The organism is Brevundimonas basaltis (assembly GCF_014202075.1).
GTDB lineage: Bacteria > Pseudomonadota > Alphaproteobacteria > Caulobacterales > Caulobacteraceae > Brevundimonas > Brevundimonas basaltis.
This window is the reverse complement of sequence record NZ_JACHFZ010000002.1, coordinates 165961-220221: the sequence shown is the minus strand read 5'-3', so window position 1 is coordinate 220221 and position 54261 is coordinate 165961. Positions and strand designations below refer to the sequence as shown.

Below are 54261 nucleotides of genomic sequence, written 5' to 3'. Positions count from 1 at the left end.
GGCGACGGTCAGGACCCAGAAGGCGACGGTGCAGGCGGCGCTCGCCACGCCGGAAATCGAGACCAGGCTCAGATGAGGCAGGGAGGGGCGGATCCCGAGCGATGTGGTCTTCGGGACTCGCATGGGGCCTCGTTCAGGCCGGAAGTCGGGGCGCGAGTGCCGCGCGGGGTCCGGCGAACCCACACGCGGTCTTATTCATCGCGTTTGTCATGCGGATCGTCAAAGCTCCGGTGAGACTTTCTGTTGGCCGGCCGCCCGGACGGGCGACTTGGGCCAAGGCTGAATCACAGGGCCTGGACGAGCGTGGCGACCAGAGCGGTCGGCAGGGCGGCGAGCAGGAAGGCGTTGAGGATGCCGTGGCCGACCTTTTCGATGAAGAGGGAAGCGTTCATGGTGTTCATTGTCGTTCTCTGTATTCCTGAGTGAGGGATGTTTTCACCCCTCTTTTGTGGGGCCGCTGCATCGATATTGCCGCTAAGGCTCATATCGGGGGAACGTCACGGCGTCCGTCCTTGGCTTAATAGATAGGCCGTGCGTGATGGGAAGTCATGTTACATATCGTTTAACGATATTAAACTTTGGCAATAGATCGTTACAGGCTGCGTGATCGAGATGAAATTGAAGCTTATCAAGGGGATGCGGATCGTCGCGGCGACCCACAATCCCGGCAAGGTTCCCGAGATCGAGGCCCTCCTGGGCGGACATTACGAGGTGGTCACCGCCGGGGCGCTGAATCTGCCCGAACCGGACGAGACGGAGAGCACCTTCGCCGGCAACGCCCTGCTCAAGGCGCGGCACGCGGCGGATCGCTCGGGCGAGGTCGCCCTGGCGGACGACTCCGGCCTGTCCGTGGCCGCTCTGGGTGGAGCGCCGGGCATCTTCTCCGCTCGCTGGGCCGGACCCGACAAGGATTTCGCCATGGCCATGGGCAAGGTCGAGGAACGGCTGGAGGAGGTTGGCTCCGACGATCGACGGGCGTGGTTCAGCTCGGCGCTGGCGGTGGCCTGGCCGGACGGCCCCGCGGTGGTGGTCGAAGGCCGCGTCGAGGGATGTCTGACCTTTCCGCCGCGCGGCGACCGCGGTTTCGGCTACGATCCGATCTTCATCCCCGACGGCTACGAACAGACCTTCGGAGAACTGGATCCGAAACTGAAGGACTCCATCAGCCACCGGGCCCGGGCGTTCGAGAAGCTGAAGGCCGCGCTGATTGACTGACCCGGTCCCCGCGCCCGGGACGGACGTGGCTCTGTACGTCCACTGGCCCTACTGCGCGCGCATCTGCCCCTACTGCGACTTCAACGTGTTCAGGGACCGGGGGCGGGGCGAGGAGCAGACGGCCCTCATCCGGGCCATCCTGACGGACGTGGAGGCGCAGGCGGCGTTGGCGGGACCCCGGCGGCTGGCTTCGATCTTCTTCGGCGGCGGCACGCCTTCACTGATGGCGCCGGAGGCGGTGGCGGAGGTGATCGCGCGGGCCCACGACCTGTTCCCTCCACGGCAGCCGGTCGAGATCACCCTCGAGGCCAATCCGACCGACGCCGAAGCGCACCGGTTCGCGGCCCTCGCGGACGCCGGCGTGAACCGGTTGTCGCTGGGGGTGCAGGCGCTGGAAGACGCGGCCCTGGCCTTCCTCGGCCGCAACCATACCGCGGACGAGGCGCGACGGGCCGTGGCGGTGGCGGGGCGGGCCTTCCCACGGTTGTCGATCGACCTGATCTACGCCCGACCCGGTCAGACCGTCGAGGGCTGGACGGCGGAACTGATCGAGGCGCTGGACCTCGGCTTCGAGCACGTCTCGCCCTACCAGCTGACCATAGAGCCCACGACCGCCTTCGGCCGGGCGGTGGCGCGGGGCGTCTGGACGCCGCCGGACGAGGATAAGGCCGCCGCCCTCTACGAGACCACCCAGGCGGTGCTCGAGCAAGCCGGGTTCGAGGCCTATGAGGTGTCCAACCACGCGCGGGGCGCCGCGGGGCGCTCGGCGCACAATCTGCATGTCTGGCGAGGCGGCGACTACATCGGCGTCGGCCCGGGCGCACATGGGCGGCTGACGTTGGACGGCGCGCGGACGGCGACCATGGCCCATCGCGGCATCGCCGACTACGTCGCGGGCGTCGAGACCGGCGCCGCATGGAGCGAGCGCGAGACGCTGGAGGCGGGCGCGGCGGCGGAGGAGCGGGTCCTGCTCGGATTGCGCACCTTGGAAGGCGCGGCGCTGGCGGATCTCGCGAGGCTGGGCCGCTCGACGGACGCCGGGCCGTTCGCCGGCCTGATCGAGGACGGGTTCCTGGAATCACGCTCCGGAAGGGTCACGGCGACTGCGTCGGGTCGGCCTGTGCTGGACGCCGTGTTGAAGGCGCTACTGGCCTGATTTCTTGCCAGCGCCCCGACCGGTCCCGGTCTTGCCGGACTTCGTCGGATGGCGGGACCGGTCCGCAGCGTCGAGCATGCGGATGCCCGAGATGTCGGCCTCGTCCGGCGTCATATGCATCGGAGCGCTCGGCGGGTTTTCGACGACCACGACGCCATCACCCGCCACGGGTTGCAGGGGGCCTTGCCGGGGATCGTCGGGGGAGGACCTGTCTTTCGGCATGGGCGGAGAACACCCGGATCGCCCGCCCGGTTCCGGTCTGTCGGTGGTTGTCGGACGGGCGCGGCGCTCTCTATGAGAACAGCGATGGACACCGTCGCCTTTCGCCGCGCCCGCGCTCCCGACGTCCCGGCCATTGTCGCCCTGCTGGCCGACGATCCCATCGGGCGGTTGCGCGAAGACGCGAGCGAGCCGCTGCTCGCGGCCTATCTCGATGCCTTCGCGGCCATCGAAGCCGATCCGAACCAGATGCTGGCGGTGGCGACGGCGGGCGAACGGGTGGTCGGGACCCTGCAGATCAGCTTCATTCCCGGCCTGTCCAGGAAAGGGATGTGGCGCGGCCAGATCGAGGGGGTGCGCATCGCCGCCGACCTCCGGGGAGCAGGGCTGGGTCGGCGAGCCTTCGAATGGGCCATCGAGGCATGCCGCGCGCGGGGATGCGGTCTGGTCCAGTTGACGACAGACCGGAAGCGTCCGGAGGCGCATCGCTTCTACGAACAGCTGGGCTTCACCGCGAGCCATCTCGGTTACAAGAAGACCCTGTAGCGCTTTCGGCGCTTGAGGCGGGGGCGGCGCGCTGGCACGGTTCAGCCGATGCCCGACCCGTCCGTCTTTCCCCCGACCGCCCCGCCGCCGCGCCCGGTCGCGCCGGGCCTGTATCTGGTGGCGACGCCGATCGGGAACCTGCGCGACATGACACTGCGGGCCCTCGACGTGCTGGCGGCCGCCGATCTGGTGCTGGCCGAGGATACCCGCGTCACCGGCAAGCTGCTCTCGGCCTATGGGCTGAAGGCGAAGCTGGAGCGCTGCGACGACCACGCCTCGGCGCGGGCGGCGGAGCTGGCGATCGAGCGGCTGCGTGAGGGGGCGGTGGTGGCGCTGGTCTCCGACGCGGGCACGCCGCTGGTCAGCGACCCGGGTTTCGTGGTGGCGCGGGCCGTGATCGCGGAAGGCCTGCCGGTGCATCCCATTCCGGGAGCTTCCAGCCTGCTGGCGGCGTTGTGCATCGCGGGCCAGCCTGCCGACCGGGTGCTGTTCGCCGGCTTCCTGCCGCCGAAATCCGGCGCGAGGCGGACGGCGCTGGAAGAGTTACGCACCGGCCGGCAGACGCTGGTCTTCTTCGAAAGCGGCCCCCGCCTGGCCGACAGCCTGTCTGACATGGCCGCCGTGCTGGGACCGCGTCCCGCCGCCGTCGCCCGCGAACTGACCAAGCTCTACGAGGCGTGCATCCGGGGCTCGCTCGCGGATCTGGCCTCCGACCCTCGTTGCCAGGCGCCGAAGGGGGAGATCGTCGTCGTCGTCGGTCCCGGCGAGATTGAGGTCGCCTCGGAAGCCGACGCCGATGCGGCCCTGGCCGAGGCGATGACCCGCCTGCCGCCCGGCGAGGCGGCGGCGGAGGTGTCCAAGGCTCTGAACCTGCCCCGCAAACCGCTCTACAAGCGGGCATTGGAGCTGCAGGGTCGATGAGCGGCGCGCGGCCCCCGGTTCGCCTCAAGGCGCCGAGGGTCGTGACGGCCAAGCGCGGCTGGCGCGTGGCGCTCGGCGCCCTGTCCCATCGCGAGGGCCACCGTTCGGAGTGGCTGGCCGCGGCGCTGCTGATGTTCCGGGGCTATCAGCTGCTCGGCTTCCGCCTGAAGACCCGGGCGGGGGAGATCGACATCCTCGCCCGGCGCGGGCGGGTGCTGGCGGTGGTCGAGGTCAAGCGCCGCGCCACCCTCGACCTGGCTCTCTCGGCGCTGAGCGCGAACCAGTACGATCGCCTGCTGGCCGCGGGCCGCGCGGTGTTGCGCCAAAGACCCAGCTTGGCCGGACATGTGCTCAGAATCGATATGGTGGCGCTGGCTCCGGGCCGGCTTCCGCGTCATCGTCGGGGCGTTGAGCCGTTCGGAAGGGGGCGGGCGTGACGCGCGAGGAAGCCGAATCCGTGCTGACGGAGGCGGGCCAGGCCGACGACGGGGCCTTCCCGTTGCTCGACGCCGCGATCGCCTGCGCCATCCACGACTATCCCTTCCGCAATCCCGAGCCGGTGCGCACCCTCGCAAGCAACGCCGCCGAACGTCTGGCCGAGCGGGTCGGCAGCGAGAGCCCGGACGACGCGCTGGCCGAGACCATGGCTGCGGACATGCGGCTGAACGGCGACCTGTTGAGCTATGACCATCCGGGCAATACCGATGTGATCGACGTGGCCGAGCGGCGGCGCGGCCTGTCGGCGACGTTGGCGATTTTCTACATCGACGCCGCGCGACGGGTCGGGGTGCGGGCGCAGGGCGTCGATTTTCCGGGGCATTTCCTGTTGCGGGTCGAGACGACTGAGGGACCTGTGGCGCTCGATCCGTTCAGCCAGGGCCGGTTGGTTCTGCCGTCGGAACTGACCCGCCGGGCGCTCAGGGCCGGGTTGACGCCGCATGTCGCCGATCGGCTGGACGTGTTGATGGCCCCTGTGAGCGACCGGCAGGCCTTGGTGCGACTGCAGAATGTGCTGTTCAGCCGGGCGCTGAGGGCTGAGGACTATGAGGGCGCCGAGCGGTCGGCGCTGCGCCGGGCCCTGCTCGATCCGGAGGATCACCGGCCGTGGCTGGACGTGGCCGCCGCGCGCGAGAAGCAGGGCGCGCTGGCCGGGGCGCTGGAGGCCTTGGCGCGGGCCCGCTCCGTCGACGACCCGGCCGAAGCGCATCGCCGGATATCGGTCGACCGGGTCCGGCTGCAGCTGAACTGATATCGGTCCATCGCGCTTCGGACTGCCTGAAGCCGGGGCTTGCGCCGGCCTTCCGCGCTGCCCATTAGCCAAGGTTCGCCCGCCCGGAAGGACATCCCATGCCCAGAGTCGCGATCCAGATGGACCCCATCGAGGCGGTCGACATCGAGTCTGACACCACCTTCATGCAAGCCATGGAGGCGCAGAACCGGGGCTATCCCGTCTGGGTCTACGACTTCCGTACCCTGGCGCTCGAGGACGGGCGGCTGTTTTGCCGCGCCCGGGCGGTGACCTTGCGCCAGACCGCCGGCGATCACGTCAGGTTCGGCGACGAGGTGAAGCTGGACCTGTCGCAGGACGTCGACGTCATCCTGATGCGTCAGGACCCGCCCTTCGACATGGCCTATGTCACCGCCACCTATCTGCTCGAGACTGTGCATCCGAAGACCCTGGTGGTGAACGACCCCGCCGAGGTGCGCTCGGCGCCCGAAAAGCTGCTGGTGACGAAATTCCCCGGCCTGACGCCGCCGACCCTGATCAGTTCAGACCCGGTGGCGCTGGTCGACTTCCACAAGCGCCACGGCGATGTGGTGCTCAAGCCGCTGCACGGCGCGGGCGGATCGGGCGTCATCAAGCTCAGGTCGGATGACCCCAATCTCGAGGCTCTGATCGAGATCCATGCCGTCGGCAGCCGCGATCCGCTGGTGATCCAGAAATTCATTCCCGCGGTGTCGAAGGGCGACAAACGCATCCTGCTGATCGACGGCGAACCGGTCGGGGCCATCAACCGGATTCCGGCGGCGGGTCAGGTGCGTTCCAACCTGCACGTCGGCGGCACGGCGGCGCCAGTGGAGTTGACCGCTCGCGACCGCGAAATTTGCGCCACCATCGGACCGTATTTGCGCGATCACGGCCTGATCTTCGTCGGCATCGACGTGATCGGCGAATATCTGACCGAGATTAACGTCACGTCGCCGACGGGCGCGCAGCAGTTGAAACGCTTCACCGGCGTCGATGCGGCGGCGCTGATGTGGGATGCGATCGAGCGCAAACGGGCGGATTCGTCCGGATAACGCCGCTCTTGTAAAACGTGTCTGTTCGTGGTTCGTTCTTCTCGCAACGGGAGAGCGACCCATGCTGGCCAATGTCGTCACGGTGGCGTTCGAGGGCGTGGACGCCCGCCGCGTCGATGTTCAGGTGTCGCAACTTTCGGCGCAGGAGGGCTCCTTCACCCTCGTCGGCCTGGCGGACAAGGCGGTGGCCGAGAGCCGGGAGCGGGTGCGGGGCGCCTTCGGCGGCATCGGCCTGGCGCTCCCGTCACGGCGGGTGATCGTCAATCTGGCGCCCGCCGACCTGCCCAAGGAAGGCAGCCATTTCGACCTGCCCATCGCCCTCGCCCTGCTCGCCTCGATGGGCGTCATCCCGCCCGATGCGCTGACGGGCTGGGCGGCCGTGGGGGAGTTGGGGCTGGACGGCCAGATCGCACCGGTGGGCGGAACCCTGCCGGCCGCAGTCGCTGCCGACGCCATGGGGCTGGGCCTGATCTGCCCGGAGGCCAATGGGCCGGAGGCGGCCTGGGCCGGCGAGGTGGCGGTGCTGGCGCCCCGATCGCTGATCGGGCTGGTCAATCACTTCAAGGGCGTCCAGGTGCTGCGCCGACCCGAGCCGGGGGCGATGCGGTCCGGCGAGCGCGTGCCCGATCTGAACGAGGTCAAGGGCCAGGAGAGCGCCAAGCGGGCGCTGGAAATAGCGGCGGCGGGCGGCCACAACCTGTTGTTTGTCGGCCCGCCGGGGTCGGGCAAGTCGATGATGGCGGCGCGCCTGCCCGGTCTTCTGCCGCCGCTGACGCCCAGGGAGCTGCTCGAGACATCGATGGTCTGGTCCGTGGCCGGATTGATCGAGCGGGGGGCCTTGACCCGCGACCGTCCGTTCCGAAGCCCACATCACTCCGCCTCGATGGCGGCCCTGACCGGCGGCGGCATCCGGGCCAAACCGGGCGAGGCCTCCCTCGCGCACAACGGAGTCCTCTTCCTCGACGAGCTGCCGGAATATTCCGCACAGGCCCTCGACTCGCTTCGCCAGCCCCTCGAGACCGGCGAAATCGTGGTCGCCCGTGCCAACGCCCATGTCCGTTATCCGGCGCGGTTCCAGCTGGTGGCGGCGATGAACCCGTGCCGCTGCGGGCTGGGCGGGGGCGGCAAGGGCGCCTGCGGCAAGGCTCCGCGCTGCCAGCGCGACTACCAGAACCGCATTTCGGGTCCGATGTTCGACCGCATCGACCTGACCGTGGAGACGCCGCCGGTGACCGCCGCCGACATGGCCCTGCCGCCGCCGGCCGAGGGCACGGCGGAAGCCTGCGCTCGGGTCCTCGCCGCCCGCGCCATGCAGGAGGAGCGGTTGCGCGCCGCCGGCATCGATCCGGACGCCGCCCGCGACCAGGCCGTGAATGCCCGCGCCTCGGGCGAAACGCTGGACCGCTTCGCCACCCCGGACGAGGCGGGCCGCGCCCTGCTGATGCGGGCCGGGGAGGCCGGCGGCCTGACCGCCCGGGGCTGGACCCGGACGCTCCGGCTGGCCCGCACCATCGCCGATCTTGACGGCTGCGACGGGGTGCTGCGCCGGCGCATCGCCGAGGCTCTGGTGCACCGCCGCTCGACCATCGGCGCCCACGCCGACTTCGACCGGCAGGCGGGGGCGCACGATGGGCGGACCGGGGCGCCTGCGTACTGATCTCAGACTTCCTTAACCGACCCGCTTGAAGCAGCCTTAAGACATCTTCGCCATGATCCCGGGACGAGAGGGATCAGTATGGCGCGTTCCAAGAAGGCGAGTTCGGACACGGTCGTGGCGGCGGCGGAACCTCCGGCGGTCGAAGCCGCCGAGCAGCAGTTCCTGCGGCTGATGAGCCACGAGATGCGCACCCCGCTGAACGGCGTCATCGGCATGCTCGGCCTGCTGTCGCGGACGCGGCTGGACGGGGCCCAGCGGGCCTATGCCGAGGCCGCGCGGTCGTCGGCCGAACACCTGCTCGGCCTCGTCAACGACCTGCTCGACTACGCCCGGCTCGAGGCCGACCGGCTGGAGTTCGACTCCGCGCCCGTCGACCTCGAAGGCCTGGTCCGTGGCGTGGCGGAACTGCTCAGCCCGCGGGCGCACGACAAGGGACTGGAGATCGCCTGGTCGGTGGCGCCGGAGGCGGTCGATATCATGGCCGACGAGGGCCGGCTGCGGCAGGTGCTGTTCAACCTGGCCGGTAATGCTGTGAAGTTCGCCGAGACCGGCGGGGTGCGGATCACGGTCGAGCGGTCCGGCGGATCGCTGAAGACGCCGAAGCTGGCCTTCATCGTCGACGACACCGGACCGGGCATTCCGGCCGAGGCGCGCGGCCGCATCTTCGAGGAGTTCGGCCACGTCGACGCCTCGGACGCCAGCCGCTTCGGCGGGGCCGGTCTGGGGCTGGCCGTGGTCCGCAAGCTGGCGCATGCCATGGGCGGGACGGTCAGCGTCGCCGACCGGCCGGACGGCCCCGGCGCGCGTTTCCGCTTCGAGGCGGCCTTCCCGGCGGCGAAGCATATGCCGCCGCGGTGCGCCGTGTCGCTGGCCGGTCAGGCCGTCGCCGTGGTCAGCCCGGACCCGTTCGTGCGCGCCGCCGCCGCGGCCCAGATCGAGGCCTCCGGCGGGACGGTGACCGCCAAGGCGCCGGTGCTGCTGATCGATCACGCCGCCCGCCCGGCGGGTCAGGGCCTCGTGCCGCGGCCGGCGGATGGGCGCGCCGTGGTGCTGCTCAAACCGTCGGAGCGCGACCTGATCGCCCGCTACCGCTCGAGCGGTTTCCACGGCTATCTGATCAAGCCGCTGCGCCGGGCCTCGGTGGCCGAGCGGGTGCTGGCCGCCTCGGGCGCGCAGCTGACGATGCAGCCCGGACCGCCGCCGCCGCCGCCCGAGGACGACCGCGTCGCCCTGACCCGGTTCTCGGGCATCCGGGTGCTGCTGGTCGAGGACAATCCGGTCGGGGCGCTGCTGGCCTCGACCCTGCTCAAGCGCGAAGGCTGCGCGGTCGAGACCGCCGCCAGCGGCCATGAGGCGCTCGATGCGCTGAAGCGGGCCCGCTACGACCTCGTCTTTATGGACATGCGCATGCCGGGCATGGACGGCCCCAGCGCCGCGCGCGCCATCCGCGCCCGCGGCGACGAGACCCCGATCGTGGCCCTGACCGCCAACGCCTTCGCCGAAGACCGCCGCGCCTGTCTCGAGGCCGGGATGGACGACCATCTGGTCAAGCCGCTGGAGCTGGAGTCGCTGCGCGCCTCTCTGACCCGCTGGACGAAGAGCGCGGACCGCGCCAAGGTCGCCGCCGGATAGGACGCCGGGGGGCGTCACAAGAGGGACCCCTGAATGACTGACGCCGACACCCCCGAAACACCCGCGCGCGGACTCGCGGGCTTCGCGGTCTACGGCGAGCGGCGCATCTTCGTGATGCTGTTGCTGGGCTTCGCCTCGGGCCTGCCCAATCTGCTGATTTTCGACACCCTCTCGGCCTGGCTGAGGGACGACGGGGTCTCGCTGGAAGTGATCGCCTTCTTCGGTCTGGCGACGCTGACCTATGCGCTGAAGTTCGTCTGGGCTCCTCTGCTGGACCGAACCAATATTCCCGTCCTCACCAAATGGCTGGGCCACCGCCGGTCATGGATGCTAGCGACGCAGGCGGTTCTGATCCTCGGTCTGTGGCTGATCTCGGGGTCGGATCCCCGGTCCGCGCTGGGCATGGTCGCCCTGTTCGCGGTCATCGTCGGCTTTTTCGGCGCCACCCAGGACATCGCCATCGACGCGTGGCGGATCGAGGCCGCCGACGACAGCCGACAGGGCGCGATGGCGGCCGCCTACCAGCTCGGCTGGCGGGTCGCCCAGATCGTCGCCGGGGCCGTGCCGCTGATTCTGGCCCAGATCTACAACTGGAACTTCTCCTACGCCGTCATGGCCGCCCTGATGGGCTTCGGCGTGCTGGGCGTGCTGCTGGCCCCGCGCGAGAAGAAACACATCATCCGGCCCATACCGGTCGGCGACATCCCCTCGCGTCCCGCGTTCGAGGTGGTCGAGTGGATCGTGCGGCTGGGTCTGATCGTGGTGGCCGCCCTGATCATCGGCACCGGTTTGACGGACAAACCCGACGCCTTGCTGTGGGCCTTCGGCGGCGTGCTGGACGACTCCGCTCGCGCCATGATCACGGCCGGCCTCGAGAACAGCGACGCCTCGGGCGTGCTGCTGCAGTTCGCCTATGTCATCGGCGGCTTCGGCCTGCTGGCGGCGGCCTGCTGGCCCCTGCCGGGCATGAGGACCCGACCGGGCGCCTATCTGGCCGGATCGTTCGGCGAGCCGCTGATGGATTTCCTGATCCGGTTCGGAAAGCTGGCGGTGCCGATCCTGGCGTTGATCTGTCTCTACCGGCTGGCCGATTTCGTGCTCAACATCATGAACCCCTTCTATCAGGACCTCGGCTTCACCAAGATCGAGATCGCCGAGGTTCGAAAGGTGTTCGGGGTGGTGGCGACCTCGCTCGGCGTCGTGGCCGGCGGCTGGATGGTGGCGAGGCTCGGCCTGATCCGGACCATGGTCATCGGAGCCTTCATGAGCCCGGTTTCGAACCTCGTCTTCGCCTGGCTGGCGACGCAGGGCCACGATCTGCCCGCCCTTTTCATCGCCATCAGCATCGACAATGTCGCGACCGGCATCGCCGGCACAGCGCTGATCGCCTACATGTCCAGCCTGACGTCGATCGGCTTCACGGCGACCCAGTATGCGCTGTTCAGCTCACTCTACGCCCTGCCCGGCAAGATCATCGCCACCCAGTCCGGGAAGATCATCGAGGGCTCGGCGCGATGGGCGGACGCAGGCGGTTTGCCCGCCATGTTCAAGGGCCTTTTCACCCGGATGCCGGACGGCTCGCTGGTCGAGGGTGCGGCCAAGAGCGGGGTGTCGGTGGCCGGGCTGGGCGCCGGCTATTTCACCTTCTTCCTGTATTCGACCGTCATCGGAATCTTCGCCATCTTCCTCGCCTTCTATGTCGCCAAGCGGCAGCCGGCGGTGATGGCGGAGCAGAAGGCGCGGGAGGAAGAGGCCGCCGCGGCGGCGCGGTCTTCCTGACCGTTCACGATGTCAAAGACCTGAGCTACTCCCCCTTCGCCCCCTCCTCGTAGGCGGCGAAGGTGGCGGCGGTGATGATTTCGGAGACCGAGGCGCCGAGGGAGACGATCTGGACCGAGCGTTCGAGGCCGACCAGCAGGGGGCCGATCACCGTGGCGCCGCCGAGGGCCTGGACCAGCCGGGTCGAGATGGCGGCCGAGTGGATGCCGGGCATGACCAGCACATTGGCGTCCTTGGACAGGCGCATGAAGGGGTAGGCGGCGCGGGCCTCGGGATCGAGCGCCAGCTCGGCCGGCATCTCGCCCTCGTATTCGAAATCGACGCCGCGCTGGTCGAGCAGGCGGATCGCCTCGCGGATCATCTCGCCGCGGTCGCCGGGCGGGTTGCCGAAGGACGAATAGCTGAGGAAGGCGACGCGCGGATTGCGGCCCAGCCGGCGCACGGTGGCGGCGGCCTGGACGGCGATGTCGGCGAGATCCTCGGCGCCGGGCAGCTCGTGGATCGAGGTGTCGGCGACGAACAGGGTGCGCCCCCTGGCCAGAAGGATCGACAGGCCGATCATCCGCTCGCGCACGTCGAGGACGCGGCGGACCTCCTTGAGCACCATGTTGAAATTGCGGGTCACGCCGGTGACCATGCAGTCGGCCTGGCCGCGGGCGCACATGGCGGCGCCGAAATAGTTGCGGTCCTGGTTGATCATCCGCTGCACATCGCGGCGCAGATAGCCGCGGCGCTGCAGGCGGGCGTAGAGCCAGTCGGTGTATTCGACATTGTGCTCGGAGACGCGGGCGTTGACGATCTCGATGCCCATCTCTTCGAAATTGAGCCCCGCCTCGGCGGCGTTCTTGCGGATCAGCTCCTCGCGGCCGAGCAGGATCGGCGTGCCCAGTTCGGCCTGTTTGAAGCCCCAGGCGGCGCGGATGACGGCGGTCTCCTCGCCCTCGGCGAAGACGACGCGCTTGTTCGGAGCGGCGCGCACGGCGCCCGAGATATTCTGCACCAGGGCGGCCGACGGATCGAGCCGCGAGCGCAGCTGGGTGCGGTAGGCCTCCATGTCCTCGATCGGCTTGCGGGCCACGCCGGTGTCCATGGCGGCCTGGGCCACGAAGGGCGGGATGTACCAGATCAGGCGCGGGTCGAACGGCGTCGGGATGATGTAGTCGCGGCCGAATTTGAGCTTGCGGCCGCGATAGGCGGCGGCGACCTCGTCGGGCACATCCTCGCGGGCGAGGGCGGCGAGGGCCTGGGCGCAGGCCACCTTCATCTCGTGATTGACGCGGCGGGCGCGGACGTCGAGGGCGCCGCGGAAGATGTAGGGGAAGCCGAGAACGTTGTTGACCTGGTTCGGATAGTCCGACCGGCCGGTGGCGATGATGGCGTCGTCGCGCACCGAGATGACGTCTTCCGGGGTGATCTCCGGGTCCGGATTGGCCATGGCGAAGATGATCGGATTGGGCGCCATGGAGGCGACCATCTCTTTCGTGATCGCGCCCTTGGCGGCGAGCCCCAGAACGACATCGGCGCCGACCATGGCCTCGGCGAGGGTGCGGTGCGGCGTGTCCGTGGCGTGGGCCGCCTTCCACTGATCGACGTTGGCGCGGCCCTTCCAGACCACCCCCTCGCGGTCGACGATGACGGTGTTTTCGGCCTTCACGCCGGCGGCCTTCATCAGGCCGATCGAGGACAGACCCGCCGCGCCGGCGCCGGCCAGCACGACCTTGAGGTCTTCCAGCTTCTTGCCGGCGATGTGGGCGGCGTTGATCAGGCCGGCGGTCGAGATGATGGCGGTGCCGTGCTGGTCGTCGTGGAAGACCGGGATGTCGAGCAGGTCCTGAAGCTGGGCCTCGATCTCGAAACATTCCGGGGACTTGATGTCCTCCAGATTGATGCCGCCCCAGGTGTCGCCGATGTTCTTGACCACGGTGATGAACTCGTCCGGGTCGGTGGTCTTGACCTCGACGTCGAAGCTGTCGACGTCGGCGAAGCGTTTGAACAGGACGGACTTGCCCTCCATCACCGGCTTGGAGGCCATGTGGCCGAGGTTGCCGAGGCCGAGGATGGCCGTGCCGTTGGAGATGACGGCGACCAGATTGCCCTTGGAGGTGTAGTCGTAGGCCTTGTCGACGTCATCGGCGATGGCCAGCACCGGCACGGCCACGCCCGGCGAATAGGCCAGCGACAGGTCGCGCTGGGTCGCCATCGGCTTGGTCGGGGCCATGGAGATCTTGCCCGGGGTCGGCGAGCGGTGGAATTCCAGCGCGTCCTCGTCGGAGAAGGTCTGTTTGTCGGTCAGGTCGGGCATGTCGGCCAAGGCTTCCGCAGGGTCGGGTGGGGAGGATTGTTCCTAGGCCGTGGGACGGGCGCGGACAACCGGGCGGATGCGGCCGGGGCGGTTCAGGGCGCGGGAAGGGCGGGAGGTTCAGCGGCGGCCGCCGCCTGCTCGGCCTGAATCGCCCGCTCCTCCTTTTCCGCCAGGAACAACAGGCCGGAGACGACGAAATCGTCGGGGTCGACGCGGTCCATGGCCTCCAGGGTCCAGAGGAAATACTCCTCGCGCGGGCAGATGGGCTCGATCTCGCCCTTGGCGAGCCTGTCGAGGCGGGCGCGCTGAACGGCGCGATAGATCAGGTCCATATGGCGGGCGCGGCGGATCGGGCGGGGTTTCATGGACGTATCTCCTGAACGTCGGTTGCGGGCGTGCGTCATCATCTTCCGGGGCAGGAGCCGCGAAAGGCAGGGAGGGCGCGGGACAGCCGGGCCTCGCCCGGTTGCGAATGTGAATACCGTTTCGACGAGTCCGGCTGGCCGCCCTTCTGATCCGCCCGTGCAGTCACGGTCGGGAAGGGACGGTGCTGTCCCGCGCGGTCGTTTTCCACACGCCCTCCGACTGGCGGCCTTCCTGAGGGCCTTTGACGGATCGCCCCGGCCCCGTCGCCGGGACCGAAGCGGGACGGACATGGCGTCATTCTGGATGACGTCATCGGCCCGAACCTCAAGGCGCGCGGCGAGCAAGGGGCGCCATCCATCGACGCCCGCGAGGACCCCCGAACTATCCTTCGCCCGGGCTTCATCGCTCGACCACAGCCCGCCGCCATCGAGAACGTGGATCCGACGCCCTCCCCACCGACGGGATGCCCCTATCCTACATCGGCCCCGCCCTCAGGCGGGTTCAGGACGCTCGATCACGGATCGAGGGTAAGGAAAACAACGGGTTGGGTGATTTCGATAGGCGGATTGCACATTAACTTGCAGCGCAGCAATTGGCTTTCTGATGAACCCGTAAGCAGCCGTCGCCAGAGGCAGGCCGGGGTCAGATCGTCAGCATCCCCGTCCCCTCGATCTCGATCGGGCCGGTCATGAAGACGTGGCCGGTCGCCTCGTCCCAGTCAATTTCGAGTTCGCCGCCGTCGGTCTCGATCACGGCGCGGCGGACGGCGAGCCCGCGGCGGGCGGCGGCGACGAGGGCGGCGCAGGCGCCGGTGCCGCAGGCCCTGGTCAGGCCGGCGCCGCGCTCCCATACCCTGAGGCGGATGCGGTCGGGGGCGAGGACGTGGGCGAAGCCGACGTTGACGCCCTCGGGGAACAGCGGGTGATGCTCGACCAGCGAGCCGGAGCCGCGCACGAAGGCGTCGTCCTGGCGGTCGGTGAAGAAGACCACGTGCGGATTGCCCATCGAGACCGCGCCGGGGGTGTGCAGGAGGGGGGCGTCGATGGGGCCGACCTGGAGCTCGATTCCGCGGGTGTCCATCGCCTCGGCCAGCGGCACCTGGGTCCAGTCGAGGCCGGGTTCTCCCATGTCCACCCTTACGCGGGCCGCGGTCGTCGGCCCTTCTGAAGCTGACGCTTCGCGCCGCCCTCCGGGTCCCGACCCGACGCGGCCTGGGCTTTCGGCACGCCATGCCGTGGTGGGGCCGCCGAGGGTGTCGATGACGACGGCGTCCTTGCCGGTCGATTCCAGCAGCAGCCAGCCGACGCAGCGCAGGGCGTTGCCGCAGGTCTCGACCTGGCCGCCGTCGGCGTTCCAGACGCGCATGAAGGCGTCGGCGGTCGGGGAGGGCTCGATGGCGATCAGCTGGTCGCAGCCCTGACCGGCCTCGCGGTCGGCGATGGCGCGCGCCTCTGCGTCCGTCGGCGCGAACGGCGTTTCGAGCGCATTGACGACGACGAAGTCGTTGCCGGCGCCGTTCATGCGGACGAAGGGGCGGAGGGTCATCGACGCGGATATAGCGGTTGCCGGTTCCTTGCGCGAGCGAGGCGCGTTATCGCTGCGTGATGAGCCGCGAAACCGCCCCCGCCAGCGCCGAACCCGAGAAGGAAGGCTGGCGCCTGCGCCCCCGGCTGCGGGCGCTGTACCACGGCACGTCGCGGACGGCGGTGCGCTTCCGGCTGGCGGTGCTGGTCGTCGACCTCGCCATCATCGCCTTCTTCATCGCCGCGCCCCTGCTGCGGGGCGAGGGGCTGATCTTCTACATCATCGACTATCTGATCGCCGCCGTGCTGATCGCCGACCTGGCGGCCCGGGCCTCGGCCTATTCGAACCTGCGCGACTGGCTGCGGAAGCCGATCGTGTGGATCGACCTGTTCGTGCTGGGGACCCTGCTGTTCCCGCCGCTGATGTTCAATCTCGGCTTCCTGCGGGTGCTGAGGCTGTGGACCCTGATCCACTCGGACTTCTTCTGGCGCACCGTCGGCCGCCGCTATGACGACACCCGGGTCGAGGACACCACCAAGGCCCTGGTGTCGCTGGTGACTTTCATCTTCGTGGCCACCGGCTTCGTCTACACCAGCTTCATGGGCCGATACGAAGGCATCAGCGGCTATATCGACGCCCTGTATTTCACCGTCACCAGCCTGACCACGACCGGCTATGGCGACATCGTGCTGCCGGGCGACTGGGGCCGGGTCGTCTCGATCCTGATCATGCTGGGCGGGGTGACCCTGTTCGTGCGGCTGGGACAGACGCTGCTGCGACCGCACAAGGTGCGCCATCCTTGCGACCGCTGCGGCCTGCAGACGCACGACCCGGACGCGGTGCACTGCAAGGCGTGCGGCAATCTGCTGTGCATTCCGGACGAGGGGCGGTGAAGCCAGGGGCCAGGGGCGAGGGGCGAGTAGGTAAACCCCTCCACCCCTTCGGGGTCCCCCTCCCCATTGCATGGGGAGGAGACGGAGCAGCGGCTGTCGCGCACATTTCACTCGCCCCTCGCCCCTCCCGGCAAATGACAAAACCGTAACCTCCGGCCGGTGCGGCTTGCCGGGGGGCGGACCGCCGTTAAGGTGCCGCCGACCTTTTGTCGGGGAATGCCCAGAATGATCCGCACCGCCGCGCTCGCCGCGCTTCTCGCCTCCACCGCCCTTTCGAGCGCCGCCATGGCCCAGACCGCCCCCTCCCCTGTCCCCGCCGAGGCTTCCGGCGGTTTCGCGACCTCGGACGCGACCGATCCGTATCTGTGGCTGGAGGAGATCGACGGTGCGCGGGCCATGGAATGGGTCGAGGCGCACAACGAACATTCGCTGGGCGTGCTGCGCGGCGACCCGCGCTTCGAGACCCTGCACCAGCAGGCGCTGGAGATCGTCCAGGCCCGCGACCGCATTCCCGGCGTCGGCTTCAACCACGACGGCAGCCTGACCAATTTCTGGCAGGACGCCGAGCACGTGCGCGGCCTGTGGCGGACCACGACGGTCGACAGCTACCGCACCGCCGAGCCGCAGTGGGAGACCATCCTGGACCTCGACGCCCTGTCAGCGGCCGAGGGCAAGAACTGGGTCTGGAAGGGCGCCAGCTGCCTGCCGCCGCAGGAAACCCGCTGCCTGATCAACCTGTCCGACGGCGGCAAGGACGCGGTCACGGTGCGCGAGTTCGACCGGGCGACCAAGACCTTCGTCGAAGGCGGTTTCGTGCTGCCGGAATCGAAGGGCGGGGCGTCGTGGGTCGACGAGAACACCCTGCTGGTCTCGCGCGATTTCGGGCCGGGCACGATGACCAGCTCGGGCTATCCGATGATCGTCAAGGTGCTGAAGCGCGGCCAGAGCCTCGACCAGGCGACGACCGTGTTCACCGGCCAGCCGACCGACGTCTCGGTGTCGGGCTATACGCTGCGCGACGCCGACGGGGTGGTGAAGGCGACCCTGATAAATCGCGGGATCAATTTCTACGAGGGCGAGACGCACCGGTTGAACGCCGACGGCACGACCACGAAGCTGGCGCTGCCGGCCAAGTCGAGCATCAACGCCCTGGTGCGGGGCCAGCTGGTGGTGACCACCGACCAGGACTGGACCGCGCCCTCGGGACAGGCGTTCCGGACCGGCGACGTCATCGCCTGGGACCTCGACCGCTGGCTGGCCGATCCGGCGACGCCGGCGCAGCTGGTCATCCGGCCGGGCGAGCGCGAGGCCGTCGAGGGCATCAACGCGACCCGCAACAAACTGGTCGTGGCCCTGTACGAGAACGTGCGCGGCTCGGTCTATGTCTATGAGCCCAACCCGGCCGGCGAATGGAGCCGCACCCGGCTCGACCTGCCGCAGAACGTCACCGTCGGGGTCGGCTCGGCCAGCGACCGCGACGACCGGGTGTTCGTCAGCGTGGCCGGCTATCTGAACCCGTCGAGCCTCTATCTGGCGGACGCGGCCTCGGGCGAGGCGGAGGTGGTCAAATCGCTGCCGGCCAAGTTCGACGCCACCGGCATGGTGGTCGAGCAGTTCGAGGCCACCTCGGCCGACGGCACGCGGATCCCCTATTTCGTCGTCCACAAGGGCGACATGCCGATGGACGGGTCGAACCCGACCCTGCTGTACGGCTACGGCGGCTTCCAGAACTCGCTGCTGCCCGGCTATTCGGCCACGGTCGGCAAGCTGTGGCTGGAGCGCGGCGGGGTCTATGTCATCGCCAATACGCGCGGCGGCGGCGAGTTCGGGCCGCGCTGGCACCAGGCGGCGCTGCAGGAGAACCGCCAGCGCTCGCACGAGGACTTCCAGGCGGTGGCCGAGGACCTGATCGCGCGCCGCATCACCTCGCAGCCGCGCCTCGGGGTGATGGGCGGCTCCCAGGGCGGGCTGTTCATGGGGGCGATGCTGACCCAGCGGCCGGACCTGATCAATGCGGCGGTTATCCAGGTGCCGCTGTTCGACATGCTGCGCTTCCACAAACTGCTGGCCGGCGCCTCGTGGATCGCCGAATACGGCAATCCGGACATCCCGGAAGAGCGGGCGTGGATCGAGGAGTATTCGCCCTATCAGCGGCTCGCGGCGGGCCAGCCCTATCCGGAGGTGTTCATCCACACCTCGACCAAGGACGACCGCGTCCACCCGGGCCACGCCCGCAAGGCGGCGGCGCGGCTGGAGGCGCTGGGCTATCCGGTGCTGTTCTACGAGAACACCGACGGCGGCCACGCGGCCGGCGCCAATCTGCGCGAGACGGCGCGGCGGCTGGCGCTGGAATATACCTATCTGACGCGGCGGCTGATGGACACGCAGATCCCGGCGCCGGAGTAGAACCGCCGTCATCCCCGGGCTTGTCCCGGGGATCCATTCCGGCCTTCGCACGGGCGGGATGGGAGACGGCCCGATGTGAACCCCCGACGGCCCGTGCGACCGATCGATGGATCCCCGGGAAAAGCCCGGGGATGACGGAGTTTAGATATGCGTCTTACCCCCCGACTGATCCTCACCGTTTCGATCCCGGCCCTGCTGCTGGCCGCCTGCGCCACGGGGTCGTCGGAGGATGCGATCTACGGCCTCGCGCCGGACCGGATCGAGGGGCCGTTGGCGACGCCGGTCGCCGCGCCGCCCCACTTTCCGGTCGACCTGACGCCGGCGGGCGTGCGCGCCGCCGACGATCATCTGGCGCTGGAACAGGTCGAGGGCGCGGAGGCGATGGCCTTCGTGGCGGAATCGAACCGCAAGGCGCTGGCCTCGCTGGAGGGCGACCGGCGCTACGAGACCTTCCGTCAACAGGCCGAGGCCATTCTGACGGCGACCGACCGCATCCCGAGCCCAAGCTTCCTCGGCGAGGGGATCGGCAATTTCTGGCAGGACGCGGCCAATCCCAAGGGGCTGTGGCGGCGCACGACGCTGGACTCCTACCGCTCGGATGCGCCGCGGTGGGAGACGCTGATCGACGTCGACGCCCTGGCGAAGGCCGAGGGCCGCGACTGGGTGTGGAAGGGCGCCAATTGCCTCGCGCCCGACGAGACCCGCTGCCTGATCTCGCTGAGCGACGGCGGCAAGGACGCCGTGGTGGTGCGCGAGTTCGACACCACGACCCGGACCTTCGTGGCCGGCGGCTTCAACCTGCCGGAGGGCAAACACCGCCTCAGCTGGCTGGACCGCGACACCCTGCTGGTGGCCACCGATTTCGGACCGAATACCCTGACGGAGTCGGGCTATCCCTTCATCATCAAGGCGCTCAAGCGCGGCCAGACGCTGGCGCAGGCGACCGAGGTCTATCGCGGCGACATCGGCGACGGCGGGTATGGGGTCAGTTCCTCGGTGCTGCGCGACGGGCGCGGGGCGGTGCTGGCGGTGCTGTTCAACCGGCCGCTCGACACCTTCAGAAGCGAGCGGGTGCAGTGGCTGGACGGACAGACGGTCAAGCTGAGCCTGCCGGCCCGCGCCAGCGTGCACGGCGCGGTGCGCGACCAGCTGATCTTCAGCGTCGACGAGCCGTGGACGCAAGGGGGCGAGACTTTCGAGGGCGGCAGCCTGCTGGCCGCGCCGCTGGCGGGGCTGCGCGACGGTCAGGGCCGCGCCGATGTGCTGTTCCGCCCCGCCGACCGCCAGTCGGTCGACGAGGTGGCGGTGTTCGACAACCGCGTCGTCGCCACCGTCTATGACAATGTCCGTGGGCGGATGATGCGCTTCCTCGACACTCGTGGACGCGGCTGGACGAAGGCCGACCTGGAGACGCCCGACAACGTCGCGGTGCACCTGGGCGACTCCAGCCGGGGCTCCGACCGCCTGTTCTACAGCTATGAGGGCTTCCTGACCCCGGCGACGCTCAGCCTGCTCGATCTCCGGGTCGGCACGGCGGGGCGGGCCGAAACCCTCGCTACCGCCCCGGCCCGGTTCGACGCCTCGACCCATGTGGTCGAGCAGTTCGAGGCGACGTCGTCGGACGGCACGAAGATCCCGTATTTCGTCACCCGGCCGCGCGACATGGCCATGGACGGCTCGGCGCCGACCATCCTGTTCGGCTACGGCGGTTTCCAGGTGTCGTTCCCGCCCGCCTACAAGCCCGAGATGGGCAAGCTGTGGCTGGAGAACGGCGGCGTCTTCGTCCAGGCCAACATCCGCGGCGGCGGCGAGTTCGGGCCGCAATGGCACCAGTCGGTGCTGAAGGAAAACCGCCAGCTGGCCTTCGACGATTTCGCGGCGGTGGCGGCGGACCTGCACCGGCGCGGCATCACCTCGCCGCGCCGCACCGGCATCTACGGCCGGTCGAACGGCGGGGTGCTGACCTCGGTGACGGTGACCCAGCATCCGGAGCTGATCAATGCGGCGGTGATCGAGAGCCCGCTGATCGACATGCTGCGCTATCACGAACTGCCGGCCGGGGCCTCGTGGATCGGCGAATACGGAGATCCGCGCATCCCGGCAGAGGCGGCCTTCATCGCCCGCTATTCGGCCTATCAGCAACTTCGTCCGGACGCGGACTATCCGCGGGTCTATATCACCACCAACACCCGCGACGACCGGGTGCATCCGGGCCACGCCCGCAAATTCGCGGCGCGGCTGCAGGATCAGGGCCACGACCACCTCTATTACGAGGAGACGGCGGGCGGGCATTCCAATGACGCCGATCCGGTGGCCAACGCGCGGCGCTGGGCGCGGCACTATGTGTATCTGGCGCAGCAGTTGATGGACTGATCGCGGTGGTCCTTCTCCCCTCCGAGGGAGACGGTCGGCGGCGCCGCCGTCCGGATGAGGGGGATGGCTGAGGTGAAATGGCCGGCGGTCGGTCCGGAGCCGCCTCACCCCTCATCCGGCCCTGCCGGGCCACCTTCTCCCCCAAGGGGAGAAGGGCGCCTTAAGCCGGCTCGACCAGCTTGAGCTTCGCCTTCTCGGGCTTGCCCGCCTTCTTGGCCAGCTTGGCGGCCTTTTTGGCGGCCTTGGCCTCGGCCTTGGCCTTGTCGGGGGCCGCGTCGGCCTCGCCGGCGAGTTCGGCGAGGCGGGCGAGGAAGCCGTCGCGCTTGGCCTTGGGCAGCAGGGCGAGGATGCGTTTGTCGGCGGCCTCGACCTTCGGGCGGGCGGCCTCGAGGGCGGCGGCGCCGGCCGCGGACAGGCGCACCGCCTTGGCGCGGGCGTCGAGGGTCGAACGCTCGCGCTCCAGCAGGCCCCTGGCGGTCATGCGGGCGACGAGGTCGGCGAGGGTCGAGCGGTCGATGCCGGTGGCGCGGACCAGATCGGTCTGGGTCAGGCCGGAACGGTGGGACACCGCCTCGAGCACGGCGAACTGGCGCTGGGTCAGGCCGTCGGGGCCCGCCTCCTCGGCGTAGATGTCGAGCGCCAGCTGCAGGGCGCGGTGCATCAGATGGCTGGGCGAGGCGGCGAGGCCGCTTCGTCGGACCTTGTTTCCGGACTTGACCATTGAACCGTATCCCCTCGGTGCGCCGCAGAGGTAGCAGCCGCGCTTTACGGTTTGACGACGGACGGTCCGGGGGCGTTCGACACAGGCCCCCTCCACCGCTGCGCGGTCCCCCTCCCCCGTCGGGGGAGGATATCAGGGGGCGCGGTCGGGTTCGGCGGGGGCCATGGGATCGACCGGCTTGTCGGTCGAGGTCAGGTTGCGCAGGATCAGCGGAATCTGCGACAGGCCGAACACGGACGACGCGATCCACAACACCCCGCGGAAGCTGACCCAGACGTCGGCGGGGTCGATGTCGCCGCGCCCGATCTGGCCGGCCGCCCAGGCGACGAGGGCCTCGCTGCGCACCAGTTCGTTGACGATCGCAACGCCGAGAAAGAACAGGCCGTAGCGGAAGGTCAGGATGCGCCAGGCCCGGTCGTTGATCGGGATGACCGTGCCGAGCAGGGCGCGCAGCGGCTGTTTGCCCATGGCCAGACCGCCGATCAGGGCGATGGCGAGGCTGGCGTTGAGGATGGAGACCTTCAGCTTGACCCACAGACCGTCGCCGGTGAGCAGGGTGAGCAGGCCGAAGACGAGGGCGAACCCGCCCACGATCAGCGGCAGCAGGGCCAGCCGCTTCTCGACGACCAGGCCGACCGCGACGCCGACGGCGGAGCCGGCGACGAGGAACCAGGTGGCGTTGACGAGGGCGGCGTCGCCGTCGAGGCCGCGCAGGCGGAAGACCAGAAAGGCGAGGCCGAAGGCGAGCAGGCCGCTGAAATCGACCAGCTGGCGCAGGTTCGACTCCTTGGGCGCGGGGGACGGCGCGGGGGTTTCAGGCTCGGTCATGCGTCAGTCCTCGAGCCCCACCAGAGAGCGTGAAAAGGCCCGGGCGTCGAACGGTTGCAGATCGTCGATCCCCTCGCCGACGCCGATCAGCTTGATCGGGGCATCGGAGGCCTGGGCCACGGGGACGAGAACCCCGCCGCGGGCGGTGCCGTCCAGCTTGGTCATGACCACGCCGGAGACATAGGCGGTGCGGCCGAAGATCTGTTCCTGGGCCAGGGCGTTGCGGCCGACGGTGGCGTCGAGGACCAGCAGGGTCTCGTGCGGGGCCTCGGGATCGATCTTCTTCAGCACCCGGACGATCTTGAGCAGTTCGTCCATCAGGGCCGACTTGTTCTGCAGCCGGCCGGCGGTGTCGATCAGGACGACGTCGAAGCCTTCGGCCTTCGCCCGGGTGTAGGCGTCGAAGGCGAGGCCGGCGGGGTCGGCGCCGTCGCGGCGGCTCTCGAAGGTCGCCCCGGCGCGCTCGGCCCAGACCTTGAGCTGTTCGCGGGCGGCGGCGCGGAAGGTGTCGCAGGCGACGATCATCACCTTCGCCCCCTGACCGGTCAGGTCGGCGGCGATCTTGCCGAGGGTGGTGGTCTTGCCCGAGCCGTTGACCCCGACGAACAGGGTGACGAAGGGGCGCGGGCCGTCGAGGGGCTCGTAGCGCGCCTCGTGGTTGACCAGTTCGGCGGCGACGGCCTCGGCCAGGGCCTCCTTGACCTCGCGTTCGTTGGCGCCGGCCCCGAAGCGCAGGTCGCGGAAGCGCTCGACGATGCGGTCGGTGGCGGCCGGGCCGAGATCGCTCTCGAGCAGATGCTCCTCCAGCCCCTCGAGCGCGGCCTCGCTGAGCGGTTCCTTGACGAAGGCGGAGACGACCTGCTCGGTCATCTGTTTCGAGGAGCGGGACAGGCCCTCGCTGAGGCGGGACAGCCAGCCTTTTTTCGGCGCGTCGTTCATGGGTTGGCTTTAGCGGGGCCGGGCCCATGCGTCACCAAATACTCCGCTCATCCCGGCGAAAGCCGGGACCCGGTTCTTTGGCCGGGCCGTTTGGGCCTATATGAGCCTAACCGGCGATCCCCAGGCGCCGGCGTCACGCTGGACAGGACTGGGTCCCGGCTTTCGCCGGGATGAGCGGAAGATTTGAATGCCTGACGTCTTTCACAGCCCCCGCACCCACGGCTTCGTCCGCGTCGCGGCGGCGACGCCGGTGGTGCACACCGCCGATCCGGTCGCCAACGCCGACGAGCATATCGCCCTGATCGAGCGGGCGGGCGCGCAGGGCGTGGACCTGCTGGTGTTTCCGGAACTGAGCCTGAGCGGCTATGCCATCGACGACCTGCTGATGCAGGGGGCGCTGCTGGATGAGGTGGAGCGGCAGATCGGGCGGGTCGCCGAGGCGGCCGAGGCGGCCGGGCTGATCGCCGTGGCGGGAGCGCCGCTGCGCAACGGCGACGCCCTGTACAACTGCGCCGTGGTGCTGGGGGCGGGCGGGGTGCTGGGAGTGGTGCCCAAGACCTATCTGCCCAACTACCGGGAATATTACGAGAAACGCTGGTTCGCGCCGGCGGCGAGCCGGTCGGAGGATGCGATCGTGCTGGGCGGCGAGACGGTCGATTTCGCGCCCGGTCTGATCTTCGAGGCGGCGAACCGGCCCGGCTTCGTCTTCGCGGTCGAGATCTGCGAGGATTTCTGGGCGCCGCAGCCGCCGTCGACCCGGGCGGCGCTGGCCGGGGCGCGCATCCTGCTCAACCTGTCGGCCTCCAACATCGTCATCGGCAAGGCGGACGAGCGGTCCCTGCTGTGCGCCAGCCAGTCGGCGCGGACGCTGTCGGCCTACGTCTTCGCCGCCTCGGGCTGGGGCGAGAGCACCACCGACCTGGCGTGGGACGGGCAGGCGATGATCCACGAGATGGGCGCCTGTCTGGCCAGCGGCGAACGGTTCGCGATGGCCAGCCATCTGACCGTGGCCGATGTCGACGTGGAGCGGATCGGGCTGGACCGGCTGCGCAACGGCACCTTCGCCGACTGCGCCCGGCTGGAGGGCGAGCGGGCGACGGTGGTCCCGTTCGAAGCCGGGGCGGGGCCGTCCGGCGACCTGATCCGGCCGTTGGACCGCCATCCCTTCGTGCCGGACGATCCGGCCCGTCTGGATCAGGACTGCTACGAGGCCTTCAACATCCAGGTGCAGGGGCTGATGCGGCGGATGAAGGCGACCAATGGCGAGCGGATCGTCATCGGCGTCTCGGGCGGGCTGGATTCGACTCAGGCCCTTCTGGTGGCCTGCCGCGCCTTCGACCGGCTGGGCCTGCCCCGGGCCGGCATCCTCGGCTACACCATGCCGGGCTTCGCCACCTCCGAGGGGACGAAGTCGAACGCCTGGGCCCTGATGAAGGCGCTCGGGGTCACGGGGGCGGAGATCGACATCCGGCCGACGGCGACCACCATGCTGGAGGCCATCGGCCATCCGTTCGCCAGGGGCGAGCCGGTGCACGACATCACCTTCGAGAATGTGCAGGCGGGCTTGCGGACCGACTATCTGTTCCGGCTGGCCAACCAGAACGGCGCCTTCGTGCTGGGCACGGGCGACCTTTCGGAGCTGGCGCTGGGCTGGGCCACCTATGGCGTCGGCGACCATATGAGCCACTACAACGTCAACGGCGGGGTGGCGAAGACGCTGATCCGCCACCTGATCCGCTGGGTGGCCGACCGCGAGCAGGTCGGGGCGGAGGCCGTGCCGGTGCTGCGCGGCATTCTCGACACCGAGATCTCGCCCGAGCTGGTGCCGGCCAGGGACGGCAAGATCCAGTCGACCGAGGCGACGGTCGGGCCCTATGCCCTGAACGACTTCTTCCTGTTCTACCTGACCCGTTTCGGTCTGAAGCCGTCGAAGGTGGCCTGGCTGGCGCATCAGGCGTGGAAGGACGCGTCGCGCGGGGAATGGCCGGCGGGGACGCCGGAGGACGAGAAGGTCGAATACGATCTGGCGACCATCAAACACTGGCTGCGGAAGTTTCTGGTGCGCTTCTTCCAGACCTCGCAGTTCAAGCGCTCGGCCCTGCCGAACGGGCCGAAGGTGGTGACCGGCGGCTCGCTGAGCCCGCGGGGCGACTGGCGGGCGCCGTCGGACAGCACCGCGCGGGTGTGGCTGGATGAGCTGGAGGGGAATGTGCCCGATTAGGGCTTAGGGCTTAGGGAGTAGGGAGTAGGGAGTAGGGAGTAGGGCTTAGGGAGTAGGGCTTAGGGAGTAGGGGGGAGGCGGCGGCGCCGTTGTGGCTCATTTGACCTAAGCCCTAAGCCCTAAGCCCTAAGCCCTAAGACCTAAGCCCTCGCCTCAGTCCACTTCGCCCAAAAACGGAAAGATCGCCGCCTTGGCTTCGGGCTCGTCGAGCATGGGGGCGTGGCCTACGCCCGGGACCTCGACATAGTCCATCCTCGGGGCGCGCTTCTGCATCTTCGCGGCGATGGCTTCGCTGAGCAGGTCGGAGGTCTCGCCGCGCACCAGAAGCACCGGGCGGGCCTTGGTCAGTTTCGAGAACATCGGCCACAGATTGGGGACCAGGGCCCGGGCCCCGGCGGCCTTGATCGGCACGGCGATGTCGGGGTCGTAGTCCAGCACCGGCGCGCCCTCAGTGCCGATGCGGAAGGTTCGGCGCGCGAAGGCGTCCCAGTCGGCGTCGCTGTAGTGCGGGAAGGCGACGGCGTTGTGCTGCTTCACATAGGCGGCGGCCTCGGCCCAGCCGGGGGTGTCGACCGGCTGGCCGGAATAGGCGGCGATGCGGGCCAGGCCTTCCTTCGCCACCTCGGGGCCGATGTCGTTGAGGATGGCGGCGGCGATCACTCTCGAGCGCAGGGCGGCCAGGGCCATGGTGATCAGCCCGCCCATCGAGGTGCCGAGGAAGACGGCGCGCGATATCCCGGCCTGGTCCAGCAGGGCCAGGATGTCGTGGGCGTAGGTGACCGGCTGATAGGTCATCGGGTCCGGCGCCCGATCCGACAGGCCGCGGCCGCGCACGTCGACCGCCAGCACGCGGCGACCGCTCTGGGCGATCAAGGGGGCGATGGCGCCGAAGTCGGCCGAGTTGCGGGTCAGACCGTGAATGGCGATGACCGGCAGCCTGGTCGGGCCGGATGCGGCCGCATAGTCTCGTGCGTAGAGGGAGAGCCCGTCGGGCGCTGTCCAGCGGCGGTCGGCGAAGGTCTGGGTCATGCGGGGCTCCGGGGAGGTCGTCCGGAGGAATTCACCGCCGGACGAATTCCATCAATGGCCGAGGAGGTCTTTTACGAAATCGTCGAGGTCGCCGCCCTCGAAGCGAAAGCCGGGGACGCCGGCGCGGCGGGCGGCTTCGAGGTCGGAGGGCCGGTCGCCGATCAGGAAGGACCGGGCCGGGTCGATGTGGTGATCGGCGATGGCGCGCAGGAGCATGCCGGGGTTCGGCTTGCGGTCCGGGTGATCGGGGTGGCGGTAGCGCTCGTCGAGGGCGTCGGCGTGGAAGGGGCAGGCGTAGACCGCGCCGATCACCGCCTGTTGCCCCGCCATGCGGCGCACCAGCAGGGTGTTGAAGGCCTTCATCTGGTCTTCGGTGAACAGGCCGCGGGCGACGCCGGACTGATTGGTCACCACCACGCACAGGTAGCCGAGCTGGTTCAGCCGGCGCACGGCCTCGCAGGCGCCGGGCATGAAGCGCAGGTGTTCTTCCAGATGGGGATAGCCGGAATCCTCGATCAGAACGCCGTCGCGATCAAGGAAGACGGCGGGTACGCCGGATGTCATGATGCCTTGGCCATACGGCGCCCCCGGCGGTCGTTGCAATCCCTCACGGGAAGTGACCCGCGCCGATTTGGCGTGGCCGCGGACGATTTGCTAGGGAGCGCCACCCCGGCGCGGTCCGACCGCGCGTTCGGAGCCTTCCCGCATGACCATCCCCTTCATCGACCTTCAGGCCCAGCGACTGCGGCTGGGCGGCGCCATCGAAGCCGCCGTGCAGGAAGCCGTTGTCGGCGGCGCGTGGGTGATGGGGCCGCAGGTTCGGCAGTTCGAGGCCGACCTGGCCGCCTTCGGCAAGGCGAAACACGCTCTCGGCTGCGCCAACGGCACCGACGCCCTGGCACTGCCGTTGATGGCCTGGGGCATTGGCCGGGGCGACGCGGTGTTCGTGCCGTCCTTCACCTTCGCGGCCACCGCCGAGATCGTGCCGTGGTTCGACGCCGAGCCGGTGTTCGTCGATGTCGACGCCCGGACCTACAACATGGACCCCGGCCATCTGGAGGCGGCCATCGAGGCGACGCTGAAGGAAGGTCGTCTGAAGCCGCGTGTGGTCATCGCCGTCGACCTGTTCGGCCAACCCGCCGACTATCCGGCCATCAAGGCGATCTGCGACAGGCACGGGCTGAAGCTGATCGCCGATTCGGCCCAGGGTTTCGGCTGCACCCTGAACGGCGACCATCCGCTGAAGTGGGCCGACATCACCACCACCAGCTTCTTTCCGGCCAAGCCGCTGGGCTGCTACGGCGACGGCGGGGCGGTGCTGGCCGATGATGACGACCTGGCCCAGCTGATCGATTCCATCCGCGTGCACGGCAAGGCGGTGGCGCGCGATCTCGAGGGCAAGACCTTCGACCACGACCCGAAATATCTGAACATGCGCATCGGCCTGAACAGCCGGCTGGACACCATCCAGGCGGCGGTGCTGATCGAGAAGCTGAAGGTGTTCGGCGACGAGATCGACATGCGCAACCGCATCGCCGCCCGCTACAACGAGGGCCTGCGCCCGCATGTGGCGGCGGTCCCGGACGTGCCGCAGGGCAATGTCTCGAACTGGGCCCAGTACACCCTCGAGCACGACGATCGCGACGGCCTGGCGGCGCATCTGAAGCAACAGGGCGTGCCGACGGCGGTCTACTATCCGATCCCGCTGCACCTGCAGCCGGCCTATGAGATGTATCCGCGCGGGCCGCAGGGCCTGCCGGTCACCGAGCGGCTCAAGGACCGGGTCATCAGCCTGCCGATGCATGCCGATCTGGACGAGGCCACCCAGGACCGCATCATCGCCGCCGTCGCTACCTTTGGAAAATAGCCGTCATTCCGGACGGCTCGCAGCGCCGATCCGGAACCCAGGCGTCCGGGTGCGGTCCCGGGTTCCGGGTTCCGCTTCGCGGCCCCGGAATGACGGGTTAGAAGGCAAGGCATGACCACTCATCAAACCACCCTGAAATTCGGCGTCGCCGGCGCCGGTGTCATGGGGCGCAACCACGCCCGCGTCCTGGCCGACATCCGCGACGTCGAGCTGACCCATGTGTTCGATCCCGACGCCGCGACGGCCGAGGGCGTGGCGGCGGCCTATGGCGCGTCGCCCGTGACCACGGCCGAGGCCTTCGTGGCGGCCGGTCTGGACGCCGCGGTGGTGGCGACGCCGAACCGGCACCACGCCGACCTGGGCGTGGCCCTGCTGGAGGCCGGCGTCCATGTGCTGGTCGAGAAGCCGATCGCCGCCACGGTGGAAGACGCCCGACGGATGATCGACGCGGCGAAGGCCAACAACCGGGTGCTGATGGTCGGCCAGGTCGAGCGCTTCAATCCGGCTGTCGACGCGGTCAAGCGGGCCATCGAGGGCGACGACGTCATCTCGATCCAGATCACCCGCGTCGGCCCCTTCCCGCCGCGCATGGGCGAGGTCGGCGTGGTCATCGACCTGGCCGTGCACGACATCGACATCATCCGCCACCTGACCGAATCCGAGATCGCCGAGGTCCAGCCGCAGCTGGCCCGCACCAAGGCCGATCGCGAGGACACCGCCCTGCTGCAGTTCCGGCTGGACAACGGGGTCATCGCCCACATCACCACCAACTGGGTCACCCCCTACAAGGTGCGCACCCTGCAGGTGGCGACGAAGAACCGGTTCGTGGTCGCCGATCTGATCACCCGTCAGGTCACGGAATATTTCGGCCAGCAGGCCGACGGCTCCTACCAGACCCGCGCCGTCAACAGCTGGCCCGCCGAGCCCCTGAAGAAGGAGCTGGAAGCGTTTGCGCATGCGATCCGCACCGGCGAACCGCCGGCGGTCACCGGCGAGGATGGGCTGAGGAACCTGGAAGTGGCGCTGAGGTGCCTGGGGGAGGGCTGAACCCTCCGCCACGCCCGCGCGTTACCGGCGCATGACCGAGGTTCCGCTTACCCCCGCTCCCGGCGACGAGGCCGAGCCCGGCGCGACCGGGACCGGCGAGAATATCTGCCCCGGCTGCAACGGCACCGGTCTGGTCGGCGACCGGCCCTGCCCGACGTGCGAGGGCTCGGGGCGGATCATCGAGGGCATCGGCGGGGGCTGACCGCCGTTCAGGCGAGGGCGCTTCGGATATCGGTCCGGGCGAAGTCGTCGCCGACATAGAGCAGCGGGCAGTCGTACAGCTCCGCAAGGGCATAGCTGAAGCTATCGCCGTAGTTCAGGCGGGCTCCGTGAAACCCCTTGCCCCAGCGCCGGTAAGCCTCCGCGGCGCGCTCCGCGAATTCTTCGTCCACTTCGACGACCGTCAGTTCAAGAGCTGTCAGGAAGGGCTTCATCGCTCGCCCGAACTCGGGACGACTCCCCACGATGAGGGCCTCTGTCAGAGTGGCGGCTGAGATGAGCAGGGTGTTATCGCGCAGGATCCCGGCGCACCGCGACGCCAGCGGCTCCTTCGCCACAACGGCGATCAGAGCCGAGGTGTCGACCGCGATCATCCAGGCAGGCCGTCGTCGTCGTACAGGAAGTCCTGGCTGCGGGCGGCGTCGAAGTCGGCCGGGAGATCGCCAACGGCCGCCTGGGCAGCCCGGATGGCGGCCATCCTCTTTTCCTTCAGCCTCGCGGGGACGCGCAGCGGGAGCAGGCGGACGATGTCCTTGCCGTGTCGGGTGAGGACGACGGTTTCTCCCTCTTCCGCGCGGCGTACGAGCTCGGTCAGCTGTGCTTTGGCTACGGAGAGGGGAACCTGGGTCATGACCAGAATATGGACCAGATGACGGTCCAATTCAATGTCTCAGCCGCCCACCACCTGCATGCCCAGCCATTCGGCGATGAGGGCCGGTTTGTCGGCGCCCTCGAGCTCGACCGTGACCTCGTGCTTGAGCAGCCAGCGGGAGCCGCCCCCCATTGGGCCCTTGTCTTCGGCGGAGATCAGTTTGAACCGCCCCCGGACGTTCGATCCCGCCGGCACCGGGGCGAGGAAGCGCAGTTTGTCGAAGCCGTAGTTGACGCCCATCACCACCCCCTCGAGCGGCGGTACGGCGTCATAGGTCATGGCCGAGAGCAGGCTGAGGGTCAAAAAGCCGTGGGCGATCGTGCCCCCGAACGGAGTCTTTGCCGCGGCTTCGGGGTCGATGTGGATGAACTGGCGATCCTCGGTGACCTCGGCGAAGGCGTCGATGCGGGTCTGGTCGACGGTGATCCAGCGGCTGACGCCGATCTCCCGGCCGATCAGGCCGGGCAGGTCGGCGACCGGCGTCGGCGCCCCCTTTCGCTCGGTGCGGCTCATGGTCTGGCTCCTAGGCGATGGGCGTGAAGCGGTCTTCGATGATGGCGGCGAACAGGGCCGGGTCGACATTGCCGCCGGACAGGACGAGGGCGGTGGTGCGACCCCGGGTCTGGAGCCGGCCGGCCAGCAGGGCGGCGAGGGAGACGGCGCCGCCGGGCTCGACGACCAGTTTCAGCGCGTGGAAGGCGTAGCGGACGGCCTCGGCCACCTCGGCGTCCGAGACGGTCTCGACCCGCTCGACGCGGCGGTTGATCGGGAAGGTCAGCTCGCCGGGCCGGTCGGTCATCAGGGCGTCACAGATGGTGCCGGGCGCGGGCGGATAGGTCTTCCGCTCGCCGGCCGCGATCGACAGCTGCATGTCATTGTAGTGTTTCGGCTCGACCGCGATGACCGGGCTGTGTGGCGCGAGAGCGGCCATCGACAGATTGATGCCGGCGAGCAGCCCGCCGCCCGAGGCCCCGCACACCAGCTGGTCGATATGGGCGCCGAGAGCTTTCGCCTGATCGATCATCTCCAGCCCGGTCGTGCCCTGACCCTCGATCACGAAGGGGTCGTCGAAGGGGCGCACCAGAACCGAGCCCTTCGACCCGGCGATCTCCTCGCCAATGGCTTCGCGGCTCTCGCTGTAGCGATCGTACATCCGCACCTCGCCGCCGAAGGCGCGAACGCCGGCCACCTTCACCGCCGGGCTGTCGGCGGGCATGACGATGATCGCCTCGATGCCCAGCATCTGCGCCGCGGCGGCGACGGCCTGGGCGTGGTTTCCCGAGGAATAGGCGACCACGCCTCGCGCCCGCTCGGCCTCGGACAGGCGGCTGATGCGGTTCCAGGCGCCGCGGAATTTGAAGGCGCCGGCGACCTGCAGGGTCTCCGCCTTGAGCAGGACGCGGCCGCCGGTCCGGGCGTTGAGCGCCGGGCTTTCGATCAGGGGGGTGCGCACGGCGCGGCCGGCGATCTGACGGGCGGCGTCCTGAACGCCGGCGAAGGAGGCGGTGTGCATGGAATATCCATACCGCGTGATTGCATCCCGGCGAAGCCGGGCTTTTCGGGGGTTCATCACAACGAACACGACGGAGAATCACAGAGGACACGACGGGGCCGGAGACTGGCGCCCATGCCGTCGTGTTCGCCGTGACCCGTGGTGTTCGTTGTGATGAACCAACCGGCGGCTGATGAGGGGGGTTGCTCCGGCTCCGCCGGGATAGCGGTTGAGTCTGTCGAAGGTCGATCTAACCTGCCCGGATGAACCGACTGATCCTCGCCATCGACCAGGGCACGACCTCGACCCGGGCCATCGCCTTCGAGTGCGGGGACGGGGGGCGGCTCAGGCCGCTGGCGGTCAGCCAGATCGAACTGGCGCAGCATTTCCCGAAGCCGGGCTGGGTCGAGCATGATGCGGCCGAGATCTGGGCGGCGACGCTGCAGACCTGCCGCGAGGTGGTCGGCAAGGCGGGCGGCGTCGGGCGGTTCGCGGCCATCGGCATCACCAACCAGCGCGAGACTTCGGTGGTCTGGGACGCCGCGACGGGGGAGCCGCTGCACCGGGCGATCGTCTGGCAGGACCGGCGGACGGCGGAAGCGACGTCGACGCTGGCGGCGGCGGGGCATGAGCCGATGGTGCAGGCGGCGACGGGGCTGATCCTGGACCCCTATTTCTCGGCCTCGAAATTCGCCTGGCTGCTGGACGCGGCGCCGGGCGCGCGCGAGCGGGCGGCGCGGGGCGAGGTCAAGCTGGGCACGATCGAGACCTGGCTGATCTGGAAGCTCACCGGCGGCGCCAGCCATGTCACCGACGCCACCAACGCCAGCCGGACCTCGCTGATGGATCTGGCGAGCCGGCGGTGGCGGCCCGATCTGGCGGCGCTGTTCGATGTCCCGATGGCGGGACTGCCGGAAATCCGGGACTGCGCCGACCATCTCGGCGATTGCGAGGCGTCGCTGTTCGGCGCGGCCCTGCCGATCCATGGCGCGGCGGGGGATCAACAAGCCGCACTGGTAGGACATGGGGCGCTGAAGGCCGGAGACGCCAAGATCACCTACGGGACAGGGGCCTTTCTGGTGGCCAATGTCGGAGCGGCGCCCGTGGCCTCGACCAGCCGTCTGCTCGGCACCCTCGGCTACGCGGCCAACGGGCAGGTCGCCTATGCGCTGGAGGGCTCGATCTTCTCGGCCGGGTCGGCGATCCAGTGGCTGCGCGACGAATTGAAGGTGATCTCGGAGTCGCGCCAGTCCGAGGCGATGGCGCAGGGGTTGAGAGACAATGGCGGGGTCTATCTCGTGCCCGGCTTCACCGGCCTGGGGGCGCCGTGGTGGGAGCCGGAGGCGCGCGGGACGATCGTTGGTCTGAGCCGCGATTCCGGCCCGGCGCAGATGGTGCGGGCGGCGCTGGAAAGCCTCGCCTACCAGACGCGGGATCTGCTTGATGCGCTCGAGAAGGACGGGGCGCCGAAGCTGAAGGTGCTCAAGGTCGACGGCGGGGTCACCGCCAACGCCTTCGCCATGCAGTTCGTGGCCGACATCTGCGAGGTGACGGTCGAGCGCCCCGCCTTCCAGGAAATGACGGCGCTGGGGGCGGCCCGGCTGGCGGCGCTGGGCGTCGGCCTGATCGGCGATCTGGAGGATCATCCGGCCGAGGCGCCGGCGCGCTGGGAGCCGCGCATGGGGGCGGACGAGCGCGAGCGGCTGCTCAAGGGGTGGCGCGGGGCGGTGAAGGCCGCCATCATCGCCGCGCAATGAGCCAGACCGACCTCGAGGACGCCCAGACCGCCTTTTCCGGCACGCGCGAGGTCGATCCGCGCCACGCGCTGAACACGCATCAGCTGGACGCCTGGCTGGAGGCCAATGTGCCGGCCTATTCCGGTCCGCTGGCCATCCGCCAGTTCAAGGGCGGGCAGTCGAACCCGACCTATGAGCTGACCACGCCCGGCCGGACCTATGTGCTGCGCCGCAAGCCGCCCGGGACGCTGCTGGCCTCGGCGCACGCCGTCGACCGCGAGTTCACCGTCATCTCGGCCCTGCACGCCCAGGGCTATCCGGTGGCGCGGCCGTGGGCGCTGTGCACCGACGAGACCGTGATCGGCTCGATGTTCTACGTCATGGACAAGGTCGAGGGCCGGGTGCTGTGGGACCTCAAACTGCCGGGCATGACGCCGGAGCAGCGGCGGGACGTCTATGACGCCCAGGTCGATGCGCTGGCGGCGCTGCACGCCTTCGATCCGGCGGCGATCGGGCTCGGCGACTACGGCCGGCCGGGCAACTATTTCGAGCGCCAGGTCGGGCGCTGGACCAAACAGTACCGGGCCTCGGAGATCGATCCGATCCCGGCCATGGACCGGTTGATCGAATTCCTGCCTGCCACCCTGCCGCCGGAGGGGCCGACGCGGATCGTCCATGGCGACTTCCGGCTCGACAATCTGATCCTCGATCCCGAGACGCCGAAGGTGCGGGCGGTGCTGGACTGGGAGCTGTCGACCCTGGGCGATCCGATGGCCGACTTCTCCTATCTGCTGATCGCCTGGGTGATTCCGGCGACGGCGCGGAACGGACTGGCCGGGGCGGACATCGAGGCGCTGGGCATTCCCACGGTGGAGCAGATGGTCGAACGCTACGCCGGTCTGACCGGGGCGCGGCCGGCCGACCTCGACTGGCTGTTCGCCTACAACCTGTTCCGGCTGGCGGCCATCTGTCAGGGCATCGCCGGGCGGGTGCGCGACGGCACGGCGGCCTCGGCCCATGCCAAGACCATGGCGGCGCAGGTTCCGATGCTGGCCGAGGGCGCCCTGGCGTTCGCGAAGAAGGCCGGGGCCTGATCCCTAGTTCGACAATACCTGCACGCGGGTCCACAGGGCGCCGCGGTTGACCACCTGCACCCTCAGCCGGGCGGGCGCGCCGGGGGACAGGGTGCAGACCGGATAGTGGTCGCCGAAGCCGTCGGCGCACAGGACCCGGCCGGCCGCGTCGCGCACCGTCAGGTCGACGTCGGTGTCGCCGTCGCCGATGGCGGCGATGCGCAGGATCTCCGCGCCGCGCGCGTCGATCTCGAAGCTCCAGCTTTCGCGGGACGCCAGCCGCCTGACCGTCGAGACCGGACCGGCGCCGAACGGCGACGACTGGACGCCGAGCATCGCGGGCGGGGGAGGAGGAGGAGGAGGAGGAGGCGGCGGCGGCGGGGCCGCGGGGGCGGGGCGGGTCGGCTGGCGCTGGGCGGGCTGGCGCGGCGCCGGCTGCCGCGGTTCGGCCAGGTCCTCGCGCTGGACTTCGACGGCGCGATCCTCGTTGCGGCGGGCCCGGGAACCGGTGACGACCACTTCCTCGACCGCCCTCTGATCAGCGCGCAAGGCAGCCGCCTCCAGCCTCAGTCCCGCCGGGGTCAGCACGGGGCCGAGGCCGGGGTCGCCGCTGGCGCCGAGGCGCAGCGGCACCTCGTCCAGCATGCGGGCGGCGATCAGAAGCGCGTCGGCGTCGCGGCGCGCGCGGCCCCAGGCCGCCAGTTCCGCGGCCGTGACGACCTGGGCCACGCCGTCGGCCTCGGGTGAGGACGCCGTCGGCGCCGGGTCCTGACGGGCGGCGGCCGCCGTACCGCACCCGGCGCAGGTCAGAACCAGGCCGAGGATGGCGATCAGACGGAGGGCCGGTGTCATGCGCGCGCCTGTGACTAACGCCCGGGGATGCGGGCGGCCAAGCTTGCACTGTGGGGGCGGGGGTTCAAGCGACGCCAGTGACGAAAGCTGACCGGGTCAGCGCGGCGGCAGCACGGCGCCGTTGAGGATGCGGCGGTCGGCCCGGGCCTGCACCAGGACGGCGACGGCCTCGTCCGCCGCCAGCCCGTCCGGCAGGTCGTAGAGGGCGGGCCGTCCGGTCCAGTCGCCGAGGCTGCGCACCGAGCGGACGACATTGACGTGGCGGACCGTCTGGCCGCGGTTGTCGCCGCGCTCGATCTGGACCGTCTGCGGCCCGGGCCGATAGACCACGGCCACGACCTCGGCGCCGCCGGCGGGGACGCGGCCCGATCCGACGCCGACCCGGTCGCCGGCCTCGCGGAATTCAATCTCGGGCGGGAAGACCCGGCGGGCCGCCTCTTCCTCGACGGCGGCCTTGAGCGCCTCTTCGCCGGCGCCCGGCACCTGACGGCGGCCGTCGATGACCACCTGCGGCGTGCCGATGGCGCGCAGCTTGAGCGGGCGGCGATAGGCGCGCTGGCGCTGGGCGAACTCCGGCCGGGCGAAGGTGTCGGGCCAGCCCAGATAGTCCCAGTAGTCGACGGCGTAGGTCAGGGCGATGACGCCGGGCGTGTCGGCGAGGGCCTCGACCCGGGTGTTGGCCTCGGGGCATCCGGCGCAGCCCTGGGCCGTGAACAGCTCGACCACCACAGGCTCGGCGGGGGGTTCGCCGCGGGGCGCGACAGGGCTCGCAGGCTGGGCGCTGGACCCGGCCGCGATGGAGGCGATCACGAGGACCGCCGCAGGGATGATCCAGCCCCTCGTGCGCATGGCGCGCACCTTAACCACGGTCGCGGAGCACGCGCCGCTCATTTTCGCGTGAGGCGTCAGACGCGGATGTCGAGCAGGGCGCCGGGACGTTGCGGGCGGTCTTCCGCGGCGCGGGTCGCCTGGGTCGCCGCGGACGGCGCGGCGGGCGGGGTCCCGGCGGGCGCGCCGACGGCGTCGAGGGCGGCGCGGAAGAAGTCCGAGCGCGAGGCGCGAACGGGCGACGGCGGGTTCTGCGCCGGGAACAGCGGCGAGGGGACAGGAGGACGAATCGCGCTCATGCCGACAGGGTTAATGAAATCCGTCGGAAATGGGTTAACGCAGCCTGGGCTCAGCGCTCGTCGGCGGTCGGCAGCGGGCGCGCCGGGGTCTGGATGGCGGCGACGAGGCGATCGATCTCGGCCTGGTCGACCAGCGGTCCGGAGGCCTTGGCCACGACCTTGCCCATGGCGTCGACGGCGTAGGTCTCGGGGGCGCCGGTAATGCCGAGGTCGAGGCCGGCGCGGCCGTCGCGGTCGACCAGAACCATCGAATAGGGATCGCCGAGTTCGTCGAGGAAGACGCGGGTGTCGGCCGGATCGTCCTTCCACGCCACGCCGACGACCGCGACGCCGCGGTCCTTCAGCGCCATCAGATTGGGGTGTTCGATCTTGCAGGGGGCGCACCAGCTGGCGAAGACGTTGATCAGCATCGGCTTGCCGACGCCGGCGGTCTTGAGGTCCAGCACGCCGGGTCCCGCCTCGGCGCCCGTCAGCATGGGCAGCACCGTCTCCGGCACCGGCTGGCCGACAAGGGCGGCGGGGCGGTACTCGCTGCTGGGGCCCTCGGCCAGCGAGCGGCCGGTGAAATCGCCCAGCCGAACGGCCGCGAAGGCCACCAGACCGACCAGCGCCACGAGCGGGATGATGGCGAACCAACGGTTCATGGACTCAGGCCTCCGTGCGGTCGGCTTCAAGCCGTTTCAGGTCCGCCGACCAGCGCCGTGCAGCCAGCAGGACGCGGGCGGCGAGGGCGGCCAGCACCGCGGCGCTGATCGTCCAGGCGGGCCAGACGAAGGCGCCGTAGGGGCTCATGTCCAGATCGAGCATGCTCAGGCCTTCCCTATGCTTCCTGGGCGCGGCGGGCGCGGATCGAGAGGACCCGGCGGCGGATGATCTCGGTGCGGATGGCGGTCAGCCAGACGGCGAGAAAGAACACCGCCCAGGCGGCCATGCTGGTCAGCAGCGGCGCCAGGATGTCGGCCGTCACCGACGGTCCGTCGGCCCGGAGCAGCGAGGCAGGCTGGTGGAGGGTGTTCCACCAGTCGACCGAGAATTTGATGATCGGCAGATTGACCAGGCCGACGAGGCCGAGCACGGCGGCGGCGCGGGCGGCCCTGGTCTCATCGTCGATCGAGGCGCGCAGTGCCATGTAACCGATATAGAAGAGCAGCAGGACCAGTTCGGACATCAGCCGCGCGTCGCCCCAGACCCACCAGGCGCCCCACATCGGCTTGCCCCACAGACTGCCGGTGACCAGGGCCAGGGCGGTGAAGGCTGCGCCGGGCAGGGCGGCGGCGCGGGCGGCGGCGTCAGCCAGCGGATGGCGGAACACCAGGGCGAAGAAGCTGGACACGCCCAGCGCCAGATAGATGCCCAGGCCGACCGAGGCGGCGGGTACGTGCACGAACATGATCCGCACCGTGTCGCCCTGGCGGAAGTCCTCGGGCGCGGTGAAGGCGAGCCAGGTTCCGGCGGCGAGCAGGACGACGGCCAGCGTCCACACCACCGGCATGAGCGGGTGGGTGAAGCGGAGGAAGCGGTCGGGATTGGCGAGGCCGAACATCGAGGCGCTCTTTAGAGGGGGAACGCCCGTCGCGCTATACGCTGGCGAGGGGCTGTGCCAGAGCGTCGCGTGGACCGGGAGGGATTTCCATGAGCGAAGATATCGTCCGCGACGCCAACGGCAATCCGCTCGCCGACGGCGACAGCGTAACCCTGATCAAGGATCTCAAGGTCAAGGGCTCGGGCGGGGTGACCCTGAAGCGCGGGACCCTGGTCAAGAACATCCGCCTGACCGGGGACTCCGAGGAGATCGAGGCCAATGTCGAGAGGGTCCGCGGCCTCGTGCTGCGGGTCGAGTTCGTCAAGAAGGCCTGAGCTTCAGCATTACGAAGGCTTAAGTAGCGTCCGGGGTGTCGCTGCGTTAGCGGGCGGGCGGAATGGAGAACCGCCGATGAAGACGCCCCCCGCCGTTTTGGCCGGACTGTCCGTGATCTTGTGCGCCGGCGCGGCAGCCGCGCAGAACGCCCCATCCGCGATGCACCAGTCCCGCGACTGGTCCGCCGCCTTGCGAGAAGACGCCACGGCGCTGCACGCCGCCATCATCGGCAGTCATCCGGGCGTGCACGACACCTTGAATCCGATGTTTCGGGACAAGGTGGACGCCAGCCTGTCGCAGGCTCTGGGCCGCGCCGGAACGACCACTGACGCCGGCGGCTGGTGGTGGGCTATGCGCTCATTCGTGGCCGGGTTTGACGACGGACACGTCCAGCTTGGCCTGACGGACCAGTCATTCTCATTTCCGACCCGGTGGCCGGGATTTCTGACCACCTATCGGGGCGGCGACGCGATTGTCGCCAGCCGGGACGATACCGACGGAAACACCCCCCCGATCGGCGCCCGGCTGGTGGAATGCGACGGCGTCTCCGCCGACCAGCTGGCCGAGGACCGGATCGGCGAATTCCGGGGGCGGTGGTTTCTCGAGTCCCAGCGCACCACCTTCGGCAGCTGGCTGTTCATGAGCGCCTCCAACCCGTGGGTTCCCGAGATGCAGACCTGCCGGTTCGAGATCGAGGGGGGCGTCCGCGCCTGGTCGCTGAACTGGCGACCGATCGAAGCCTCCGACCTGTCCACGCGACGCCGCGAACTGCTTCAGCGCCCTGCGGCGGTGTTCGGTGTCGAGGCGCTCGATGACGGCGGCGTCTGGGTATCGATGCCCTCCTTCAACGGCACGCCCGGCAGCGAGGCGCATACCGCCCTGACCGCCATGCTGGATGAGATGGGTCGGAAGCAGGGGGAACTGCGCGCCGCGCCGTATGTGGTCCTCGACCTTCGCGGCAATGGGGGTGGTTCATCACACTGGAGCGCGGCGCTGGCCACCATTCTGTGGGGCGAAGACTGGCTACGTGGCCATACCTTGCCGCCCATCGAAGCGATCGAGTGGCGCGCGTCCGAGCCTAATCTCGCGACGATACAGGGCTATCTGGATGAATGGACCGCCGCCGGCGAAGACGCGGAGCGCATCGCCTGGGCCCGGCGCATAGTCGACGGAATGACCGAGGCGCGGGCCGCCGGAAGACCTTATTGGCGCTCGGTCGCGACCACCGGCCCAGAAGTGACGTCGGAGTTGAACTCTCCGCTGCTGGTGGGCGGCCGTGTCTATGTCCTGACCGACCCCGCCTGCGCCTCGGCCTGCCTCGACGCGGTCGACATCTGGAAGGCCGCCGGAGCCGTCCAGATCGGTCGCGAGACCTCGGCCGACACGGTCTATATGGATACGCGCACCGAGCCTCTTCCCAGCGGCCTTGCGAACCTCACCCTGCCCATGAAGGTGTGGCGCGGGCGCCAGCGCGGCAACAACGAACCCCAACGGCCCGCCCATGTCTTCGACGGCGATATGAGCGACAGCGCCGCGCTCAGGGTCTGGATACGATCGCTGACCTGAGGCCGGATCAACCCTGCGCGTTTCGGATGGCCGCCGCCCCCGCGAAGGGCGTGACCACCGCCGCGAACAGCACATACGCCGTCAGCAAGGCGAGGGCCGGACCCGGCGAGAGGCCGTTCACCCCCCGCTCCAGCGCCCCGGCGCCGAACACCACCGGCGGGATGAACAGCGGCAGGACGACGACGGCGATCAGCAGGCCGCCGCGCTTCGAGCCCAGCGCCAGCGCCGCGCCGAGCGCCCCGGTCAGGGCGAAGCCGAGCGCGCCGATCAGGGCCGACAGGGCGACCAGCGGGGCCTGGTCCGGGGTCAGGCCGAGGGTGATGGCGGCGACCGGTGCGGTGACGGCGAGCGGGACGCCGACGGCCAGCCACTGGGCCGCGGCCTTGGCGAGGACGACCAGTTCGAGCGGGGCGGGGCCGAGGGCGATCAGGTCCAGGGCGCCGTCCTCGTGGTCGCGCTCGAACAGCCGTTCCAGCGACAGGATCGAGGACAGGGCCAGAGCCAGCCAGGCGACTCCGCCCGCGACGGGTCTGAGCCCTGCCGGATCCCCGCCCGCCGCCAACGGCACCAGCACGGTGAGGCACAGGAAGAAGCCGCAGGCCAGCAGCGGCCCGCCGCCGCCGGCCCAGGCGAGGGCCAGTTCGCGCCGGAACAGGATGGACAGGGCGCTCATCGCCCGACTCCGATGTCGAAGGCCCGCGCCGTCACCGGCAGTGGATCATGCACGGCCGCGAGGATGGCGCCGCCCTTGTCGACATGGGCCTGCATCAGCAGCCCCAGCGCCTCGCGCCAGCGCGCATCGAGCGGAGCGAACGGCTCGTCGAGCAGCCAGATCGGCCGCGGCGTGGCGATCAACCGGGCGAAGGCGAGGCGGCGGCGCTGACCGGCCGACAGCTGGCGCACCTCGAGATCAAGCAGGGAATTCAGCGCCAGCAGGTCGACGGCGGCGTCGATGCCGGCCGCGTCTGCGCCCAGCCAGGCGGCCTGAAAGGCCAGCTCCTCGCGCGCCCGCCGAGCGCTCTTGAGCCCGTCCAGATGACCCAACCAGTGCAGATGCCGGCGCCGCGCCTCGGCCGGTTCGAGGTCGCCGAAGGCGATGGTCCCGGCGTCCGGCCGGAGGAAGCCGGCGACGGCCCGCAGCAGGCTGGTCTTGCCAGCTCCGTTGGCCCCGGTCAGGGCCACGGCCTCGCCGGCGGCCAGCGTCAGGGACAGGTCACGGAACAGCACCCGCTCGCCGCGCGACAGAGTCAGACCGGAGACGGTCAGCATCGGCGAGCCGGTTCGCAGTTGCGAACCTCTCTCAATACCCATGCCGGCGACGTGGATACATGGACGGAGCCCCCGCGCATCGCTATATCCAGCCTCGCTGCAGCAGGCGTTCGCCGCGCGCGGCGGGGACCTGTGCGCCCCGCCGTCTGTCGCGCGACCGCGCAACCGGATGTCCGGGCGGCGTTGACCAGAGGAACCTCTCCCATGCCGTCGAACGACAGCTTCAAGACCCGTCAGGACCTTTCCGTCGGGCGCAAGAAATACGCCTATTACAGCCTTCCGGCCGCCGAGGAAGCCGGGCTCACCGGGATTTCCCGCCTGCCGCGCTCGATGAAGGTGCTGCTGGAGAACCTGTTGCGGAACGAGGACGGGGTCTCCGTCACCGAAGCCGACCTGCGCGCGGTGGCCGCCTGGATCGACAACAAGGGTTCGGTCGAGCACGAGATCGCCTTCCGCCCGGCCCGGGTGCTGATGCAGGACTTCACCGGCGTGCCCGCCGTGGTCGATCTGGCCGCCATGCGTGACGCCATGTCGGCGCTGGGCTCGGACCCGTCGAAGATCAATCCGCTGAACCCGGTCGATCTGGTCATCGACCACTCGGTCATGGTCGACCATTTCGGCACCCCGGGCGCCTTCACCCAGAATGTCGAGCGTGAGTACGAGCGCAACATCGAGCGCTACAAATTCCTCCGCTGGGGCTCGACCTCGTTCAACAATTTCCGCGTCGTGCCCCCCGGCACCGGCATCTGCCACCAGGTCAACCTCGAGAACCTGGCCCAGACCGTGTGGACGGCGGACGAGGGCAAGAAGACCGTCGCCTATCCGGACACCGTGGTCGGCACCGACAGCCACACCACCATGATCAACGGCCTGGCCGTTCTGGGCTGGGGCGTCGGCGGCATCGAGGCCGAGGCGGCCATGCTGGGCCAGCCGATCCCGATGCTGATCCCGGAAGTCATCGGCTTCAAACTGACCGGCAAGCTGCCGGAAGGCGCGACGGCCACCGATCTGGTCCTGACCGTGACCCAGATGCTGCGCAAGAAGGGCGTGGTCGGCAAGTTCGTGGAATTCTTCGGCGACGCCATCGCCGGGATGACCATCGAGGATCAGGCCACCGTGGCCAACATGGCGCCGGAATACGGCGCGACCTGCGGCTTCTTCCCGGTCTCGGCGGCGACCATCGCCTATCTGACCGCCACGGGCCGCGACAAGGCGCGCGTCGCCCTGGTCGAGGCCTACGCCAAGGCCCAGGGACTGTGGATCGACGAAACCTCCGAGGACCCGGTGTTCACCGATGTGCTCGAACTGAACATGGCGGATGTGGTGCCGTCGCTGGCCGGTCCGAAGCGGCCGCAGGACAAGGTTGAACTGACCACCGCCGCCCCGGCCTTCGAAACGGCGCTGGGCGAGGTATTCAACCGCGCCGCCGACGCCCCGCGCGTGGCCGTCGAGGGTGAGAATTTCGGCATCGGCGACGGCGATGTGGTCATCGCGGCCATCACCTCCTGCACCAACACCTCCAACCCGTCGGTGCTGATCGCCGCCGGTCTGGTGGCGCGCAAGGCCCACAAGCTGGGCCTGAAAGTCAAGCCGTGGGTCAAGACCTCGCTGGCCCCCGGCTCGCAGGTGGTCACCGACTATCTGACAGCCGCCGGCCTGCAGGCCGACCTCGACGCGCTCGGTTTCAACCTTGTCGGTTACGGCTGCACCACCTGCATCGGCAACTCGGGCCCGCTGGATCCGGCCATCTCGAAGGCGATCAACGACAACGGCCTGGTGGCCACCTCGGTGCTGTCGGGCAACCGCAATTTCGAGGGCCGGGTGAACCCGGACGTTCAGGCCAACTATCTCGCCTCGCCGCCGTTGGTGGTGGCCTACGCCCTGGCCGGCTCGATGCGCATCGACATCTCGAAGGACCCGATCGGTCAGGACAAGAAGGGCAAGGACGTCTTCCTGAAGGATATCTGGCCGACCTCGAAGGAGATCGCCGACATCCAGAAGAAGTCGGTCACCCCGGCCATGTTCGCCAAGCGCTATGCCGACGTCTTCAAGGGCGACAAGCACTGGCAGGGCATCAAGGTCGAGGGCGGCCAGACCTACGCCTGGGACGACACCTCGACCTATGTGCAGAACCCGCCCTATTTCGAGGGCATGACGATGGAGCCGGCCCCGGTGGCCGACATCGTCGAGGCCCGGGTTCTGGCCATCTTCGGCGACTCGATCACCACCGATCACATCAGCCCGGCCGGTTCGATCAAGAAGTCGTCGCCCGCCGGCGCCTATCTGACCGATCACGGCGTCGAGGCGCTGGACTTCAATTCCTACGGCGCGCGTCGCGGCAACCACGAAGTGATGATGCGGGGCACCTTCGCCAACATCCGCATCCGCAACAAGATCACGCCCGAGATCGAAGGCGGGATGACCAAACACTTCCCGTCACAGGACACGATGTCGATCTACGACGCGGCCATGCGCTACCAGGCCGAAGGCCGGCCGCTGGTGGTGTTCGCGGGCAAGGAATACGGCACCGGCTCGTCGCGCGACTGGGCGGCCAAGGGCACCCGCCTGCTGGGCGTTCGCGCCGTCATCGCCGAGAGCTACGAGCGCATCCACCGCTCCAACCTGATCGGCATGGGCGTCGTGCCGCTGCAGTTCAAACAGGAGGGCTGGACCCGTCTCGGCCTGACCGGCGAGGAGATCGTCACCATCCGCGGCCTGTCGGACGCCAACGTCGGCAAGCTGCGCCCGCGTCAGGATCTGTGGGTTGAACTGTTCCGTCCGTCGGACGGCAAGATGGCCCGCTTCCCGGTGCGCTGCCGCATCGATAACGCCACCGAGATGGACTACTTCAAGGCCGGCGGCGTCATGCCCTACGTCTTGCGGAATCTCGCGGGCGGCCCGGAAGCCATCGCGGCGGAGTAGGCCGCCGACCACCGACACGAAACGAGGCCCGGCGGATCGCTCCGCCGGGCCTTCTTCTTGCTCTTGCCCGCCGGTCTCTCGTCGGACCTGTCGGCCGTCCATGCCGGCGGGGGCATGGACCAGGGGCGCGCCCCTTCGACGGCGAGAGCTTCAATCACATCTCATCGGGTGGAATTCTGAAGCCCGGGCGGGCGTGGATTGCGCCCGAACGCCTCCATGCAGAGGGCGCGACCCAGCTCTTCCGCCGCATGGGAAATGGAATCGCCGAGTAGACGCTCGACAAGGTTTCCCGTGCGCGCCCCGACGCTGATCCGATAGCGACCGACGACCGGCGGAACGGACCGCCCGGCGCCATCAGGTTCGACCAGTTCGACGAACTCAACGACGGCCGACATCTCATCGACCCCGCTTCCATCCGCCAGCGACCCGGCCCGATTGTCGTAGCTCAACTGATCGACGTAGATCGTGGCGTCCAGCAACTGCTCGCCGGTGGCGCAATATCTGAGTTCGTTCCGGATCTCGCTCTCGATGTCGCTTTCGAGAGACGTTTTCCGCGCGTCGTCGACCACCCCGACGCGATGATCCGCATCTGTCCTCTCGGCATAGCGGAGAAAGACGCCCGGCGCGGTCAGGACCCTGACGTAGCGGATGCCGGTCTGATCGGCCACGTCCGGCGGCAGGTCGAAGGGCGCCCCGCCGACGACCTCGGGCACCGTCACACAGGCTGAGCTGAACAGCGCCAGGGCTGCCGCGACCGGGAGGCTCCTGACGCTTCGCATTCCTCGCCGGCTCATCGGGTCACCGTGATCTGTTCGCATAGCTGTTCTCCGAAGGTCTCCGCCGCCGCGGTGCGCCGCGCGGTCAGGTCGCCGCCGGTCGCCGGCAGGTCGGCGCGGATCGGGTAGCGGACGATGACGCGGCCCTTGGCGTCGTGCAGATCGACAGACCCGGGCAGGCGCACCCGCCCGTCGCCGGCGATCAGGTCGCCGCTTCGGTCGAGGGCGTGGATGAAGACGATCGCCCGCACCGGCCGCCGCCCATCGAAACAGGCCGTCGCGCCGTTGCGGAAAGCCGGAACGAAGATGTCGGAAAAGGCGTCGGGCGGATTGTAGAAGGCGCTTCGAACCTCGACCCCGTCGATGAACAGGGCGCCGACGAGGGCGGGATCGAGGGCGATCTGCGCCGGCGGGTCCATGTCCCAGAAATCGCTGACGCAGGCGGAGAGGCCGACGCTCGCCAGGACCGACGCTGCGATGATGCGCACCGTCCTCATTTCAGCCCCGCGTGGCGTTCCGCAGCCCACGCTCGCGCGGATTGCGGCCGAAGGCCTCCTCGCAGACGGCGCGGCCGAACTCTTCCGCCACCATCATCTGACGGTCGCCGAACAGGCCGCCGATCCGACCCTGGGCGCTGGTCGCCGCGGTGACCGGAAAGCGGCCGACGACGAGATTGCCCCGCGACGGATCGACGAACTCGACCGTGCCGGAGATCGTGTGCACCCCATCGCCGTTCAGCAGCGTCTCGAGCCGCCCCGCGCGGTCCAGGTCCTCGATGTGGATACGGACGTCGATCGGCGCCGTGCCGTGCATGCACAGGCGCAACTCCTCGTGAACTTCCTCGGTCAGGGTTTCGGAAAAATCATTCTCGGCGTTCAGCCAGTTGCTGGACATGTAGATGGTCCCGACCTGGGCGGTCTCCTGCAGTCCGGGTGGCAGATCCATCGGCGGGCCGCCGACGATGACCGGCGCGCAGGCGGCTGTGGAGAGAATGGCGGCGGCGGCCGCGGCGGCGAATAGCGACTTCATCGAAGGCCCCAGTTGTTCCTGTGACGCTTAAGCCGCCCGGGCGGTGAACGGTGGATGAACGCCGTTCATCCGAAGATTAAATCGCCGTAAGGTCGGGCCCTGGGCGGCGGCCGAGGCCGTTCTCAGCCTTTGAACACCTCGACCCCGATGTCGCCGTCGGAGGTCAACCAGGCCCGTTTCATGCCCTGGCTATTGAAGGGGGCGGCGATGGCGCCGTGACGGTCCAGCGCGATCAGGCCGCCGTCGCCGCCGAGGGCGCCGATCTCGTCGATGACGCCCTGCGTCGCCTCAGCCAGAGACTGGCCGGCGGCGACGCGCCAGCTGACCTGGGCCGTGGCGGCCACGCGCATGAAGTATTCACCCTGTCCGGTGGCAGAGGCGGCGATCCGGTCATCGGCCCACGTTCCGGCGGCCGGGATCGGGGTGTCGCCGACCCGTCCGGGCATCTTGCCGAACACCCCCGCCGTCGAGGTCGCCGCCGCCAGCCGGCCTTGCGCGTCCAACACGCAGCAGCCCACCGTCCCGTGGCTCAACGTGCCCGGCGGATGATTGTCCTCGCCCTTGCCGGCGCGGGTGAACCAGGTCTCGGGATCCTCGACGCGGTCCAGCCCCTGATCGGCGCAGAAGGCCGCCGCGCCCTCGCCAGCCAGCATGACGTGGGGCGTCCGGTCCATGACGGCGCGCGCGGCCGCGACCGGATTGCGAAATCCCTGCAGGGCGGCCACCGCCCCGGCCCGGCGCGTGGCGCCGTCCATCAGGCTGGCGTCCAGCTCATAGGCCCCGGCCAGATTGGGCGAGGCGCCGCGTCCGGCGACGTAGAGGCCCGAATCCTCCAGCAGCACCGTGGCCTCGACCGCGACATCCAGCGCCGACGCGCCGGCGTCTAGCCGCGCCTTCATCGCCTCGACCACCGCGCGCATGTGGGCGATCTCGCTGTCGTAGTCGCGCTCGCGCCGGGCGCCCGCGCCGCCGTGGAGGATGAGGGCCGTCATTCGGTCTGGTCTCCTGATCGCCCCTTTTCAACGGGCGGGACGCTGCTTAGCCTTCCCGGAACGCGAGCGCCACGTCGGTGAACGCCTCCTCTCCCCGGGAACCCCACCATGCGCGCAGTCCTGTCCAAGGCCCCCGGCGGTCCCGATACCCTGGTCGTGGAGGAGGTGCTGGATCCCACGCCGGGCAGGGGCGAGGTGGTGATCGAGGTCCGGGCGGTCGGGGTCAACTTCCCCGACACCCTGATCATCGAGGACAAATACCAGTTCAAGCCGCAACGGCCCTTCTCGCCCGGCGGCGAGGTCGCGGGCGTGGTCGAGGCGGTCGGCGAGGGCGTCACAACCCTGCGCAAGGGCGACCGGGTCATCGCCGTGCCGGGTTGGGGCGGCATGGTCGAGCGTCTGGCTGTCCCCGCCGCCTCGGTGATGAAGATTCCCGACGGCATGGATTTCGAGACCGCCGCCGCCCTGACCATGACCTACGGCACCTCCTACTACGCGCTCAAGGACCGGGCCCGGCTGGAGGCGGGCGAGAGCCTGCTGGTGCTGGGCGCGGCCGGCGGAGTCGGCGTCGCCGCGGTCGAGCTGGGCAAGGCCATGGGCGCGCACGTCATCGCCGCCGCCTCGACCAGCGACAAGGTCCAGTTCGCGCTGGAGGCCGGGGCCGACAACGGCCTGATCTACCCCTCGGGCAAGATGGACAGGGCGGCGCAGAAGGAGTTGTCGGGCGAGCTCAAGCTGGCCTCGGGCCGCGATGGCGCGGACGTGGTCTATGACGCGGTGGGGGGCGACTATTGCGAGCCGGCGCTCAGGGCCATGGCCTGGAACGGCCGCTATCTGGTGGTCGGCTTCCCCGCCGGTATTCCGTCCTTGCCGCTGAACCTGACCCTGCTGAAGTCCGTGTCGGTGATCGGGGTCTTCTGGGGCGCGGCGGTGATGCGGGACCCGGCGGCCCACGCGTCCAACATGGCCGACCTGTTCCGCTTCTGGAGCGAGGGCAAGATCAGGCCGCGGGTCAGCCGCACCTTCCCGCTGGAGCGCGCCCACGAGGCCATCCGGGCGCTCGGCGACCGCTCGGTGATGGGCAAGGTGGTGGTGACGGTCGAGAGTTAGTCCCGCCTCAGCTGCTCCAGCGCTTCGGTCGCCTGGTCCCTGTGCCGGCGTTTTATGTTGGCGCCCAGGGTGGCGATCAGGGCCCCGATGACGGCCGCGTCGTCGGTGAAGCCGATGCCGGCGAAGATGTCGGGAATGGCGTCGATGGGCAGCACGAAATAGGCCAGCGCCCCCAGCATCAGACCCTTGGCCGCGGCCGGTGTCTCGGGGTCGCGCGCGGCGAACCAGATCGACAGGGCCTGGCCGGCGAAGGGTATGCGCGAGGCGGTGCGCCGGATCTTGGGCCAGAAGCCCTTCTGCACCCGCACCTCATTGACCCGCTGCACCGAGGGCGTGAGCGCCCGGGCGGGGTCCAGCGCCTCATCGGGCGTGACGGGTTTGGCTTTGACGGACATGGCGGTTAAACCCCCGGCCGAAACTCAGGTTCAGACAAGATAGGGGCTCGCGCCATGAAACTCGACAGCAGCATCGCCGCGGTGGTCACCGGCGGCGCCTCGGGCCTCGGCGAAGGCACGGCCCGCGCCCTGGCCGCCCAGGGCGTCAAGGTCGCGCTGTTCGACATGCAGTCTGACAAGGGCGAGGCCGTCGCGGCCGATATCGGCGGGGTCTTCTGCCAGGTCGACGTCACCGACGACGCCAGCGTCGCCGCCGGCTTTGAAAAGGCCCGCGCCGCGCACGGCCAGGAGCGACTGACCGTCAACTGCGCGGGCATCGCGACGGGCCAGAAGACCGTCTCGCGCAAGAAGGACACCGGCGAGATTCGCGCCCACGACATGGCCCAGTTCGAGCGCACCGTGCGGGTCAATCTGTTCGGCACCTTCCGCGTCCTGTCGCAGTCGGCGGCGGGCATGGTGACGCTGGAGCCCATGGCGGACGGCGAACGCGGTCTCGTGGTCAACACCGCCAGCGTCGCGGCCCAGGATGGTCAGATCGGTCAGGCCGCCTATTCGGCGTCGAAGGGCGGCGTCTACGCCCTGACCCTGCCAGCCGCGCGCGACCTGGCCCAGGAAGGCGTGCGCGTGAACACCATCCTGCCGGGGATCATGTGGACGCCGATGATGGCGGGGATGGATCAGAAGATCCAGGACGCGCTGGCCGCCGCCATTCCGTTCCCGAGCCGTCTGGGCACGCCCGCCGACTACGCCTCGCTGGTGCTTGAGCTGGCCCGCAACGTCTACATCAACGGCGAATGCATCCGGCTGGATGGCGCAATTCGCCTCGCGCCGAGGTAGGGGCGCTATCGCTCGCCGCACGGCGGCTCGCTGCTTGAGCGCAGTTTTTCCACGAAGGGACTTGCGAGGGTCCGGCCGGGTCCGGTATAGGCCCGCCCTCGACTGAAGCGCGGGCGTAGCTCAGGGGTAGAGCATCACCTTGCCAAGGTGAGGGTCGGGCGTTCGAATCGCCTCGCCCGCTCCAGTCGAAACAGCAAAGGGCTCGGTCTCCGGACCGGGCCTTTTGGTTTTGGAGCCATAGGCCGGCGCCGGTGTTGAGGGACACCGTCCGGAGGGCTACCAACGGGCATGGCCTCCACCGCTCCACCAATCCAGCTGCTCCAGTCCGCCGTGGCCGCCTATCGCGCCGGCGACTGGGCGAGCGCGCGGGCCCGGCTCGACGAGGCCGTCGCCAGCGGCGCCGACGGCGACGCCGACGCCTGGGCCCTGTTGGCCGCGAGCTGCGTGCGCCTCGGCGACCATGCCGCGGCCGGGACCGCGGCGGACCGGGCGCTGGTGCTGAACGCCCGCAGCCTGCGCGGCGCCCTGGCGAAGGCGGACGTCCTCGCCGCCCAGGGCGCCCACCGGGAGGCCAATTTCTATTTCAACGCCTTCGTCAAACTGGCCGGCGCGGCGCCGTCGTTGCCGCCCGATCTCGCCGAAGGTCTGCGACGGGCCCGCGCGGCCCAGGATCGCATCGCCGCCGGCATGCAGGGTCTTCTCGACGGAGCGCTGGAGGACGCGGGCTATTCCGCCGGCGCGTCCGACCGGCGATTCACCCACGCCCTCGACATCCTGACCGGCCGCAAACAGCCTTATCTGCAGCAGCCGCAGGCGCTTTATTATCCAGAGCTGCCCAACATCCAGTTCTACCCGCGCGACCAGTTTCCGTGGATGGACGCCGTCGAGGCCGCCACGGACGACATGACGGCGGAGCTGAACGCCATTCTCGAGGACCGGTCCGCCTTCGCCCCCTATCTGCAAACCCAGCCCGGCATGCCGAGCCGGCCCGACTATCCGCTCGTCGACAGCATGGACTGGAGCAGCTGCTTTCTGTCGAAGGACGGCCGCGAGACCGCCAACGCCGCGCGTTGCCCGAGGACGATGGCGGCCCTGAAGGACGCGCCCCTGTGCCGGGTCAAGGCGCGCTCGCCGCAGATCATGTTCTCCCAACTGAAGGCCGGGGCGCACATCCAGCCCCACACCGGTTTCGTCAACACCCGGCTGACCTGCCACCTGCCCTTGATCGTGCCGCCGGATTGCGAGTTCCGCGTCGGCAACGAGGTGCGCGCGTGGGAGCGTGGCAAATGCTGGGCTTTCGACGACACCATCGAACACGAGGCGAGGAACGGCAGCGACCGGGCCCGGGTGGTGCTGATCTTCGATATCTGGCGTCCCGAACTCAGCGAGGAAGAGCGGGCGCTGGTCGCCACCCTTCTGGAGGCGATCGACGCCTATGCGCCGCGGACGGTGAGCTGGGACTGACCCCCGAGATTGCCCCGGCGCGGCAAATCGATCACCGTTCCACAGGGTCGTGAAGGACAGGGCTATGGGCGAGGGCGTCAGGACAGTCGGACCGACGGAGTGGAGGCGGCTGGACGCCTTCGTGGACTCCGCCTTCGCCTTCGCGGTGTCGCTGCTGATCATCGCCGGGGCCGAGCCGCTTCGGTCCTTCGACGATCTGGTACACGCCCTGATGCGGATCCCCGCCTTTCTGGCCGGTTTCGCCCTGATCATCCTGTTCTGGCTGGCCCATCGGGCGTGGTCGTCGCTGGGCCCCCGGCGCGACCGGATGGCGACGCTGCTCAGCCTGGGGGTGGTGTTCGCGGTGCTGGTGTTCGTGTTCCCACTTCGCCTGCTGACCGAGACGGCGTTGCATTTCATGTCGGGCGGCGCGCTGCCGGGCGGCGGCCTGATCGCCGGCTTCGACCAGCTGGGCTGGACCTATGCGATCTACGGCTTCGGCTTCTCGGTGCTTTCGGCGCTGTACGTCCTGTTGTTCCGGCATGCCCGGGCGGGGTTGGAAGCCGCCGATCCGACGGCGCGGGCCGCGCGATCATGGGCCCGGACGTGGACCCTGGCAGCGGTCACGGGGATCGTGTCCGGCGCCTTGGCCCTCAGCCCCCTGCTGCCCGTCGCACCGTGGCTGCCCGGTGTGGCCTATTGGGGGATTCCGCTCGGCATCTGGGTCCTCGCCGCCCTCGATCGCAGACGGATACGGCGTGCGGTCGGCGCGGCGCCGGCGTCCGAAATCTGACGGTTCGGCGCTGGACGATCCGGAGCCGGCGGTCTAGTCGCCCTGTCGGGGAAACCGGGCCGTTCCGGTTCGCCGTTTGCAGTGTATGGCCCGAACGGGCGCCGCGGGCGCCAGAACGGGACAGTCGGGGCGCATGTTTCTGGAAGGCCAGGTCAACTGGGTGTGGGTTCTGGGCGGTCTGGCGGCCGTCGGCTGGGCCATCGGCCTGATCGGCCTGTGGTTGGCGGCGACCAATCGCTCGCGGCATGTGGATGCCTCGGATCAGCTCGATCTTGTGCAGCGTGTCGCGGAGGATTCCCAGAAACGGCTGTTCGAGACCCTGAACGCCATTCCGGTGGCGCTGGTCGAGACTGACCGGCAGGGCAAGTTCGTCTTCGCCAACCGCGCCGCGCACCAGCTGCTGGGCCGCCGCGACGCCGAACTGATCGGCCTGCGCTTCCACTCGGCCACGTGGGGAATCACCTTTCCGGACGGACGGCCCATTCCGCCGGATCTGCTGCCCAGCGCCCGCGCCCTGCGCGGCCAGACGGTGAAGGGCTTCCAGCACCTGCTGGCCAACCCCGCCTCGCGCCGCAAGATGCTGGTCTCGGTCACCGCCATGCCGATCGAGAACGAGTTGGGTCAGATCACCGGTTCGACCGCCGCCCTCGTCGAGACCGAGAGCCTGATCACGCCCGAAGTCACCGCGCCCGAGACTCCGGCGACCGACGACGGCCTGACCCGGCGGGTGTTCGACGCCGCCGCCAGCGCCCTGGTCGTGGTCGGGCCGGACGGACGGGTGCGCGAAGCCAACCGCACGGCCTTGCTGGTGCTGGGCGCCGAGACCGCCGCGGGCGACTTCGCCGACCTGTTCCTCGATGAGGACGAGCGGGTCGAGGGGCGCCAGGCGCTGCGGACCGGGCTGGCGGCTCCCGCCGGCGAGGCTGAACCGATCGTTTCACGTCGGGGCGCCGAGGAGGGCATCCGCTGGTCGATGCTGCCTCTGACCGACGTCGATGGACAGGTCGACGCTCTGCTGTTGGCGGGTGAGCGGGCCGACCCCGCGCAGACCGACGCCGACGGGGCGGCCGCCGCTGAACCGGCTGTCGGACCGGACTCCGTCGCCGACCAGGCTCTGCGCGAGGAGGCCGAGGCGGCTCGCGCGGCCGCCGCCGAGGCGCTGGCCGCCGCCGAGGCCGCGCGCCGCGAAGCCGAAGAGGCCCGCGTCGCCGCGGCCCGGGTTCGTGAGGAAGCCGAGGCCGAGCTGCAGGGCGGGCGGCGGATGGAGAGCGTCGGTCGTCTGACCGGCGGGCTGGCCCATGATTTCAACGCCGTGCTGGGCGTCATGACCGGCGCCCTCGACATGATGCTGCGCCAGGCCGACGACCCGGCCCGGGTGCGGCGCATCGGTCAGGCGGCGCTCGCGGCCGGGCAGAAAGGCGAACTTCTGACCCGGCGCCTGACGGCCTTCTCGCAGGGCGACGACGAACCCGTCCTGCGAGTCATGGACGCCGGCGTGTTGCTGAGGGGCATGGAGAGCCGGCTGCGCGAACTCGCGGGCTCCGGCGTGGACCTGATGATCGAGGGCCCGGCCGAGGCCGCTCCGGCGCGGCTCGACCCCGTGGCTTTCGAAGGCGCGGTCAAGGCGCTGACCCGCAACGCCGTCGAGGCTCTCGACGGGCAGGGCTCGGTGGCGGTGCGTCTGGAGACGCTGATGGAGGGCGGCCTGCGTCTGAGCGTCCGCGACAGCGGGCCGGGCATGGACCGCGATCTGGCGGCGCGCGCGGTCGAGCCCTTCTTCACCACCCGGGAGGGCGCGGCCGGTCTGGGCCTGTCGCAGGCCTACGCCTTCGCCCGTCAGTCGGGCGGGGTTCTGTCGATCGACAGCGCGCCGGGCCAGGGCTCCGAGGTGTCGATCACCCTGCCGGCCGCACAGGCCTGACCGCTGCCGCTGGCGTCGTCGGCCCAGCGGTGTAGAATGGTTAACAGGCCGTGGGAGGGTTGATCATGAAGTTGTTGCGTTTTGTCGTGGTTCTGGCCGTTCTGGCCTACGCCGGATGGCTGGCGTGGCCTTTCCTGTCTCCCTTCTTCGAAGGCGCCGGTCCCGAGGCGGCCGCGCTGCGCGCCGGAGCGGAGGCGCAGGGCGGCGGCGAACTGTTCGGCTTCCTCCCGGCCTGGACCCTGTGGGCCGGAGCCATC

At 69.7% G+C, this 54261-nt stretch carries 55 protein-coding genes and 1 tRNA gene (2 of these 56 cut by a window edge); 29 read left to right on the top strand and 27 right to left on the bottom strand.

Annotation, left to right across the window (positions count from 1 at the left end):
- On the bottom strand, positions 1-123 hold the beginning of the coding sequence (locus HNQ67_RS05555) for a DUF2975 domain-containing protein (RefSeq protein ID WP_183253220.1). It extends 447 nt beyond the left edge of the window; 123 of the gene's 570 nt are visible here — the first part of the coding sequence; its start codon is at positions 121-123; the stop codon falls past the left edge of the window.
- A 489-nt stretch (positions 124-612) separates the two neighbouring features.
- Here HNQ67_RS05555 and rdgB point away from each other — a divergent pair, with 489 nt between their 5' ends.
- Together rdgB and hemW are read left to right on the top strand one after the other, a co-directional pair.
- Entirely contained in the window at positions 613-1215 is a 603-nt protein-coding gene (gene rdgB, locus HNQ67_RS05550) for an RdgB/HAM1 family non-canonical purine NTP pyrophosphatase (RefSeq protein WP_183253219.1), read from the top strand.
- Complete coding sequence (gene hemW / locus HNQ67_RS05545; protein ID WP_183253217.1) at positions 1208-2371, top strand: radical SAM family heme chaperone HemW; 1164 nt, start codon at positions 1208-1210, stop codon at positions 2369-2371. Before rdgB ends, hemW begins: the two co-directional genes overlap by 8 nt.
- Here hemW and HNQ67_RS05540 read toward each other — a convergent pair.
- Positions 2360-2593, bottom strand: coding sequence for a hypothetical protein (locus HNQ67_RS05540; RefSeq protein WP_183253215.1), 234 nt, complete (start codon positions 2591-2593; stop codon positions 2360-2362). The two genes, hemW and HNQ67_RS05540, sit on opposite strands and share 12 nt — an antisense overlap.
- 84 nt (positions 2594-2677) lie before the next feature.
- Here HNQ67_RS05540 and HNQ67_RS05535 point away from each other — a divergent pair, with 84 nt between their 5' ends.
- The 8 genes from HNQ67_RS05535 (at position 2678) to HNQ67_RS05500 (ending at position 11426) form a co-directional block, all read left to right on the top strand.
- Positions 2678-3136, top strand: coding sequence for a GNAT family N-acetyltransferase (locus HNQ67_RS05535; protein WP_183253213.1), 459 nt, complete (start codon positions 2678-2680; stop codon positions 3134-3136).
- A gap of 48 nt (positions 3137-3184) precedes the next feature.
- Positions 3185-4057 (top strand): 16S rRNA (cytidine(1402)-2'-O)-methyltransferase, encoded by an 873-nt coding sequence (gene rsmI / locus HNQ67_RS05530; RefSeq protein ID WP_183253211.1) that lies wholly within the window; start codon positions 3185-3187, stop codon positions 4055-4057.
- The gene (locus tag HNQ67_RS05525) at positions 4054-4494 is read left to right on the top strand and encodes a YraN family protein (protein ID WP_183253209.1); all 441 of its coding nucleotides are present in this window, start codon (positions 4054-4056) and stop codon (positions 4492-4494) included. The genes rsmI and HNQ67_RS05525 overlap by 4 nt, the downstream gene beginning before the upstream one ends.
- Complete coding sequence (locus tag HNQ67_RS05520) at positions 4491-5306, top strand: transglutaminase family protein (RefSeq protein WP_183253207.1); 816 nt, start codon at positions 4491-4493, stop codon at positions 5304-5306. The genes HNQ67_RS05525 and HNQ67_RS05520 overlap by 4 nt, the downstream gene beginning before the upstream one ends.
- A 98-nt stretch (positions 5307-5404) precedes the next feature.
- Entirely contained in the window at positions 5405-6358 is a 954-nt protein-coding gene (gene gshB, locus HNQ67_RS05515; protein ID WP_183253206.1) for a glutathione synthase, read from the top strand.
- Positions 6359-6419: 61 nt separating this feature from the next.
- Positions 6420-8015 carry a YifB family Mg chelatase-like AAA ATPase gene (locus HNQ67_RS05510; protein ID WP_183253204.1) on the top strand — a complete coding sequence of 532 codons (1596 nt, stop codon included), beginning with the start codon at positions 6420-6422 and terminating at the stop codon, positions 8013-8015.
- A gap of 78 nt (positions 8016-8093) precedes the next feature.
- Positions 8094-9647, top strand: a complete 1554-nt coding sequence (locus HNQ67_RS05505; RefSeq protein WP_183253202.1) for a response regulator — start codon at positions 8094-8096, stop codon at positions 9645-9647.
- 33 nt (positions 9648-9680) lie between these two features.
- On the top strand, positions 9681-11426 hold the full coding sequence (locus tag HNQ67_RS05500) for an AmpG family muropeptide MFS transporter (RefSeq protein ID WP_183253200.1): 1746 nt from the start codon (positions 9681-9683) through the stop codon (positions 11424-11426).
- A gap of 25 nt (positions 11427-11451) precedes the next feature.
- On the opposite strand, the gene HNQ67_RS05495 is transcribed toward HNQ67_RS05500, so the two are convergent.
- From HNQ67_RS05495 to dapF, 3 genes are all read right to left on the bottom strand, one after another.
- Positions 11452-13728 (bottom strand): NADP-dependent malic enzyme, encoded by a 2277-nt coding sequence (locus HNQ67_RS05495; protein WP_183253198.1) that lies wholly within the window; start codon positions 13726-13728, stop codon positions 11452-11454.
- Positions 13729-13820: 92 nt separating this feature from the next.
- The gene (locus HNQ67_RS05490; RefSeq protein ID WP_183253197.1) at positions 13821-14093 is read right to left on the bottom strand and encodes a hypothetical protein; all 273 of its coding nucleotides are present in this window, start codon (positions 14091-14093) and stop codon (positions 13821-13823) included.
- A 643-nt stretch (positions 14094-14736) separates the two neighbouring features.
- On the bottom strand, positions 14737-15639 hold the full coding sequence (gene dapF, locus HNQ67_RS05485; protein WP_183253195.1) for a diaminopimelate epimerase: 903 nt from the start codon (positions 15637-15639) through the stop codon (positions 14737-14739).
- 59 nt (positions 15640-15698) lie between these two features.
- Here dapF and HNQ67_RS05480 point away from each other — a divergent pair, with 59 nt between their 5' ends.
- The 3 genes from HNQ67_RS05480 (at position 15699) to HNQ67_RS05470 (ending at position 21290) form a co-directional block, all read left to right on the top strand.
- Positions 15699-16511, top strand: coding sequence for a potassium channel family protein (locus tag HNQ67_RS05480; protein ID WP_183253193.1), 813 nt, complete (start codon positions 15699-15701; stop codon positions 16509-16511).
- A gap of 225 nt (positions 16512-16736) precedes the next feature.
- Positions 16737-18917, top strand: a complete 2181-nt coding sequence (locus HNQ67_RS05475; RefSeq protein WP_183253191.1) for a prolyl oligopeptidase family serine peptidase — start codon at positions 16737-16739, stop codon at positions 18915-18917.
- 147 nt (positions 18918-19064) lie between these two features.
- Complete coding sequence (locus tag HNQ67_RS05470) at positions 19065-21290, top strand: prolyl oligopeptidase family serine peptidase (protein ID WP_183253189.1); 2226 nt, start codon at positions 19065-19067, stop codon at positions 21288-21290.
- A gap of 160 nt (positions 21291-21450) precedes the next feature.
- Here the strand turns inward: HNQ67_RS05470 and HNQ67_RS05465 are convergent, their stop codons facing one another.
- The 3 genes from HNQ67_RS05465 to ftsY all read right to left on the bottom strand — a co-directional run bounded on the left by HNQ67_RS05465 (position 21451) and on the right by ftsY (position 23778).
- Positions 21451-22011, bottom strand: coding sequence for a MarR family winged helix-turn-helix transcriptional regulator (locus HNQ67_RS05465; RefSeq protein WP_183253187.1), 561 nt, complete (start codon positions 22009-22011; stop codon positions 21451-21453).
- Positions 22012-22143: 132 nt separating this feature from the next.
- Positions 22144-22839 carry an inner membrane-spanning protein YciB gene (locus HNQ67_RS05460; RefSeq protein ID WP_183253185.1) on the bottom strand — a complete coding sequence of 232 codons (696 nt, stop codon included), beginning with the start codon at positions 22837-22839 and terminating at the stop codon, positions 22144-22146.
- A gap of 3 nt (positions 22840-22842) precedes the next feature.
- A complete protein-coding gene (gene ftsY / locus HNQ67_RS05455; RefSeq protein ID WP_183253183.1) occupies positions 22843-23778 on the bottom strand; it encodes a signal recognition particle-docking protein FtsY in 936 nt (311 codons plus the stop codon).
- A 187-nt stretch (positions 23779-23965) separates the two neighbouring features.
- Here ftsY and HNQ67_RS05450 point away from each other — a divergent pair, with 187 nt between their 5' ends.
- The gene (locus tag HNQ67_RS05450; protein WP_183253181.1) at positions 23966-25999 is read left to right on the top strand and encodes an NAD(+) synthase; all 2034 of its coding nucleotides are present in this window, start codon (positions 23966-23968) and stop codon (positions 25997-25999) included.
- 153 nt (positions 26000-26152) lie between these two features.
- On the opposite strand, the gene HNQ67_RS05445 is transcribed toward HNQ67_RS05450, so the two are convergent.
- A complete protein-coding gene (locus HNQ67_RS05445; protein ID WP_183253179.1) occupies positions 26153-27028 on the bottom strand; it encodes an alpha/beta fold hydrolase in 876 nt (291 codons plus the stop codon).
- A 51-nt stretch (positions 27029-27079) separates the two neighbouring features.
- A complete protein-coding gene (locus HNQ67_RS05440; protein ID WP_183253177.1) occupies positions 27080-27592 on the bottom strand; it encodes a D-glycero-alpha-D-manno-heptose-1,7-bisphosphate 7-phosphatase in 513 nt (170 codons plus the stop codon).
- Between the two features lie 142 nt (positions 27593-27734).
- On the opposite strand from HNQ67_RS05440, the gene HNQ67_RS05435 reads away from it, so the two are divergent.
- The 3 genes from HNQ67_RS05435 (at position 27735) to HNQ67_RS05425 (ending at position 30144) form a co-directional block, all read left to right on the top strand.
- Entirely contained in the window at positions 27735-28895 is a 1161-nt protein-coding gene (locus HNQ67_RS05435) for a DegT/DnrJ/EryC1/StrS family aminotransferase (protein WP_183253175.1), read from the top strand.
- Between the two features lie 111 nt (positions 28896-29006).
- Positions 29007-29942, top strand: a complete 936-nt coding sequence (locus HNQ67_RS05430) for a Gfo/Idh/MocA family protein (RefSeq protein ID WP_183253173.1) — start codon at positions 29007-29009, stop codon at positions 29940-29942.
- 31 nt (positions 29943-29973) lie between these two features.
- Positions 29974-30144, top strand: coding sequence for a hypothetical protein (locus HNQ67_RS05425; protein WP_183253172.1), 171 nt, complete (start codon positions 29974-29976; stop codon positions 30142-30144).
- A gap of 7 nt (positions 30145-30151) precedes the next feature.
- Here the strand turns inward: HNQ67_RS05425 and HNQ67_RS05420 are convergent, their stop codons facing one another.
- From HNQ67_RS05420 to HNQ67_RS05405, 4 genes are read right to left on the bottom strand one after another with little or no spacing between them, the layout of a single operon-like run.
- Positions 30152-30535 (bottom strand): type II toxin-antitoxin system VapC family toxin, encoded by a 384-nt coding sequence (locus HNQ67_RS05420; RefSeq protein ID WP_183253170.1) that lies wholly within the window; start codon positions 30533-30535, stop codon positions 30152-30154.
- The gene (locus HNQ67_RS05415; RefSeq protein ID WP_183253168.1) at positions 30532-30792 is read right to left on the bottom strand and encodes a type II toxin-antitoxin system Phd/YefM family antitoxin; all 261 of its coding nucleotides are present in this window, start codon (positions 30790-30792) and stop codon (positions 30532-30534) included. The genes HNQ67_RS05420 and HNQ67_RS05415 overlap by 4 nt, the downstream gene beginning before the upstream one ends.
- Positions 30793-30831: 39 nt before the next feature.
- On the bottom strand, positions 30832-31326 hold the full coding sequence (locus HNQ67_RS05410; protein ID WP_183253166.1) for a MaoC family dehydratase: 495 nt from the start codon (positions 31324-31326) through the stop codon (positions 30832-30834).
- A 10-nt stretch (positions 31327-31336) separates the two neighbouring features.
- The gene (locus tag HNQ67_RS05405) at positions 31337-32326 is read right to left on the bottom strand and encodes a threonine ammonia-lyase (RefSeq protein ID WP_183253164.1); all 990 of its coding nucleotides are present in this window, start codon (positions 32324-32326) and stop codon (positions 31337-31339) included.
- Positions 32327-32568: 242 nt separating this feature from the next.
- Here HNQ67_RS05405 and glpK point away from each other — a divergent pair, with 242 nt between their 5' ends.
- Together glpK and HNQ67_RS05395 are read left to right on the top strand one after the other, a co-directional pair.
- Complete coding sequence (gene glpK, locus HNQ67_RS05400; RefSeq protein WP_183253163.1) at positions 32569-34062, top strand: glycerol kinase GlpK; 1494 nt, start codon at positions 32569-32571, stop codon at positions 34060-34062.
- On the top strand, positions 34059-35135 hold the full coding sequence (locus HNQ67_RS05395) for a phosphotransferase family protein (protein ID WP_183253161.1): 1077 nt from the start codon (positions 34059-34061) through the stop codon (positions 35133-35135). Before glpK ends, HNQ67_RS05395 begins: the two co-directional genes overlap by 4 nt.
- 3 nt (positions 35136-35138) lie before the next feature.
- On the opposite strand, the gene HNQ67_RS05390 is transcribed toward HNQ67_RS05395, so the two are convergent.
- The 6 genes from HNQ67_RS05390 to ccmC form a co-directional block, all read right to left on the bottom strand.
- The gene (locus HNQ67_RS05390; RefSeq protein ID WP_183253159.1) at positions 35139-35966 is read right to left on the bottom strand and encodes a hypothetical protein; all 828 of its coding nucleotides are present in this window, start codon (positions 35964-35966) and stop codon (positions 35139-35141) included.
- A gap of 96 nt (positions 35967-36062) precedes the next feature.
- Positions 36063-36815: a DUF1223 domain-containing protein gene (locus HNQ67_RS05385; RefSeq protein ID WP_183253156.1), complete on the bottom strand. Its 753-nt coding sequence runs from the start codon at positions 36813-36815 to the stop codon at positions 36063-36065.
- 56 nt (positions 36816-36871) lie between these two features.
- Complete coding sequence (locus HNQ67_RS05380) at positions 36872-37093, bottom strand: hypothetical protein (protein WP_183253155.1); 222 nt, start codon at positions 37091-37093, stop codon at positions 36872-36874.
- 50 nt (positions 37094-37143) lie between these two features.
- Positions 37144-37737 (bottom strand): DsbE family thiol:disulfide interchange protein, encoded by a 594-nt coding sequence (locus HNQ67_RS05375; RefSeq protein WP_183253153.1) that lies wholly within the window; start codon positions 37735-37737, stop codon positions 37144-37146.
- Between the two features lie 4 nt (positions 37738-37741).
- Positions 37742-37900, bottom strand: coding sequence for a heme exporter protein CcmD (ccmD, locus tag HNQ67_RS05370; protein WP_183253151.1), 159 nt, complete (start codon positions 37898-37900; stop codon positions 37742-37744).
- A 13-nt stretch (positions 37901-37913) separates the two neighbouring features.
- Complete coding sequence (ccmC, locus tag HNQ67_RS05365) at positions 37914-38636, bottom strand: heme ABC transporter permease CcmC (protein ID WP_183253149.1); 723 nt, start codon at positions 38634-38636, stop codon at positions 37914-37916.
- A gap of 89 nt (positions 38637-38725) precedes the next feature.
- Here ccmC and HNQ67_RS05360 point away from each other — a divergent pair, with 89 nt between their 5' ends.
- Both HNQ67_RS05360 and HNQ67_RS05355 read left to right on the top strand, forming a co-directional pair.
- Positions 38726-38950 (top strand): alkylphosphonate utilization protein, encoded by a 225-nt coding sequence (locus HNQ67_RS05360; RefSeq protein ID WP_183253141.1) that lies wholly within the window; start codon positions 38726-38728, stop codon positions 38948-38950.
- A 76-nt stretch (positions 38951-39026) separates the two neighbouring features.
- Positions 39027-40517, top strand: coding sequence for a S41 family peptidase (locus HNQ67_RS05355; protein WP_183253140.1), 1491 nt, complete (start codon positions 39027-39029; stop codon positions 40515-40517).
- A 7-nt stretch (positions 40518-40524) separates the two neighbouring features.
- On the opposite strand, the gene ccmB is transcribed toward HNQ67_RS05355, so the two are convergent.
- Together ccmB and ccmA are read right to left on the bottom strand one after the other, a co-directional pair.
- Complete coding sequence (gene ccmB / locus HNQ67_RS05350) at positions 40525-41190, bottom strand: heme exporter protein CcmB (protein ID WP_183253138.1); 666 nt, start codon at positions 41188-41190, stop codon at positions 40525-40527.
- Entirely contained in the window at positions 41187-41786 is a 600-nt protein-coding gene (ccmA, locus tag HNQ67_RS05345; RefSeq protein WP_246347487.1) for a heme ABC exporter ATP-binding protein CcmA, read from the bottom strand. The genes ccmB and ccmA overlap by 4 nt, the downstream gene beginning before the upstream one ends.
- A 204-nt stretch (positions 41787-41990) precedes the next feature.
- Here ccmA and acnA point away from each other — a divergent pair, with 204 nt between their 5' ends.
- Positions 41991-44708, top strand: coding sequence for an aconitate hydratase AcnA (gene acnA, locus HNQ67_RS05340; RefSeq protein WP_183253134.1), 2718 nt, complete (start codon positions 41991-41993; stop codon positions 44706-44708).
- A 161-nt stretch (positions 44709-44869) separates the two neighbouring features.
- On the opposite strand, the gene HNQ67_RS05335 is transcribed toward acnA, so the two are convergent.
- The 4 genes from HNQ67_RS05335 to HNQ67_RS05320 form a co-directional block, all read right to left on the bottom strand.
- Positions 44870-45427, bottom strand: coding sequence for a hypothetical protein (locus HNQ67_RS05335; protein WP_183253132.1), 558 nt, complete (start codon positions 45425-45427; stop codon positions 44870-44872).
- 71 nt (positions 45428-45498) lie between these two features.
- Complete coding sequence (locus HNQ67_RS05330; protein ID WP_183253130.1) at positions 45499-45972, bottom strand: hypothetical protein; 474 nt, start codon at positions 45970-45972, stop codon at positions 45499-45501.
- Between the two features lie 10 nt (positions 45973-45982).
- Positions 45983-46513 (bottom strand): hypothetical protein, encoded by a 531-nt coding sequence (locus HNQ67_RS05325; protein WP_183253128.1) that lies wholly within the window; start codon positions 46511-46513, stop codon positions 45983-45985.
- Positions 46514-46635: 122 nt separating this feature from the next.
- A complete protein-coding gene (locus tag HNQ67_RS05320) occupies positions 46636-47505 on the bottom strand; it encodes an isoaspartyl peptidase/L-asparaginase family protein (RefSeq protein WP_183253126.1) in 870 nt (289 codons plus the stop codon).
- A 108-nt stretch (positions 47506-47613) separates the two neighbouring features.
- On the opposite strand from HNQ67_RS05320, the gene HNQ67_RS05315 reads away from it, so the two are divergent.
- A complete protein-coding gene (locus HNQ67_RS05315; RefSeq protein WP_183253124.1) occupies positions 47614-48615 on the top strand; it encodes an NADPH:quinone oxidoreductase family protein in 1002 nt (333 codons plus the stop codon).
- On the opposite strand, the gene HNQ67_RS05310 is transcribed toward HNQ67_RS05315, so the two are convergent.
- The gene (locus tag HNQ67_RS05310; RefSeq protein ID WP_183253122.1) at positions 48612-49010 is read right to left on the bottom strand and encodes a YkvA family protein; all 399 of its coding nucleotides are present in this window, start codon (positions 49008-49010) and stop codon (positions 48612-48614) included. The two genes, HNQ67_RS05315 and HNQ67_RS05310, sit on opposite strands and share 4 nt — an antisense overlap.
- A gap of 54 nt (positions 49011-49064) precedes the next feature.
- On the opposite strand from HNQ67_RS05310, the gene HNQ67_RS05305 reads away from it, so the two are divergent.
- The 6 genes from HNQ67_RS05305 to HNQ67_RS05280 all read left to right on the top strand — a co-directional run.
- Complete coding sequence (locus HNQ67_RS05305; protein WP_183253120.1) at positions 49065-49847, top strand: SDR family NAD(P)-dependent oxidoreductase; 783 nt, start codon at positions 49065-49067, stop codon at positions 49845-49847.
- 109 nt (positions 49848-49956) lie between these two features.
- Positions 49957-50031, top strand: a tRNA-Gly gene (locus HNQ67_RS05300).
- Between the two features lie 104 nt (positions 50032-50135).
- On the top strand, positions 50136-51311 hold the full coding sequence (locus HNQ67_RS05295; protein WP_183253119.1) for an aspartyl/asparaginyl beta-hydroxylase domain-containing protein: 1176 nt from the start codon (positions 50136-50138) through the stop codon (positions 51309-51311).
- Between the two features lie 49 nt (positions 51312-51360).
- Complete coding sequence (locus tag HNQ67_RS05290) at positions 51361-52083, top strand: TMEM175 family protein (protein WP_183253117.1); 723 nt, start codon at positions 51361-51363, stop codon at positions 52081-52083.
- Positions 52084-52216: 133 nt separating this feature from the next.
- Complete coding sequence (locus HNQ67_RS05285; RefSeq protein ID WP_183253115.1) at positions 52217-54004, top strand: PAS domain-containing sensor histidine kinase; 1788 nt, start codon at positions 52217-52219, stop codon at positions 54002-54004.
- Between the two features lie 65 nt (positions 54005-54069).
- On the top strand, positions 54070-54261 hold the start of the coding sequence (locus HNQ67_RS05280; protein WP_183253113.1) for a hypothetical protein. Its footprint extends 291 nt past the window's final position; the window shows 192 of its 483 coding nt (coding positions 1-192); it begins with the start codon at positions 54070-54072; its stop codon lies off the right edge, out of view.

What these genes read in the sequence shown, in the direction of transcription:
- rdgB (WP_183253219.1), top strand. Translation starts at nt 613, where the DNA reads ATGAAATTGAAGCTTATCAAGGGGATGCGGATCGTCGCGGCGACCCAC.
- HNQ67_RS05540 (WP_183253215.1), bottom strand. Translation starts at nt 2,593, where the DNA reads ATGCCGAAAGACAGGTCCTCCCCCGACGATCCCCGGCAAGGCCCCCTG.
- HNQ67_RS05535 (WP_183253213.1), top strand. Translation starts at nt 2,678, where the DNA reads ATGGACACCGTCGCCTTTCGCCGCGCCCGCGCTCCCGACGTCCCGGCC.
- rsmI (WP_183253211.1), top strand. Translation starts at nt 3,185, where the DNA reads ATGCCCGACCCGTCCGTCTTTCCCCCGACCGCCCCGCCGCCGCGCCCG.
- HNQ67_RS05525 (WP_183253209.1), top strand. Translation starts at nt 4,054, where the DNA reads ATGAGCGGCGCGCGGCCCCCGGTTCGCCTCAAGGCGCCGAGGGTCGTG.
- gshB (WP_183253206.1), top strand. Translation starts at nt 5,405, where the DNA reads ATGCCCAGAGTCGCGATCCAGATGGACCCCATCGAGGCGGTCGACATC.
- HNQ67_RS05510 (WP_183253204.1), top strand. Translation starts at nt 6,420, where the DNA reads ATGCTGGCCAATGTCGTCACGGTGGCGTTCGAGGGCGTGGACGCCCGC.
- HNQ67_RS05505 (WP_183253202.1), top strand. Translation starts at nt 8,094, where the DNA reads ATGGCGCGTTCCAAGAAGGCGAGTTCGGACACGGTCGTGGCGGCGGCG.
- HNQ67_RS05500 (WP_183253200.1), top strand. Translation starts at nt 9,681, where the DNA reads ATGACTGACGCCGACACCCCCGAAACACCCGCGCGCGGACTCGCGGGC.
- HNQ67_RS05495 (WP_183253198.1), bottom strand. Translation starts at nt 13,728, where the DNA reads ATGCCCGACCTGACCGACAAACAGACCTTCTCCGACGAGGACGCGCTG.
- HNQ67_RS05490 (WP_183253197.1), bottom strand. Translation starts at nt 14,093, where the DNA reads ATGAAACCCCGCCCGATCCGCCGCGCCCGCCATATGGACCTGATCTAT.
- dapF (WP_183253195.1), bottom strand. Translation starts at nt 15,639, where the DNA reads ATGACCCTCCGCCCCTTCGTCCGCATGAACGGCGCCGGCAACGACTTC.
- HNQ67_RS05480 (WP_183253193.1), top strand. Translation starts at nt 15,699, where the DNA reads ATGAGCCGCGAAACCGCCCCCGCCAGCGCCGAACCCGAGAAGGAAGGC.
- HNQ67_RS05475 (WP_183253191.1), top strand. Translation starts at nt 16,737, where the DNA reads ATGATCCGCACCGCCGCGCTCGCCGCGCTTCTCGCCTCCACCGCCCTT.
- HNQ67_RS05470 (WP_183253189.1), top strand. Translation starts at nt 19,065, where the DNA reads ATGCGTCTTACCCCCCGACTGATCCTCACCGTTTCGATCCCGGCCCTG.
- HNQ67_RS05465 (WP_183253187.1), bottom strand. Translation starts at nt 22,011, where the DNA reads ATGGTCAAGTCCGGAAACAAGGTCCGACGAAGCGGCCTCGCCGCCTCG.
- HNQ67_RS05460 (WP_183253185.1), bottom strand. Translation starts at nt 22,839, where the DNA reads ATGACCGAGCCTGAAACCCCCGCGCCGTCCCCCGCGCCCAAGGAGTCG.
- ftsY (WP_183253183.1), bottom strand. Translation starts at nt 23,778, where the DNA reads ATGAACGACGCGCCGAAAAAAGGCTGGCTGTCCCGCCTCAGCGAGGGC.
- HNQ67_RS05450 (WP_183253181.1), top strand. Translation starts at nt 23,966, where the DNA reads ATGCCTGACGTCTTTCACAGCCCCCGCACCCACGGCTTCGTCCGCGTC.
- HNQ67_RS05445 (WP_183253179.1), bottom strand. Translation starts at nt 27,028, where the DNA reads ATGACCCAGACCTTCGCCGACCGCCGCTGGACAGCGCCCGACGGGCTC.
- HNQ67_RS05440 (WP_183253177.1), bottom strand. Translation starts at nt 27,592, where the DNA reads ATGACATCCGGCGTACCCGCCGTCTTCCTTGATCGCGACGGCGTTCTG.
- HNQ67_RS05435 (WP_183253175.1), top strand. Translation starts at nt 27,735, where the DNA reads ATGACCATCCCCTTCATCGACCTTCAGGCCCAGCGACTGCGGCTGGGC.
- HNQ67_RS05430 (WP_183253173.1), top strand. Translation starts at nt 29,007, where the DNA reads ATGACCACTCATCAAACCACCCTGAAATTCGGCGTCGCCGGCGCCGGT.
- HNQ67_RS05425 (WP_183253172.1), top strand. Translation starts at nt 29,974, where the DNA reads ATGACCGAGGTTCCGCTTACCCCCGCTCCCGGCGACGAGGCCGAGCCC.
- HNQ67_RS05420 (WP_183253170.1), bottom strand. Translation starts at nt 30,535, where the DNA reads ATGATCGCGGTCGACACCTCGGCTCTGATCGCCGTTGTGGCGAAGGAG.
- HNQ67_RS05415 (WP_183253168.1), bottom strand. Translation starts at nt 30,792, where the DNA reads ATGACCCAGGTTCCCCTCTCCGTAGCCAAAGCACAGCTGACCGAGCTC.
- HNQ67_RS05410 (WP_183253166.1), bottom strand. Translation starts at nt 31,326, where the DNA reads ATGAGCCGCACCGAGCGAAAGGGGGCGCCGACGCCGGTCGCCGACCTG.
- HNQ67_RS05405 (WP_183253164.1), bottom strand. Translation starts at nt 32,326, where the DNA reads ATGCACACCGCCTCCTTCGCCGGCGTTCAGGACGCCGCCCGTCAGATC.
- glpK (WP_183253163.1), top strand. Translation starts at nt 32,569, where the DNA reads ATGAACCGACTGATCCTCGCCATCGACCAGGGCACGACCTCGACCCGG.
- HNQ67_RS05395 (WP_183253161.1), top strand. Translation starts at nt 34,059, where the DNA reads ATGAGCCAGACCGACCTCGAGGACGCCCAGACCGCCTTTTCCGGCACG.
- HNQ67_RS05390 (WP_183253159.1), bottom strand. Translation starts at nt 35,966, where the DNA reads ATGACACCGGCCCTCCGTCTGATCGCCATCCTCGGCCTGGTTCTGACC.
- HNQ67_RS05385 (WP_183253156.1), bottom strand. Translation starts at nt 36,815, where the DNA reads ATGCGCACGAGGGGCTGGATCATCCCTGCGGCGGTCCTCGTGATCGCC.
- HNQ67_RS05380 (WP_183253155.1), bottom strand. Translation starts at nt 37,093, where the DNA reads ATGAGCGCGATTCGTCCTCCTGTCCCCTCGCCGCTGTTCCCGGCGCAG.
- HNQ67_RS05375 (WP_183253153.1), bottom strand. Translation starts at nt 37,737, where the DNA reads ATGAACCGTTGGTTCGCCATCATCCCGCTCGTGGCGCTGGTCGGTCTG.
- ccmD (WP_183253151.1), bottom strand. Translation starts at nt 37,900, where the DNA reads ATGCTCGATCTGGACATGAGCCCCTACGGCGCCTTCGTCTGGCCCGCC.
- ccmC (WP_183253149.1), bottom strand. Translation starts at nt 38,636, where the DNA reads ATGTTCGGCCTCGCCAATCCCGACCGCTTCCTCCGCTTCACCCACCCG.
- HNQ67_RS05360 (WP_183253141.1), top strand. Translation starts at nt 38,726, where the DNA reads ATGAGCGAAGATATCGTCCGCGACGCCAACGGCAATCCGCTCGCCGAC.
- HNQ67_RS05355 (WP_183253140.1), top strand. Translation starts at nt 39,027, where the DNA reads ATGAAGACGCCCCCCGCCGTTTTGGCCGGACTGTCCGTGATCTTGTGC.
- ccmB (WP_183253138.1), bottom strand. Translation starts at nt 41,190, where the DNA reads ATGAGCGCCCTGTCCATCCTGTTCCGGCGCGAACTGGCCCTCGCCTGG.
- ccmA (WP_246347487.1), bottom strand. Translation starts at nt 41,786, where the DNA reads ATGCTGACCGTCTCCGGTCTGACTCTGTCGCGCGGCGAGCGGGTGCTG.
- acnA (WP_183253134.1), top strand. Translation starts at nt 41,991, where the DNA reads ATGCCGTCGAACGACAGCTTCAAGACCCGTCAGGACCTTTCCGTCGGG.
- HNQ67_RS05325 (WP_183253128.1), bottom strand. Translation starts at nt 46,513, where the DNA reads ATGAAGTCGCTATTCGCCGCCGCGGCCGCCGCCGCCATTCTCTCCACA.
- HNQ67_RS05320 (WP_183253126.1), bottom strand. Translation starts at nt 47,505, where the DNA reads ATGACGGCCCTCATCCTCCACGGCGGCGCGGGCGCCCGGCGCGAGCGC.
- HNQ67_RS05315 (WP_183253124.1), top strand. Translation starts at nt 47,614, where the DNA reads ATGCGCGCAGTCCTGTCCAAGGCCCCCGGCGGTCCCGATACCCTGGTC.
- HNQ67_RS05310 (WP_183253122.1), bottom strand. Translation starts at nt 49,010, where the DNA reads ATGTCCGTCAAAGCCAAACCCGTCACGCCCGATGAGGCGCTGGACCCC.
- HNQ67_RS05305 (WP_183253120.1), top strand. Translation starts at nt 49,065, where the DNA reads ATGAAACTCGACAGCAGCATCGCCGCGGTGGTCACCGGCGGCGCCTCG.
- HNQ67_RS05295 (WP_183253119.1), top strand. Translation starts at nt 50,136, where the DNA reads ATGGCCTCCACCGCTCCACCAATCCAGCTGCTCCAGTCCGCCGTGGCC.
- HNQ67_RS05285 (WP_183253115.1), top strand. Translation starts at nt 52,217, where the DNA reads ATGTTTCTGGAAGGCCAGGTCAACTGGGTGTGGGTTCTGGGCGGTCTG.